This window comes from Siminovitchia fordii DSM 16014 = CIP 108821 (genome assembly GCF_000374565.1).
GTDB lineage: Bacteria > Bacillota > Bacilli > Bacillales > Bacillaceae_C > Siminovitchia > Siminovitchia fordii.
The window spans coordinates 1-57671 of record NZ_KB894688.1; the positions used below are offsets into that span (position 1 = coordinate 1).

Below are 57671 nucleotides of genomic sequence, written 5' to 3' on the forward strand. Positions count from 1 at the left end.
CAGCTTGTAGAGAAAGTGGGTGTTTTTTCTCTACAAGCTTTTTTTGTTCTTGTATTTTCGAGATATTCAATTATTTTTTCATCCTAAATAAATGGGAAAAAGACTCCCTTACACCTAGTCCTGTCTGTCCAGGTGTAAGGCAATCTTCTTCATGTTCTGGCAGGCCGTCGTGAGTAGCACCTGCTCGGCTGCCTTTTGTATTCCCCTCAACCGGCAATAACGAAGCCCATGCAGTTCTTTTGAATCTGCGAAGCTTCGTTCAACTTTCTCTTTTCTAAATTTGTATAGTAATTTTCCTTCCGATGATAAGCGGTTCAGACGGATTTGATCTTTATGTTCCTCCCAAACATGGCGGGTGACCACCTTTTGATGATTTTTAGACCGGGTACATTTTTCCAAGAGAGGACAGGCCGCACACTTTTTCCGATTCGATTTATATTCCCTGTAGCCATCACGGCTTGTGGTGGAATAGCTTAATGTTTCTCCATTGGGGCAGATATAGACATTATGTTCTGCGTCATACTTAAACTTCCATTTTGGAAATAACCCTTGTGTTGGATGATACCTGCGATGGGCAATGACCCCGAAAATACTCCGGTCAAACAAGCCTTTACAAATAGGGTTTGTCAGGTATCCAGAGTCTAGTGCTACGGCTTCCACTTCAAATCCAAACCTTTTTATTTGGCGGTCCAAACGTTCAAGATAGGGAACAGAGTCATGAACATTTCCAGGAGTGACAAAGGCATCCGTGATAATATTAAATTTCATGTCTGTCGTACGGTGGTCCAAATAGCAGAACATCTCTTGTTTATTGTCCCGGGACATGAATCCACTGTCAGGGTCTGTATTACTTTTTCGGATCTCTTTTGTTTCCTTCACTTCCCTTCGAGCCTTTAAAGGCTTTTTTCCATGCTTTTTCCGATCTTCTTCTATAGCTTGATTTAAATCTTCTATGTAATCACGTGTCTCCACTTTAACGACTTCTTTTGTATATTTATGTTTGTTCGCACTGGCCTTTAAGTGGGTAGAATCAGTAAATAGCGCTCTCCCGCCAACCATACGGTGGTTGATCGCTTGAAGAACGATTTCATCAAAGACCTCTTGGAAGATGTCTGTATCTTTGAAACGATTACACCGGTTCCAACTGATAGTAGAGTGATGAGGAACAGGGTCGGATAACCTCAATCCCAAAAACCAACGGTAAGCAACATTCGTTTGAATTTCCCTTTCCAGCTGGCGTTCCGAACGAATACCAAAAAAATAGCCGATGAACATCATTTTAAACAGGATCAATGGATCTAACGAGGGACGGCCGTTATCTTCACAGTAGTAAGGTCTAACCTTCTCAAGAATAAAAGAGAAATCAATATGCTTATCAATTTTTCTCAGCAGATGGTCTTCGGGAACTAAGTCTTCAAGACAAACAAATTCCATCTCATTTTGAATACTCGATCTTGTATGAAGCAATTTCATCACCGCCATTTTTGTTATCTACATTATAACAAATTAACATGACAATATTTATATAATTCGAAATATCGAAAAAGCTGTCGAGGGTTTCTCGACAGCCTGAAAGCATCCTAAGATGCTTCTTTATTTAATGGGCCGTTTGACCAGCATCGACTATAAATGTTTGGCCAGCCGCATAAGAGGCTGCATCTGAAGATAGAAACAGTACCATACCTGCAATTTCTTCGGGACGAGCAGGGCGGCCGATGGGTGTATTTGAAGTAACGACTTTTCTCATCTCTTCATTTTCCAACCAACCTTTTGTCATGTTTGTTTCTACCAAACCTGGTGCAATGGCATTTACACGAATACCTTTGGCAATATACTCAATGCCAGCTGCTTTGGTCAAACCAACTACACCATGTTTAGCCGCAACATACGGAGCCATACCGGGGTCCGCTATGATTCCTGCAATGGAAGCCGTGTTCACAATTGTTCCTTTCCCTTTTGTTTCGAAGTAAGAGAGTTCATGTTTCATGGCATAAAATACACCTTTAAGATCAACATTTACAACAAAATCAAAATCTTCTTCTGACATATCTACAAAGTCCTTTGTAGGGGGCAGTACACCCGCATTATTGAATGCATGATCTAAACTGCCAAATTCATCTATTGTAAAATCAATCAAACTTTTCACATCAGATGATTTAGTTACATCAGTTTTCTTAAAAAGCGCTTCTCCGCCTTCTTGTTTAATCAATTCAACGGATTCTTTTGCTTGTTCATTTACGTCCCCAATCATTACTTTAGCTCCACGCCTTGCAAAAGCTAATGCAGTTGCACGACCAATTCCAGTTGCTCCCCCTGTAATAAGAACTACTCGGTTTTCAAAATCTTTCAAGTGCATCCTATACCTCCTAGAATCTTTTCACCCTTAACGAATCTAAATCCACAATTCAATGTTTAGGGTTATAGGAGTAGTATTGATCTTGGCATTTAATTTTATCCTTTGGTTCAAGGCGGTGACCTCTACTCTCTCATCTTCTTTTCGGCGATCAGAATAATACGAAAAACCGGGTATATAATAAAGCTCAAAACATAAAAAGGAAAAATGCCATATGGAAAAGGTCATTAAAAAACTCAATAAGTTTCTTGAAGGTAATTACATGGCAATTCACACATACGACCAATATATACATCATATGAGTGACCCAAAGATCAAGAAATTATTACAAAACATCCAACAAAGCCATAAACAACACGCATCCATTATTGCAGAAAGAATACAAAATCTTGGTGGCATTCCTGCAAATGACTTAGGTATGAAAGGAAAAATGATCCATATGATTTCAAACATAAAAGGACCTACCAAAGATGCTATTTCCATCCTAAAAGATGCCTCTGTTGGTGAATCTAGAGGCATCCAGACCTCAAAGGAACTTCTTGAAGGTGATTTGGATCCCGAAAGCCAAAGGCTAGTGCAAAATATTTTGGATAAAGATCAGCAACACATTGAATTAATAAATACTTATATAAGATCTACTTAACTTGCCAGTCATATCCCTTTGATGATTTTTGCTTCTTGAATAAGATAATTACATCATTATGGTCCCGTTAGACTCCAACAATTCCACATTTGGACATTTCTATTTCGAGCAAGATCTACATGTTTTTTCACCCATGTCAATTTCCTTCTACTGTTCTTGATTTCTGATACGAGTGATCACTCGACATTATGTAACTCTGAATTCTGCAAGCTTCTCATTTGTCCCCTCATGCTTTAGTTCATCTGTATAATTTTATTATCGTCTAATTGTGTTTCCCTTTTTGCAGAAAAACTCATATTTCATTCAACTCAACAAGCAAGTGGATATGTTTCGTTCGAAAAATGTTAAATGACTTCGATCTATCCAGTACATTCGGTACACTAGATCATTGATAAGAATACCCTAGTTTCTTGTCAACATGGTATCGTCTGCTTTCCGTATCCTTGATTGATTTGTTTCATGTGTCCCCGATACTATACTTTTAATCATTATTGTTTTTCTGCTGCCATTAAATTGATTTATAATTTAGTAATAACTAATTTGGAGGTTCAAATTTTATGAAACCACAAGTTACAGTCATTACTTTAGGTGTAGATGATTTAGAAAAATCATTACTTTTCTATCGAGACGGTCTTGGTCTACCCACAGAGGGCATTGTTGGCAAAGAATTTGAACATGGGGCAGTCGCCTTCTTCGACTTACAACCAGGCTTAAAACTTGCCATATGGAATCGCAAAGACATCGCACATGAAACAAAAGTTCCTTTAAGTGAACCTAGCCCTACGGAGTTTACGCTAGGCCACAATGTAAATAGTAAAGCCGAGGTTGATAAAGTCATGGAACAAGCTAAACAGGCTGGTGCAATTATAACCGACCCCGCCCACGAAACTTTTTGGGGTGGATACTCTGGCCACTTCCAAGACCCAGATGGTCACTTATGGGAAATAGTTTGGAATCCAGAATGGGATACACTTGATTAATCATGATTGAAGTTGGTTATCGCCAACTTTTTTTGTTGTAATGTTCATCCCCTTTTGCTATCTTCCACCCCGACTGGGTTTGGCAGTTCTTGGACAACAGGGGAACCGAATGTTGTGGGGAATTCATACGCATAGCTCCTGCATCACCTTAAAAGTCTACATGCAGGTACAGGCTCCAAAATAGGAGAGTTTTGCGCTCTGAGGCTTTCAGATTTCAATGAAGGTAATTGAACTCTGAACTTAGATAAAACGCTTGTAAGGGAAGGTGGTGAGTATAAGGCAAAGGAAACAGCAAAGACAGAGGAAACTGGGGAAAAAAATCATTGGATTGGATGACTTCACAGTTGAAAAATTAAAAGAATGGCTTCATATTAGAAATACATGGATTGTGGGTATCAAGAAAAGGTCGGATTTTCTCTTTATTAATCCGTTTGGGGATTTGGTTAAGATGCCGAACTATGCAGGGGCATTAAAAACATTGTGTAGCAGGAATAAACTCACGCACTCTACCCTCATATGTTCAGACACACCCATGAGACAATTATGTGGGAATCCGGTATTTCTGATCTAAATTACATCGGTGGTAGGTTGGGCGATGTCGACAAGACGATTTTATTAGAATCATATGGCCATATGTCTAATCGATCAGCACAATTAAACAACGAAAAAATTAATGAGTTTATGAAAAATTGGTCACGTAAATTAGAGGGAATAAATTAACCAGTCGGACTTTCATAGAAAAAAGCACCAACAAATGTTGATGCTTAAGGTTTTAGCGCCCTCGGCAGGAATCGAACCCACATTTTAAGAACCGGAATCTTACGTGTTATCCGTTACACTACGAGGGCAATTTTTATCGTACGATATATGATTATAATCGATAAAAACGAAGCTTGCAACCCTTAATTAGTTTAAATTATGTCCAGATGGTTAATATGATTTGTATGACATTCTTCTTTCGTCAGTAAAAGTCGATTTGTTTGACCTTTCTTGACCATCATTGTATGATATCATTACATACAAAGATTACCACAATGAAAACTGGCTGAATGCATAGCCATTTTAAAGAGGAGGAGAAAGATGAATTTAATTCCAACAGTTATTGAACAGACAAACCGCGGGGAACGGGCATATGACATTTATTCACGGTTACTCAAGGACCGGATTATTATGCTTGGCAGCGGAATCGACGATAATGTCGCGAACTCTATCGTCGCACAGCTTTTATTCCTTGATGCGGAAAACCCGGAAAAGGATATATCCATCTACATTAATAGCCCGGGCGGCAGCATCACAGCCGGCATGGCAATTTATGATACAATGCAATTCATTAAGTCAGATGTTCAGACAATTTGTATCGGCATGGCGGCATCAATGGGAGCTTTCCTGCTTGCAGCTGGAACAAAGGGCAAACGTTATGCCTTGCCAAACAGTGAAGTGATGATCCATCAGCCGCTTGGAGGTGCCCAAGGTCAGGCAACTGAAATTGAGATCGCAGCAAAACGTATTTTGTTTATGCGTGAAAAGCTCAACAAAATTTTAGCGGAACGTACAGGCCAGCCGCTCGAAGTGATTGAGCGCGACACAGACCGTGATAACTTTATGACTGCGGAAAAAGCAAAGGAATATGGTCTGATTGATAATATCATCAACCGCAATGAAGGCATCTCAAAGGATAAATAATAAAGCCTGTTTTTCAACGTACAAGCGGAGCTTTATTGAGCGCTGAAACTTGCAGATCATCGTAAAAGGGCTATCCTGAAAGTCTATAAACAGACTTGAAGGATAGCCCTTTTGTTATTTCATCAGCGGTCACTTTCAACGAATTCCGCAAGTGTTTTAATAGCCTCTTCCTCATCTGGTCCTTCAGCAATCAATTTGATGGATGCTCCGGTTCCAGCTGCAAGGCTCATCAATCCCATGATGCTCTTTGCGTTGACTTTTTTTCCGTCTTTTTCAATGAAAACATCTGATGAAAATCGATTGGCCTCCTGAACAAATTGTGCTGCAGGCCGTGCTTGCAATCCTGATTTCAATCCTACTGTTACTTCTTTTTCTGCCAATTTGCTTCCTCCTTCATTTTTCCAAACTTATTTTTTATTAATCAAAAGAGATGGATCGCCTGAGCGAAGTTTATTTGCAATTTCATCAATTTTTCGCAAGCGATGATTGATGCCCGATTTGCTAATTTGTCCACTTGACACCATTTCACCCAACTCCTTGAGGGTAACATCTTGATGAGTCATCCTGAGCTCCGCGATTTCCCGGAGTCGTTCCGGTAAGTATTCCAGACCGACAGTCTCTTGAATGTAACGAATGTTCTCAACCTGTCTCAGGGCTGCGCCGATTGTTTTATTCAGATTGGCTGTTTCACAATTGACCAGCCTGTTGACCGAATTGCGCATATCCCTGACAATCCGAACATCCTCAAAGCGGAGAAGTGCATTATGAGCACCGATGACATTCAAAAACTCGGTTATTTTTTCAGCTTCTTTCATATAAGTGATATAACCGTTTTTCCTTTCCAATGTCTTACTGTTTAACCCATATTCGTTCATGAGTTCACATAATGAATCGTTGTGCTCTTTATAAAGTGAAGAAATTTCCAGATGATAGGATGACCTCTCGGGATTATTCACCGACCCACCTGCGAGGAAGGCCCCCCGCATGTAGGATCTTTTACAGCATTTTTTCCTGATCAGTCCGGAAGAAATTACACGGGTAAACATGAAATTGTCGCCAAGTATCATCAAATCTTTCAATATGGCTTCAGCATTCTCCTTTAGACGGACAATATATACATTATTTTTCTTCAGCCGCATTTTCTTCCGTACAAGCAATTCAACCGCTGCATCATAATCCTTTTTTATCAAAGTATAAATCCTTCTGGCAATTGCCGCGTTTTCAGTTTGAATATTCACGATCAATTCCCGGTTGGAAAAAGATAATGAACCATTCATCCTGATCAAAGCCGAGAGCTCCGCCTTGGAGCAGCAATCCTTTACAGGAAGATTTGTAAGTTCCTTTTTCGTTTCCGAGGCAAAAGACATTGTCGCTTCCTCCTTTACCAACGTCTAAGTGCTGGCAACCCGGCTCATTTCCCTGCCCAATAATGAGTAAAGTATGTTTGCCACCGCTTCCGTATCATGGCGGATAAAGCCGCGTTCAATGGTCGCGATTTCGTCTTGGACAACCTCCATACCAAGAGAAATAAGTTGATCGACATCGAAGTATACGGGAATGGCCATTTCTTTCTCATATCGATGCTGAAGATCTGGAGGAATCTCTTTATTATTAACAAGAATTGTATCGATAAATGAACAATCCATATGCTCATACAGGGCATTCACATGCCTGCTTGCCGTAAAGCCCGTTGTTTCGCCCGGTTGGGTCATCAGGTTGCAAATATATACTTTACGAGCCTTTGCATTGCACACTTCTTCTCCAATTCCTGGAACAAGAAGGTTCGGAAGTATGCTGGTATATAAACTTCCCGGTCCTACCACAATCAAATCCGCCTCATGGATTGACTGAATGGTTTCCGGAAGAGGCTTGATGACTTCAGGTGTCAAAAATACCCTCTTGATCTCCTTGCCAACAGCCGGTATTTTCGATTCTCCCGAAACAAATGTGCCATCCATCATTTCCGCGTGAAGGATAACACTCTGATTAGCGGCGGGAAGGACCTTGCCATGAACGTTCAACACTCGGCTCATTTCCTTCACTGCCTGGACAAAGTCACCGGTAATGGATGTCAGGGCAGCGATGATCAAATTTCCCAATGAATGGCCGGAAAGCTCATTCGATGTATTAAAGCGATGCTGGAACATATCTATGATAAGCGGTTCAGCATCAGATAAGGCAGCAATTACGTTCCGTATGTCCCCGGGCGGCGGAATTTCCAGTTCGGTCCGTAATCTCCCTGAACTTCCTCCATCGTCAGCAACGGTGACAATAGCCGTGATATCGACAGGGTACTCTTTTAACCCCCTTAGTAAAACAGGCAGGCCGGTACCTCCGCCAATGACAACAATTTTATGTTTGGATTGTGCCGTCATGTGGCTATTTCCTTTCTCTTTTTGATATCACGGTGTGTAACCCGGATATGATAGTCGTTTTCAAAATAATGCCCGATATATTCAGAAAGTGCAACCGAGCGATGCTGCCCGCCTGTACACCCAATGGCAATCACCAGTTGGCTTTTGCCCTCCCGCTTATAGTGAGGCAGCATAAATGCCAGCAAATCGGTCACTTTAGCAAGGAACTTCTGGGTGTCACTCCACTTAAGAACGTAACTTGCCACCTCTTCCTCCAGACCTGTCTTTGGCCTCATATGATCAATATAGTGGGGATTCGGCAAAAACCTTACATCGAAAACAAGGTCAGCATCAATGGGAAGACCGTGCTTAAAGCCAAATGACATGACATTCACCATAAATGTGGCTTGTTTATTCGCGGAAAACTCAGTTAGAATTTTTTCTCTCAATTCTTTTGGCTTCATTTGGGATGTATTATAAATATGCTGTGCGCGGCCTTTAAGATCCTCAAGCAAGTCCCTCTCCTGCCTGATCCCCTCAAGCGGGAGTCCAAGTGGAGCAAGTGGATGGGAACGGCGTGTCTCTTTATATCTCCGGACAAGTACTTCATCATCAGCATCCAGGAACAGGATCTGCGGTGTCACCCAATTTGATTGGGACAAATCATCGATGACCCGGAGCAGCGTATCAAAGAACTCCCTGCCTCTTAAATCCATTACAAGGGCAACTTTGTTCATTTTATTGCCGGATTCCTTCATCAATTCCAGAAATTTGGGCATTAATGCCGGCGGTAAATTGTCCACGCAAAAGAAACCTAAATCCTCAAAGCTATGGATCGCTACGGTTTTACCAGCCCCTGACATGCCTGTAATTATAACTAACTGAATATCCTCCATGGATCCGTTATTCATGGAACTCACCCTCTCTATTCTAAACCAGGGATTTTACATATGTATATGCGATAACAGCTTGGACGCTCCTCGTTATTATGTGCCATTTTAAATGTACTTGTAGAAATAGGCGATGTTCTACTTAATTATACTATTTTCCTTCCAAGAAGGACAGCGCGATGAAAAAGTTTCCATGAGTAGAAAGAACTTATTTCTTTTAAAAATAAGCAATGAAAACACTAATATGGCAGCCATCCACCAATACTAATATAGTTTTATACATTTGTCCTTATAAGCATCAAAAACACCATTCCAATAATTGAATGGTGTTTTAAAATAGTCGTCTTATTATTAAAGTAATATACTCATGGTCAAAAAAGTTCGAGCGGCAGCGCAATTGGAAATTAAATTCATTTTCCTTCTGCTGTAACAAAAATACTGCCGCCAACTTGCATGAGAAAGTTGTCCTCAATTTTATTGGCTTGGATTTTCGATACAGATGGTCTCCGATGGAGTAGCCTTGTTCGACCCTATAATTTATTTCGCTTTCACCAAAAAAGTTATGTTCCAATAAATAAGCTGCTAAATTTCCATTGGCACTACCGGTTGCAGGGTCTTCCAAATAACCCGATTTAAACATAAAAACTCTTGCATGTAAATCGTTTTCGGGATTTATCGTTTCCTGTGTGAAAACAAGAAGATTAGCATCTCCTCTTTTCTCTAAAATTTTATGAAATACAGGATGGGTCTCTCTTCCCTATTATGGTGCATTTACTAATAACATAAGATAAAGTGTCCTGAATTACTCTACTAATTCAAGAAGGGATTTACTATTTTGGTACGTGAGATCGCCAACATTTTATAGCTTATCTCAAAAAAAGCACAGGAATTATCCTGTGCATCAAAAAGGGATATTGTATAAAAAGGGGGTCAATATCTCGTATATAAATATACACAAAATACATTTCAGCACTGTTACAAACAGATTAAATGGCGATTACGCTTTTTAATTAGTTTTTGGCAAGCTGTTCGTCTTTCAATCGTTCAATGTAGATTTGCGCGCTTTGTGCAGCAATGCTTCCATCGCCTGTAGCAGTGACGATCTGTCTCAATAATTTATCACGTACATCCCCTGCAGCAAAAATGCCCGGAACTCTTGTCGCCATGTTCTCATTAGTCTCAATATAGCCAGCTTCATTAGTAATCCCCAGATTTTCGACAGCTTTAGTCAATGGGTTCATTCCCACATATACGAACATTCCGTCCGTCTTGAACTCTCTTTCTGAACCATCTTTCGTCGAAACGAGAGTCACTGAATCCACTTTTCCATCTTTTTCATTCACTTGCTTTACTGTATGACTCCAAATAAAGTCGATCTTATCATTGGCAAATGCACGGTCTTGCAGGATCTTTTGTGCTCTCAGCTCATCACGACGGTGAATAATAGTCACTTTTGAGGCAAAACGTGTCAAGTAGGCACCTTCTTCAACGGCAGAATCGCCTCCACCGATGACGACCAGCTCTCTTTCCTTAAAAAATGCCCCATCACACACAGCACAATAGGAAACCCCACGCCCTGTCAATTCTGCTTCTCCTGGAACCCCAAGCTTCCGATATTCTGCACCCGTTGCAACAATAACCGCGTACGCCTTATATTCTCCGTTACCGGCCTTTACAATCTTATATTCTTCTCCATCAATAATTTCCTTAATATCCCCATAGGCATATTCCGCGCCAAATTTTTTCGCATGTTCAAACATTTTTGTGGAAAGATCCGGCCCAAGAATATGATCGAATCCAGGATAGTTCTCAACATCAGCTGTATCGGCCATCTGGCCACCCGGAACTCCGCGTTCAATCATGAGGGTGGACAAGTTTGCGCGGGATGTATAGACAGCAGCGGTCATTCCGGCTGGCCCTGCTCCTGCAATGATTACGTCATAAATTTTATCTTCTGACATCGCTTATACACTCCTTCGGATTTTAAAGGGTTATTTGTTCTTTCGAAAGAATTCCGTCAAAAGAACAATTTTCATTTTATAATCTTTTTAATTAGTATCTAATTGATATCGTATTAAAGTATTTGCCGTACGTCCAAACATATGCTCATTTAAAGATAAAGTTCTATTTTTGTGATATATTTTCGAAGTGTGGCAGTGGAAATCCCGTATTGTTTTGCAATTTCCCGCTGTGTTTTCCCCTCATTTTTTTCAGTGCTCCAGACATACTCCGCAGCTGCTGCAAATGCTGAGGGATTTGCAAATTTCCCTTCGTTTTCAATCACCTTTCGAACAATCCCAAACCAGAATTTGAGCAGGTCAAAGACGTCAGCCGGTCGATCTTTGTGTCTTTCATATAATTCGGTTGCCGTTTCATGCGCCTTATCAACCCTTACTCCCGCATGAGGAACCTGTCTTTTTTCCACCTGTAAAATGGTTGCCAAGTATAGCTTTTCCGGATAGCTAAATTCCTCAATCGATTTAAAAGAAGGATGAGTCAACAGTGCCGGCTGTCTGTCGGATATCGAAATAAAGAAAATCCCGCATAGCCGTTCTGCAATACTTTCGCTTCTAAGAAGCTTTAAAAGGGCTTGGTCTCCTTCGCTCCTTTTATCAGCTTCCTCGAGAGATTCGTTCCATGGCGCGATACCCGCTTTTTCAGGTTCCAATAAAACAAGCCGGTCCCAAGCAGCTTTTGCAGCTTTCTCATTCCCGGTAAAATAGGCAGCTTTGGCGAGCCAGTAATAAAACCCAGCATTTCCAGGATAACCTGATTTTTGGAGCTGTCGCAGCCAAAAATAAGCCAACTCATATTGTTTGGCCAGCGCGAAAGTCGCCCCCAATTTATAGCGGTGTTCGGGAATGATCGGTTTGATTTTTTCTAGTGTTTTCAACAAACGTTCCAGATCCCCTGTTTGATGTTCGTAAAAATAAAATACTGCCAAATTGCATAAGGCATGCAGATTACCCGGATTGTGTGCAATTACCTTTTCCGTCATGGAGAAAGCTTTACTCGTTTCCCCTTCATAGAAATAAGCCAATGCCAAATTGTTATACGCTGGCCAAAACTCAGGGTATGCTTTTACAATATCCTCCAGCATTTGAACAGCTTCAGCATACTTTCCTTCCTCAAGCAGGGATTTTGACTCTTCCTGCATTTGAAGAAGCTCCTCCTGCTCTTTCAGTAAAGTAATATCATCATCGTTGATACCTATCCACTCGAGCAGTTCCTCCGCTTCGTCTGCAAATTCTCCTACTTCATCTTTTTCCAAATAAAGCTTTGCATACCGATATGCCTCCGTGAACAGTCCCAGATGAGCATAGTTATTTGCCAAAAAGTAGTAACACTCCGTCATCCGTTCATCCAGTTCATTCAACGTCATAAGAAGAAGTTGGTTGGACTTTTCATATTCTCCTGTTTCTGTATGGACAAGAGCGAGCTGGCAGGCAATCATAGGTTCCAACGGTTCCAGTTCCAAAGCCCTCTGCAAATACTTTTTGGCATTTGTAAAATCAAAGCGATCATATGACTGGAGCCCTTTATGAAAATAGTAATCTCCTGTCGGTAAGAAAGTATAGATTTTCGCCCGATTCCTTTTCTTTTTTGAGTATCTGGACATCGTATTTCCTCCGTTGCTATCGTCCTTTGTCGCTTTTTGTAGTATAACATACAAGTTTAACTGTTTAAATCGTCAAAAATGAAACTATCAAATTCATACGCGAAATGAAGACCTAGTAGAACGAATGGTTAATTATTTAACCACAAATACGATACTCAAACAAAAAAATGACCCTATAAAAAGGATCATTCATTCCTAAATTGGGAATCCGTCTTCCGCCGCTCATCCATTTCTTCTTTTGTATAAATGATCTTCATCGGGTTTCCGCCGACAAATGATCCGGCCGGAACGTCTTTATGTACAAGGGTACCTGCTGAAACAACCGCCTCATCCCCAATCTCGACGCCCGGAAGAATGGTTGTGTTTGCACCGATCAGAACGTTATCGCCTATTGCGACAGGTCCGAGCCTGTATTCCTTAATTAAGTACTCATGGGCGAGGATCGTAGTATTGTAACCGATGATTGTATTTGTACCGACAGATATTTTTTCTGGAAACATAATATCCGGCATGACCATCAGCGCAAAGGATGTCTTTTCCCCGACCGACATGTTCAGGAATACACGGTACATCCAATTCTTCAAGGCCAAAAAAGGCGTGTATCGTGCTGCCTGGATGACAAGGAAATTTCGCATGACCTTCCAGAATGGGACGGTTTTGTATATATGCCATAAAGAATTGGCCCCCTCAATCGGGAACCGCTCCGTTTTTCTCATTTATACCCCACTCCGACAATATCGAGAAGTTCGGACATCTTGTCAAGCATATAATCCGGATCATACTGTTTTAAGAAGTCCGCTCCTTTCACGGACCAAGCTACGCCACACGTGAAAGTACCGGCATTTTTGCCTCCCAGAATATCATGATAGTTATCGCCAATCATGATCGCTTCAGCAGGCTTGGATCCGAGTGCGGCCAGCGCTTTTTCAAGCGGTTCCGGATCAGGCTTTGCTTTCTCCACTTCATCAAGTGTAATGATGACATCAAAAAACTCATCCAAATTCGTAAGGGCAAGCCCTTTTAAAACAGTTTTTCTGATTTTTGTTGATACGATAGCCATTTTAAAGTCATTTTCATGCAGCGTCCGAATCGTTTCATAGACACCTTCAAACTCGTGTACAAGCATATCATGCTTTTCCATGTTGAACTTGCGGTAGACATCGACCATTTCCTCCGCTTTTTCCGGATCCACACTTACAAATGCATCTATCAAAGGAGGGCCGAGAAATGGCAAAACGTCCTCACGCGTGAAGCGCCCTGGGTAAAATTTTTCAAAAGTGTGCAAATAGGAAGTAATAATCAATTCATTCGTATCAAGCAGTGTTCCGTCCAGATCAAATAACAATGTGTTAATTTTATTATGAGTCACTATACAACTTTCCCTTCTCTTGCAATGTCTGCCTGTCGCCAAACGGAAGCCACGATCCACGTCAAAATAATGGCGGTAACAAGCCTGATAATCAACAGTGGCAGAACTGGGATTCCAAGCGGAATAAAGATCAATGTATCCTCGACAACCGCATGGCAGGCGACAAGGAAAATAAAAGCGAGTGTTACATCCTTTTTACTTACTCCGTCTTCTTTCACCGCCTGAATCATGACCCCTGCTCCATAAGCAAGACCGAAAACAAGGCCTGAAGCCATCGTTGTTGATGTGTTCTCCTTCATACCGAGCATCCGCGTAAACGGAGCGACCCAGCGCGAAAAGATATCAAGCCATTTATAATCTTTTAAAAGTTGGATGACGATCATAAGAGGCATGACAATTACTGCGAGCTGAACGACACCTATGAATGCTTTTTTAAAAGCAAGCATGGTAACAGGAAAAAGGCCTGTCACCTGTTCATCCTGTACTGGAAGCATGCCGTATTGCGCCATTTCCTGGCCGCCATTCCACAATAAATGGATGGTTATGGCTGAAATGACTGCCAAACCGATTCTGACGGTCAAAATAATCCAGAACGGTACCCCCACCTTCATGGCGACTGACGACTCGATGAATAGATTATGAGAAAAAGACATCATCACAGCAATGATGAAAACCTCTTTGACAGTCAAGTCCAGCGACAATATGCCTGCAATGCCTGCATACAGACTCAGGAAATTTCCAAGGACAAGCGGAATGGCCGCGTCTCCAGACAAGCCGAAAATCCCCATAAATGGTTCAATCAAACGGATTACCCATGGTAAGATAGGGGTGTGCTGCAGCAGAACGACGAATAATGTTACAGGAAAAATGACCTTCCCCAATGTCCATGTCGTTTTAATGCCATTGAGGGCTCCAAGCTTCACTGACGTTTTATACACTCATCATTCTCTCCCATACAGCAAGATATTCATTCATAATACCTGGCTTTTGCCAAACCGGCTTTTCTCCGGTACACCCACAGGACCACAGCAGCAGCTATTAACACAAGGGAAATGACTTGTGCTATCCTCAGGCTTTCCGTCAGCATCAAACTGTCCGTCCTCATTCCTTCGACAAAGAAACGTCCAATTGAATAATAGATCACATAGGACAGAAAGAGCTCACCTCGTCGCAGATTCACTCTTCTCAATAAAATCAGCAGGATGAAGCCGATGATATTCCAAATGGACTCATATAAAAAAGTCGGGTGGTGGTAGGCACCTTCTATGTACATCTGGTTAATGATAAATTCGGGAAGTTGCAAGTTTTCGAGGAATGAGCGGCTGACCTCTTCGCCATACGCCTCCTGGTTCATAAAATTCCCCCAACGGCCTATCGCCTGTCCGAGAATGACGCTCGGTGCAGCAATGTCTGCAATCTTCCAAAACGAAATATCTTTGAGTTTAGAAAAGACAATCGCTGTGGCAACTGCCCCTATCAGAGCCCCGTGAATCGCAATTCCGCCTTCCCAAACTTTTATTATGTCAGCGGGATTCTGAGAATAATAATCCCATTGAAAGGCGACATAATATATCCGGGCGCAAATAATTGAAATAGGAATGGCCCATATGAGCAAATCAGGGAAGGTTTCCTTATCAAGATGATGTTTGTTCCCTTCGCGCATGGCAATGTACAAAGCAATCGCAATCCCCAAACCGATAATGAGGCCGTACCAATGAACGGCAAACGGGCCGATTTTTATAGCAATCGGGTTTAGCGGTTGAATATCCAAATCCATAATTTCAACTCCATGAATAAAATTTTTAATCGAACTGCCTTTCATCCCCCGTAATCACATTGGACAGCCTGTCGGCAAACTGCTCGGCAGCATTCAATCCCATCCTTTTCAAGCGGAAATTCATCGCTGCCACTTCTATGATGACGGCAAGATTCCGGCCAGGGCGTACCGGTATAGTCAATTTAGTAATTTCTGTATCGAAAATTTTAATAGTCTCTTCGTCTAGCCCAAGCCTGTCATACTGCTTTTCCCCATCCCAAAATTCCAGATGGATTGTCAGGGTAATTCTTTTATGCGGACGAACAGCTCCTGCTCCAAACAACGTCATAACGTTGATTATGCCTAACCCCCGAATTTCCAGCAAATGCTCCAATAGTTCAGGTGCAGTTCCCACAAGCCTGTCCATATCCACCTGGCGGATTTCAACGCAGTCATCCGCCACAAGTCTGTGGCCTCTTTCAATAAGGGCAAGTGCTGTTTCACTTTTTCCAACACCGCTTTGGCCGGTGATGAGGACCCCAACTCCGTATATCTCAACAAGCACCCCGTGTACAGCAGTCGTGGGTGCCAGCTTGTTTTCCAAATAATAAGTAAGACGGCTTAAAAATCCTGTCGTCTTCATCGGTGTCCGCAAAACAGGAACCGAATGTCTTTCAGATACTTCAATCAATTCTTCAGGCACATCCATGCCGCCCGTAATAATGATGCACGGAGTCGAATCAGTGCAAAGCTGCTCCATACGGTATTTTCTTTCCCCAGTCATGAGCATTTCCGTGAATTTTACTTCCGTCCGTCCCAAAAGCTGCACTCGTTCCGCTGGATAATAATGAAAAAAGCCGGCAATTTCCAATCCGGGACGGGAAATATCACTTGTAGTAATCGGCCTATGAATACCTTCCTCGCCGCTGACCAGTTCCAGATCGAATTCCTTGATGATATCTTCCGTACGAACTTTTGCCATCGGAATCCCTCCCTTATCGAACCTCTTGCTGTGAAATTCGGACCCTATATAAAAAACTTCACCTTATCTATTTTAGCACTTTCTCCCCAACAAACTCCACCTTTCAAGATTTTTTGTGTTTGTCACAGCAGGTGGGCAAGCAGAAAAGGGATATTGGGAATCATTTTATGTGAGGGAAACAAAAAACCCGGTCCAGCCAAGGCTGTCCGGGTTATTTATTACGGTCAGGATTCAAGATTGTTTTTTGAATGATCAAATTGACCAATACCATGATCACTGTAATCAGAAAGGTAAGCCCAAAGCCATCGATTTCAAACTTGCTGCCCATGATGGCGTCTGTCATTGATAAAGTGATCGCGTTGATCACCAACAAAAAGAAACCGAGAGTCAGCAAGGTGATTGGTAATGTCAATAGGATGAGAAGCGGCCTTACCAAGACGTTCAATATCGACAATACGAGGCTTGCTGCAACAGCCGCTCCAAAGCTTGACACGTGGAACCCTTCAAAGTAACCGGCAAAAGCGATAAAAAGAACTGCGTTGATTAGAATTCCAATCAACCATCTCATACTTTATTCTCCTTTTTGGTTCGCTTTTCTAATGAACACGGACCCGGTTTTTGTGTCAGCTTCAAGATACAACGTTTGGTCATCCGATCCGGTGCGCTTGAACTTCATTTGTTTTTGGATGACTTCCTTTTTTTCATGGAGGATGTTGATTCCTTCCAAATCCAACTTATAGCTTCCAAGATTTGATCGGACTTCTCCATCGATTGTTGCAGTATCCGGAACATTTACATATATATTTCCTGTCACTGCTTTAGCTTCTATGATTTCTGTTCCGGGATGTTCTAGTGTACAATGAATGTTCCCATTAAAGGATTTCAACTCAGCCTTTCTACTGAAGCCGGTCACATCTATCGCCCCGTTTACAGTTTCAGCCTCAATCCCATCTGTATTTAGATCGATCACTTTTATTTGACCATTCACCGTATCGATATCAAGTTTCTTGCCGGAAATTCCGGTTAAGTCGACTTTTCCATTTGTCGCTTTCACGATCAAATGCTCGGTTTCAAGCATTTCCCCTGTCATTTCTCCATTGAAAACACGGACAGTCATCTTCTTATAACTTTTTCTTGGAATATAGACTGTCGTCTCCACACGCATCCATTTGGACTTTGTCGCAAAACAAAGCAGCCCGTTGTCTTGGGAGAAAACCGTGTTATCCAGAAAATAGCTGCGCCCCTCATCACGGTCTTCCACCCTGTACACTTTAGCTTGGCATTCAACACGGACTTCCTGCTGATCCCATGCAATTAAGCGAACAGGACCATTTGCAATATCTATGTCAACCCTCTCGATTTTCTCATCCGCCTGTTGGAACACATGCGGGACTTCTACAGATTGGGTAATCTGCCAATCTAAGTCTTTTATTTTACGAAGCGCCGTATTGACAAAATCGAAAATCCGCTCTCCTGCCTGTTCAATCTGCGAATAGAAAGTATCATCGCCAGAACCGGAATCCTTTGTTTTACTCTGCTGGCTCCATGTTGACTCATCGGCAGATCCAGTATTTGATTCCGCTTTAGACTCGGCCTTTGAAGAGTTTTCCGTCCATTGTTTTTCAGAGCTTGAAGGCTCTGTCATTGTCACTTCTGTATCCGTGTCTTCCAGCGCATCGAGCAAAATGATCGCTTCCTGGGCGGACAGCTTTCCTTCTTGTACCATTTCAAGTATTCTTTTACGATCCTGGTTCATGGTCAATCCTCCTATTTTTTCATCTGTCATGTATTACGAGATGAATGGGAAAATGTTTCACTTTCAGAAAAAATTACTTGGCAATGGCTTCTTTATTTTCTTGGATGGCGATCAGCTGTTTCATGCGGGCTCTGTCCCGTTCGATGATCGGCTTCAAATATCGGCCTGTATGTGATTCAGGGCAATCCGCAATTTTTTCGGGCGTTCCGGTTGCAACAATCGTTCCGCCTTTATCGCCGCCTTCAGGTCCGAGATCGATGATATAATCAGTTGTCTTGATCACGTCTAGATTATGTTCAATGACGAGAACGGTGTTTCCATTATCAACCAGCCTCTGTAAAACGTTTAATAGACGTGCAATATCGTCAGCGTGAAGTCCTGTTGTCGGTTCATCTAAAATGTAGATCGAGCGGCCGTTTGAACGCCTGTGGAGCTCAGATGCGAGCTTCACCCTTTGTGCTTCACCGCCGGAAAGTGTCGTTGCCGGCTGTCCAAGCTTCATGTATCCAAGCCCCACGTCAGCAATTGTCTGCAGCTTCCGTTTGATTTTCGGGATATTTTCGAAAAACTCCAATCCATCCTCGATTGTCATGTCCAGAACATCTGCAATATTTTTACCTTTATATTTTACTTCCAGCGTTTCCCGATTATACCTTTTGCCGTGGCAAACCTCGCATGGTACATACACATCAGGTAAAAAGTGCATCTCAATTTTGATGATCCCGTCACCGCGGCACGCCTCACATCTGCCTCCTTTGACATTGAAGCTGAAACGTCCCTTTTTATACCCGCGGACCTTTGCTTCGTTGGTAGAGGCAAACATATCGCGGATGTCGTCAAACACCCCGGTATAAGTCGCAGGATTGGAACGCGGTGTCCGTCCGATTGGTGACTGGTCAATATCAATGACTTTTTCCAAATGGTCCAATCCCTTAATCTCCTTATGGGCACCAGGTTTGGATTTGGCTCGGTGAAGCTTCATGGCAAGGGATTTGTGTAAAATTTCATTAATCAAGGTACTTTTTCCGGAACCGGAAACACCGGTTACAGCAATGAATACTCCAAGTGGAATTTTTACATTCACATTTTTAAGATTGTTTTCCTTCGCACCTTTAATTTCAATGAATCTGCCGTCAGAGACACGGCGTTCCAACGGAAGCGGAATAAATTTTTTCCCTGACAAATATTGTCCTGTCAGTGAATCCGGCTGCTTCATCACTTCTTTAGGAGTGCCACAGGCCACTACTTCTCCGCCATGGACGCCCGCTCCTGGACCAATATCGATTAAATAGTCCGCGGCAAGGATCGTGTCTTCGTCATGCTCCACCACAATCAGCGTATTGCCAATATCGCGCATGTTTTTCAGTGTATCGATTAGGCGGTCATTATCCCGCTGATGAAGTCCAATAGACGGTTCATCAAGTACATACAATACGCCCGTCAGACGGGACCCGATTTGTGTTGCCAGTCTAATTCGCTGGGCTTCCCCTCCTGACAGCGTTCCAGCTGCCCTGCTCAATGTTAAGTAATCAAGCCCGACATTGACAAGGAAGCTTAGCCGCTCATCTATCTCTTTTAAGATCATTTGTGCTATTTTGATCTCTTTTTCCGATAAATGAATGGATTGGAAAAACTGTGCAGCATCCTGGATGGACAGCTCTGTCACCTGGCCGATATGCTTGTTTTCGATCTTGACTGCAAGACTTTCTTCTTTCAGCCTGTAGCCCTTACAGCGTGGGCATGGCTGTTCCGCCATATATTTTTCCATTTGCTCCCTTATATAATCGGAGCTTGTTTCACGGTAGCGGCGCTCCACATTCTTGAGGACACCCTCAAATCTGATATTGCTTTCCCTTACCTGGCCAAAATCATTTTGATAGCGGAAGCGGATAGGCTCCGCACCTGATCCATATAATATTTTCTCCATTTGCTCCTTGGGCAAGTCCTTTACAGGGACATCCATGTTGATGCCGTAATGCTTGCACACTGTCTTCAGCAGCTGCGGATAATATTGAGAACTGACAGGAATCCAGGGGACAATCGCCCCTTCATTCAATGTCAAAGAGTCATCCGGTATGACAAGATCCTTATCCACTTCGAGTTTCGACCCAAGCCCGTCACATTCCTGACAAGCCCCAAAAGGGCTGTTGAATGAGAACATCCGCGGTTCCAATTTATCGATGGAAAAGCCGCATTCCGGACAGGCATGATGTTCACTGAACAGCAGCTCCTCTTCTCCAATTACATCGATCAAGACTTTTCCCTCTCCAAGACCAAGCGCTGTTTCGAGAGAGTCCGTCAAACGCGTTTCAATGTCCTCTTTAATTACAATACGGTCAACAACAACCTCAATGGAGTGCTTTTTATTCTTCTCAAGTTCGATGTCTTCGCCCAGATCAAGGATTTCACCATCCACTCTTACACGGACGAATCCCTGTTTCTTGATGTTTTCCAATATCTTGACGTGAGCACCCTTTCTTCCGGAAATGACGGGAGCCAACACCTGAATCCTTGTCCTTTCAGGGTAAACCATAATCCGGTCAACCATTTGCTCGATCGTCTGGGAGGTGATCTCAATTCCATGGACAGGACATATCGGCCGGCCCACCCGCGCAAACAGTAAACGGAGGTAGTCATAGACTTCCGTTACTGTCCCGACAGTCGAACGCGGATTCCGGCTTGTTGTCTTTTGGTCGATTGAAATTGCAGGGGACAAACCTTCAATTGCATCCACATCCGGTTTATCCATCTGGCCTAAAAATTGCCTTGCATATGCTGACAACGATTCTACATAGCGCCGCTGTCCCTCTGCATAAATCGTGTCAAACGCCAACGAGGATTTTCCGGAGCCTGAAAGCCCCGTGACCACGACCAGTTGATCCCTTGGAATGGTCACATCGATATCTTTTAAATTATGGGCACGTGCACCTTTAACAATGATTTTTTCTAGTGCCATTGCTGTTTCATCCTTCCGCTTTTAACTCCAAAATGGCATCGCGAAGCTGCGCCGCCCGTTCAAAATCAAGCGCTTTTGCCGCTTCTTTCATTTCCTTTTCCATTGAAGTAATCAGCTTGTCTTTTTCCTTTTTCGTTAATTTTTTCGTATTTTCATAAGTGTACTCTTCTGTTTCCTCGGCTGCAATTGTAGCACGGATGACATCACGGACATCTTTTTGGATCGTTGTTGGTGTAATACCGTGCTCTCTGTTATATTCTTCCTGGATCGATCGCCTTCGCTTCGTTTCCTTGATCGCCTGATCCATGGAGTCTGTGATTTTGTCCGCATACATGATCACATGTCCGTTTGCATTCCGTGCAGCTCTCCCAATTGTCTGGATGAGCGAACGTTCGGAACGGAGGAATCCTTCTTTATCCGCATCGAGTATGGCTACCAGGGAGACTTCCGGTATATCCAGGCCTTCCCTAAGAAGATTGATTCCTACTAGAACATCATATTTTCCAAGTCGTAAATCCCGGATGATTTCTATCCGTTCCAGCGTTTTGATCTCAGAGTGCAAATACTGTACTTTCACACCGACATCTTTCAGATAATCCGTTAAATCTTCCGCCATTTTTTTCGTGAGTGTCGTTACAAGAACCCGCTCATTTTTGTCAATCCTGTCATTGATTTCCCCAAGCAGGTCATCAATTTGTCCTTCGATAGGACGAACATCGATTGTCGGATCAAGCAGCCCGGTAGGACGGATGATCTGCTCAATCATTTCCGGTGTTTTTTCCAATTCGTACGGTCCAGGGGTAGCAGATACAAACACGATATGTTTGATATGTTTCTCAAATTCTTCAAACATGAGCGGACGGTTATCAAGCGCCGACGGCAGTCGAAAACCATGATCGACGAGCACCTGCTTCCGCGCCTGGTCACCATTGTACATCCCGCGGATTTGCGGGAGGGTGACGTGCGATTCGTCGACAACGATCTGAAAATCATCAGGAAAATAATCCAGTAATGTAAAAGGAGTAGCTCCTGGCGGCCTTAAGGTCAAATGGCGGGAATAGTTTTCAATCCCTGCACAAAAGCCCATTTCCCTCATCATTTCCAAGTCGTATCTCGTTCGCTGTTCGAGCCGCTGGGCTTCCAAGAGTTTTTCCTCCGCCCGCAATTCGGCAAGCCGTTCTTCCAATTCAAGCTCTATATTTTTAATAGCGATCTTCAACTTTTCATCACCGGTCACATAGTGGGAGGCAGGGAATATAGCCGCATGCTCCCGGTCGCCGACAATCTCTCCGGTCAGTGCGTCCACTACCCGGATCCGGTCGATTTCATCACCGAAAAACTCAACACGGATACACTGCTCTTCACGGGCAATGGGAAAAATCTCCACTACATCTCCACGAACACGGAACGTTCCATTTTGGAATTCAATATCATTTCGTGCATATTGGAGGTCAACAAGCCTGCGTAAAAGCTGGTTCCGTTCAATTTCCATCCCCGTCCGGAGCGACAGGACGTGGTTTCTGTATTCTTCGGGGGAACCGAGGCCATATATGCAGGAAACACTGGCAATGATAATGACATCATTCCGTTCGAATAAAGCAGACGTAGCCGAATGCCTGAGCCGGTTGATCTCATCATTTACACTCGAATCTTTTTCAATAAACGTATCGGTTTGCGGAACATATGCTTCCGGCTGGTAATAATCATAGAAGCTGACAAAATACTCAACGGCGTTGTTAGGAAAAAACTCTTTGAACTCGCTGTACAGTTGTCCTGCAAGCGTCTTGTTGTGAGCAATGACAAGCGTCGGCTTGTTTACTTCCTTGATCATGTTTGAGACAGTGAATGTCTTACCGGTACCTGTCGCTCCTAGTAATGTCTGATACTTCTTTCCTGATTGGAAGCCTTCGACCAGCCGTTCAATCGCTTTTGGCTGGTCACCAGCTGGCTTATATTTTGATACTATTTCAAACTGGTTGTTCACGCCGGCATCCTCCCGTTTTTCTTTCTATATCTATAGTCACTGCTGCATCATTATTGAAAGTTATCATACTGTCATTTTACCACAAACGGCCCTTTCATAACCAGAAATATGCGAACGTATTTTCGATAACGGCAATTTGTTGATTCCGTTTATAAGGAAAGACCCCACCCGATAAACAATCATCTCCCTCCAAAAAAAGAATCCCGAAGCAAATGTGCCTCGGGAACCTGATCAATATTTACTTTTCCCCTGTACCCAAAACTCGATGAACAGTTGCAGGGCAATTGCGGTTAAAAATACAACAATGGCATAGATGATCCCAAGCTTGAACCCTGCCAGAATTACCATGCCGATGGCAAAAATCCACAACGCTCCGGAAAGCAGTCCGCCTTGGGCCATCCGCTGGGGATCCTTCTTCGCATAGTGCTCCATCATTATTTTTTGTTCCTCGATGACCCATGGCTTGCTGCGGCTTTTTTCAGTCAGAAATAAAAAGGCCAATATTCCAATTCCCGGAATGACAAATGGAAGAAAAGTTACGAGCACAGCATGGAGGCCCATGTTTCCCATGAAATACAAGGATGCAGCGGTTATCAAACCGAAAATAATCCCGCCAACGGCAACTGCATAAATAAGCGCCCGGATCTTGGACATCGGAAATCTTCCTGCTGTTTCTTGAGTCAATCCGAGGAAAGCAAAAGCAGCTCCTGAAATTACAATGAATGGAACCAGGGCAGAAATCCCCTGATAAACAACACCTGTCGAAAAATAAGTAATAAATCCGGCCGTCAGCCCGAATAAAAAAACAATTCCTGCAACTACGTATCCGATAGCGTGCTTATAATCCACTTCAACTTTGTTCTCAATATACATCTGTCCGATCACTTCATTTCGTTTTTGGCGGCTAATATCATCTGCAACCGCAGTAATGTCCCCTAATTCTCCAATGGCCTTTGTGAAAGCAGCATCAGAATCCATACCTTCAATTTCAAAATCCTTGATACGATCAAGTAAGTTTGAAATAATCTCTTCTTTGAAATCCTGCAATGCAGGTGTTTCTTCATATCCCTTGAATAAATCTTCCACATACTTTTGCACCTTTTGACTCATTTTATCCCTCCTCAAGCAGTCGATTTAATATTTCCTGGGTAAACTCCCAATCCAGCTTGTTTTGATAATATTGTGTCTTTCCTTTATCTGTAATCCTGTAATACTTGCGTCTCCCCCCTTGCGATTCGTCGCCCCAATAGGCAACAATAAGCCCTTCCTTCTCCAATCTTCGATAACTAGAATAAAGCGTAGCTTCTTTCAGTTCATATTGGTCATCCGTCTTTTCCAAAATCGTCTTATAGATTTCATAACCATAACTGTCCCCTTTTTGTAAAATACTCAACACAATCGTATCTGTATGCCCCCGCAATAAATCAGAGGATAATTTCCCTTTCACTCGCTCACCACCTAATTGTCAATCCACTATTATACATGTAACATTACTTTGTCTGTCATAATAATATATCAGATAAATAAATTTGTAAATAGGTTTTATAAAAAATAAATAAGGCCGGCTGCATTCAAAAGAATACAGCCGGCCTTTCAGTCGGTTAACCTTTTTTCCAGTGAATATAAGTCCTCTTCCAGCATCTGCATTCTTTGCTCCGCCGCTTCTCTTGCATCGCGGACTCCTTCATTATAAAAAACCGGTCCCAACCTGTCTTTTATAAACTCAAAGCAGATTTCAGCAGCGAATTCCCCAATCTCCTCACCGCGTTCTTTCAGAAAAAATTCCTGGATGTCATGGATCATTTGTCTTTTTTTCTCTAAAGACAGCTTATTCATTAACATGTTTGGTCTCCTTTATAAAAAGATAAGAGGAAGAGCGGAGATAATTGAAATCAAAACTGGCAAAAATAATGTCAAAGCCATCCCTCTTTCGGTTAATTCAAATTCCGGGAGACGTACCGAATCAAAAAGCCAGTCCGCCGCCCTGTCCACCCGTGATTTCCTCATGGGAAAATCGGGGACTTCCACATCATATTCATCTAGCTTTTTAAAAAGTATTTCATCACCATCAGTTTTCATCTCCGTCCACCTCCAAATCTTTTTTTAACTTTTTCATCGCATGATGCAGCCTGGACTTGACGGTTCCAACTGGGACCCCCAAAATTTCAGCCGTTTCCTTTTGCGTCAAATCGTGGTAGTACGTCAAAAGGATGACGGCCCTTTGAAGTTCTGGCAATTGCTGGACAGCTTTCTGGACAGATAGCTTCTCATCCACTGAAATGGCCACGGAGCTGTCGGATGCCAAAAAAGGCAGCAGCGACCAGAGCTTTTTTCTTCTCTTAAGCTTCGTAGCCATCGTGTTATAAGCAATCTGGAAGAGATACGTTTTGAATTTACCTTTTTCAGGTGAGTAATGCCGGCTTTTAAGTAATTTTTCAAACGTATCCTGGACAACATCAATGCTCAACTGCTGATCGCCTGTATATCTGAAAATAAACTTGTAAAGCGGTTCCCTGTATATCTCATACAGCGTTTCAACGGTTTCCGAGCACCCGTCTTCCAAGCGGATTTCTCTATTTAAACTCATTTGGCCACCGCGCTTTTATTCCTTTGAACACATAGATCAATTTTGAGATCATCCATGCAAAAGTCATCAAACTGAAAACAACCGTCTGATGAATAAAATATTGGATGATCGGACTATTAATATCATCCCCTCTCAAAAGGAAAATGAGCAGCCCTGTTATATTTAAAAAAGTATAGATCGCAGCAATCAACACGATAGTATCCCAGCGGGTCCAGTAAAAATAAATATCCGTTTTGGTAAAATCTACTTTCCCCCATTTATCCCGGACAACCTTCTTGTTCATGGAGGCAATAACCCCAGCAAAAATGGAGCCAAGCACTGCGACTACAATACTGCTGATCACCCAGCCTGTCACCGGCATGTAAAACACTCCCTTTCCTGTCTCCTCATAAGTTCATACTGACGGGAAGACAAAATGGTTCATTCATATTATTTTTTCGCCGGATGCAGAGATGGCCACAAGTAATTCCTCGAAAGTCATGTCGGACATTGAGTTCAATCGTAATCTGTGTCCCCCAAAGTTCAATTGACCTGTTACTTTATTCGGTACAATCACAACGTTAAGACCGGCATCAAGTGCAGCCCTTAATCCATTTACCGAATCTTCGAAAGCTATCGTCTCTTCAGGCGCAGCCCTCAACTCTTTGATGGCTGCCAAATATAACTCGGGATCAGGTTTGATTTTAACAACGTCATCCGCTGTTTTGATGACATCGAAATAGTCTTTAATGTCAAAACGGTCCAAAAAACCTTCCACCCAAATCCTATTGGAACTTGAAGCCAGCCCTATTTTAAATCCAAGATTTTTTGCTGTATTAAGATACTCTAAAACTCCATCCCTCAGCTTTAAAGCTGGTAATTGATCCTTATAAATTGACTTGGCTTCTCTTAAGACTGATTCTTTTGTAAAAGAAACTTTCTTTTTCAGCCGGTCAAATAACACATCATCAGACGTTCCGATACATAGAGCAAATTCATCTATTGTCAAATCATAATCCAATTTGCAAAAAATTTGGCGAAATGCCTCGTACCAGACCGACTCGGTATCAACGATTAAACCATCAAAATCGAAAACAACTGCCTCCACCTCTTCAACCTCCTCCTATTTCCGAGATTTTTTACCTTACTGTAAAACGCTTTTCACTTCTTTTACTCGGGAAACATAACTGTGAAGGACCATTCCTGCAACAACAAGCATCATACCGATCAAGGAGGCAGTTGCCGGCATAGGAGCACTCAAAATAACAATCTCTCCCAACAGAGCATAAGGAACTTCCAGCGATTGAGTGGCTTCGACTGCAGCAAGCTTCCCCATATTGTCTTTGACATAATCGGTCGCCTTGAAAAATAAAACGGTAGCAATGACTCCAGAAGAAACAGCGACTAGAAGTGCCTGCAGCGTCTGCTCCATTGAAGGAAGTTCCCCTGTTGTCAACTCCCAACCGGCAAGGATCAGCCAGAATGGCATACTTCCAAGTGTCATACCTAAAACTCGCTGATACGTATCCAGCCGGCCTCCGCATACTCCCATCATCTTCCTATTTCCAAGCGGGTATGCAAAAGATGCTACTAAAATCGGAACTACGCAAAATAAGACATTATGCAGTGATAGCCCGTTCATATGCTCCAATTGCATCATGGCAATCCCAACCAAAATGATCAGCGACATGGACAACCCTTTAAATGGAATTTTCCCTTTAACGGAAATTTGACCGGAAGATGTCTGGATAGTCTCATAAAAAAGTGTTGCCAATAGAGAGCCGGAAATAATCGTTATTTGAAATGTGCTGGCAATCAACCAGCCCGGTCCATATCCTGCGGCAAATGTGAGCGGTGCATAAAACAGCCCAAATCCAATTGTGCTCCAAAGAAGCCATTCCCTTGGGCTTGCCTTCATCTCCTGAATTAGCTTACGAAGGTTCCCCCTTATTAACACAATCATCAGTAAAAAGGGAACCATGAACATATAGCGCAGCGAAGCACTCCAGATCCAACTTCCGCCTGATAAATCCATAGCACGGTTAAATATGAACGTAAAGGCAAAAAAGAATGCTGCTACTACCCCTAACAAAATCGGCCTCATTAGCTTCCCCCTTTAATCCTTTCGAATAACGAAATATCAAAACATTTCCATTATACTATGAAAGGGTTGGCCATTCATATAGATTCAAAGAAACAATTTATAAGGGGATAAGCGTGTAATTCTATAACGGAAGTTCAACCAAACCGAGTTCGTGCAATCAACCATGCGTTTCGAGCATTTCCCTGCTGTATTCGTGCAAATTTCTATAAAAATCGTCAATCTTATTTAGAGAGCGTAAAATTAAGTTGTGCGTACATGTAACCGGAACTTTAGATCCTAAGTCCGTTCGTACATCAACCATGAAATTCGTCCAATTTGGCACCTTAATCGTGGATACTATCTTGGAGCTCATGCAATCCACTCCATGCTCCTGCATTCTCCCTAAAAAAGACATTTCATTTCCCGGTATCTCCTCCAGGTCACGAAATGTCTTTTTTTCTCCTTTTTTCCTTCATTTGATTGACGATAAATAAACCTAATGTAAGAGAAGCCGCTTCTATGATGATCAGCCACCATTTATGCAAATATCCGTTGTATGCCGAAACAATGATCAAAGCAACGACTAATAGAAAAGAAACAAGGCGGCTGTACGTGATCCGTACAAAAAAAATCATCATTAAAGCCGGTAAGAATATAGCGGATAATATCTTATCTATCATGGCGATCCCCCATGTACAAACTGCAAGCCTTATTTATAAGTTTTTCCGAAAACGTCAAAAAGTGCAAGCCCCTTTTTTCACTGATTTCTGCTTTCATCTATCATCCTTTCAGTGATGGCTGTCAGTTCACTTTGCTCAATGAAACGTTCACGGAGCATTTCAGGAAGTATATGATCAAGAAAATATTGGACACACGTCATTTCTTTGAACAGGAGGATCGTGCTTAATGCCTCTTCATAAATTTCCATGAAAAGCGGCTCCGGGTTTTCCTTCTGGATTTCCCCAAAGGATTCATACAGAAGGTCGATTTTATCTGCTACCGATAGAATCCTGCCTTCCAGCGTATCATCTTTCCCTTCCTTAAACCGGCCCAGATAAATCTTCTGGAACTCCGGCGGAAACTCCTTCTCTACAAACTTTCTGGTCATTTCTTCCTCCACTTCATTGAAAAGACGCTTCAGTTCTTTGGAGGCATATTTGACTGGTGTTTTGATATCCCCTGTAAAAAGTTCGGCATAATCATGATTCAACGCTTTTTCGTATAAAAGTCGCCAATCAACTTTTTGCCCGTTCATTTCTTCGACAGTTCCCAAAAACTGGGCGATTTTCGTCACCTTAAACGAATGGCTGGCCACCGAGTGTTCTTGGAATTTGAATTTTCCTGGACAACGGTAGATTTTCTCCAAATCAGACAAACTTTTGAAATAATGATGGATCCCCAATTGAATCACCTGCTGCTTTCTTATTTCGAAAGATTGTATCACGAAGAACCCAGCATTTAAAATCAAAAAGACTTTTTCCATAGGAAAAAGCCCTTGATTGGTTATTGGTTCAACTCCACTTTCTTACCTGAGTCCATATATACAATCCACTCACATATATTTGTTACATAATCGCCGATCCGCTCCAAATATTGAGCGGTAAGCAGGAGGTGAGTTGCCTGATGGATCAATGATCGATCCTGGGTCATCAGTCCAATTAATTCAGTAAAAATCTGTTTATATAGTGCATCAATCTCGTCATCCCGATTCGCAATGTTTCTTGCCTCATCCTTATCCATCTTGATATAGGCGTCCAGTGCGTCACGCACCATTCCCTGAACCAACTTGCCCATTTTCGGAATATCAATGAGCGGCTTTGCGTAAACTTCGCTTTGTAACCTTACGGTCGTTTTTGCGATGCTCACTGCATGGTCAGCTATCCTTTCAAGGTCTGTCGATACCTTGAGTGTGGTTGCGATCCTGCGAAGATCACTTCCTACCGGCTGCTGTAAAGCGATCAATGTGAAGCATTTTTTTTCTATATCCATTTCCGCCTCATTGATTTCTCTATCCCCGTCGATTACCTCTTGAGCAAGCTTCACATTTTTATCGACCAATGACTTCACAGCTTGGTAAAGGGCTTCTTCCACCAACATTCCCATTGTGAGCAATTGATGGTGCAAACTTTGCAATTGCTCATCAAATTGGTTTCTCACTGCCATCCGCCTGCCTCCTTTTGTATCCATCTATCCAAATCTGCCTGTAATATAGTCTTCTGTCCTCTTATCATCCGGATTGGAGAACATCGATGAAGTCTTGTTAAATTCAATCAGTTCCCCATTTAAGAAAAAGGCTGTCTTATCCGAGATGCGTGCCGCCTGCTGCATATTGTGCGTCACTATGATGATGCTGAACTTTTCCTTCAATTCCTGGACAAGTTCTTCCACCTTTAAAGTGGATATGGGGTCAAGGGCCGAAGTCGGTTCATCCATCAAAATGACATCAGGTTCAATCGCAAGACATCTGGCTATACAAAGCCGCTGCTGTTGTCCGCCTGAAAGACCGTAGGCATTTTCATTCAGCCTGTCTTTCACTTCATCCCAAAGAGCTGCGCCCTTTAAACTTTTTTCCACAATTTCGTTCAATATTTTTTTATCCCGGATACCATGGATACGCGGACCATAAACGACATTCTCATAAATTGACTTTGGAAACGGATTTGGCTTTTGAAATACCATTCCCACTTTCGTCCTCAATTCTTCTACCCCATACTTATTGTCCAAAATATTATTGCCTCGATACAGAAGTTCCCCAGCCAACTTAACTGTCGGAACGAGTTCTACCATCCGATTGAGAGACTTGATGAATGTGGATTTTCCACACCCTGATGGTCCGATGATCGCGGTGACCTCGTTCTCCGCAATATGGAAATCAATATCTTTTAAAGCGTGTTTTTCCCCATACCATAGATTAAATTGTTTCGCTTGAAAAACATCATTTTTTTCCACACGTACTTCCGACTCTATCGTTTGTTCGTCCCTGACCAATGTTGAAATCAAAATCATCCCTCCATTTCTGTTTAATAACGTTTGGAAAATTTATTTCTAATGATGATGGCAATGGAATTCATCAGGAGCAGCATGAGCAACAACACAATAATTCCTGCTGCAGCTACTTCATGGAAAGCGGCTTGAGGTCTGCTGGTCCAGTTGAAAATTTGGATAGGCATTACAGTGAAACCGGACCAAATACTTTCCGGTACGAAAGCCACAAACGTCAATGCTCCGATCATAATGAGCGGAGCCGTTTCTCCGACCGCACGAGATAAAGCCAATATTCCCCCTGTCAATATGCCCGGGATTGCCGCAGGCAAAATGACATGGCGGATCGTTTGCCATTTTGTAGCACCCATCCCGTAAGACGCTTCCTGAAGTTCTTTTGGAACGGCGCGAATCGCTTCTTGAGAAGCTACGACAATAATAGGGAGAATCAGAAGACTCATTGTCAATCCTCCGGCAAGAACACTCCTTCCCATCTCCATCATCCGTACAAATACAGTCAGTCCCAATAATCCGAAGACGATAGACGGGACCCCTGCCAAATTAGAAATATTCATTTGGATAAAACGGGTGAACCTGCTTTTCTTTGCATATAGCTCAAGATAGATAGCACATCCAACTCCCAGAATGACGGAAACAGGACCTGTAATAGCCATCAGCCAAACCGTACCGAATATAGCTGCTTTAATCCCTGCTTCTTCAGGCCTGCGTGAAGCAAAACTTGTAAAAAACTCTGCATCCAAATAGCTGAATCCCTGGGAAAATATACGATAAATTAAAATCCCCAATACAATCAAACCGACTGACGTTGCAAGCATGAATATCCATTTTGACAATGTGCTTTTCAGAAGGCGGAAGCGGGTTCTTTTCGCCACCTTTTCATCGTTTATCAATTCCATTAGTATTCCTCCCTAAAACGCTTGGAGATCCATTGTGCAATGACGTTCATCACGAGGGTAAAAATAAACAGCGCCATCCCAACTGCATAAATACTGTAGTAGATTGTTGAACCATAAGAAGCATCTCCCAGGCTCACCTGCACAATATAAGCAGTCATCGTCTGAATCGTTTCTGTAGGATCAAATGTCAGATTCGGCTTTGAACCGCCGGCAATCGTAACAATCATCGTTTCACCAATTGCGCGGGAGATCCCCAACACACAAGAAGCGACAATACCCGATAATGCCGCGGGCAGGACCACTCTTAACGATACTTCCAACTTGGTTGATCCCAGTGCCAAGGCACCCTCCCTCATGGAACTTGGAACTGCGCTCATCGCGTCTTCGGAAAGGGATGCAATCATCGGAATAATCATGATACCTACAACAATGCCCGGGCTTAATGCATTGAAAAATTGCAAATCAGGTACAATTTTTTGCAAAAGAGGAGTGACGAATGTCAGGGCAAAAAAACCATATACAATAGTAGGAACCCCGGCGAGCACTTCCAATATGGGTTTGACGATTTTTCTAACGCGATCACTGGCATATTCACTTAAATAAATGGCTGTCGCAAGACCAATCGGCACTGCTACAACCATGGCAATGACCGCAACCAGGAGGGTACCCGAGATCAGAGGAGCTATACCATATTGCGGATCGGCTTCAAAAAAAGGAAACCACTCTTTGCTAGTAATAAAATCTATAATGTTAACACGTTCAAAAAACGTAATTGTTTCCACCAGTAATGTAATGACAATCCCAATCGTAGTTAGAATGGAAATGACTGCCATTGCTAAAAGAAAAATTGGAACGGACTTTTCAATGATCCCTTGCTTATATCTGGATTTTCTTTTATTTTCTTCAATGAGTGCGGCTACAGATTTTCTTTCCGCTTTCAGTTCCATAAGGAAAACTCCTCACTATTTTCATAGTAAAGGGAGAGGGGGGCCCCCTCTCACCTGAATCAATATTATTTTGAAACTTCTTCCAATTTATCAAGTGCTGCTTGATACTCATCTTCTTTAAGGCTGATGTAACCTACTTCTTCTGCAAGAGTTCCGGCGTTTTCAAGAGCAAATTTTACATACTCATGAACTTGCGGTTTCTCTTTTAACGCATCGTTGTTTACATAAAAGTATAGTGGGCGGGAAAGCGGCTCATATACGCCGTTCATGATCGTGTCATGATCCGGAGTGATTGCCTCTCCTTTGCTATTGACAATCGGTACAACTTTCAGATTGTCCTTATTTTCAGCATAGTACGAAAAGCCGAAAAATCCAATTCCGCCTTTATCTCCCATTACACCTTGTACAAGTACATTATCATCTTCGGATAACGTTGCGTCTTTTCTCATTTGTCCTTCTTCAAGGATCACTTCATTCCAGTAATCATACGTACCGGAGTCTGTACCGGGGCTGAAGAAGGTAATGGGCTCTTTTGGCCATCCATCACGGACATCAGCCCATGTTTTTACCTTCCCGTCCTCTAGCCACATTTTTTTCAATTCATCAATAGTCAATTGATCAACAAAGTCGTTATCTTTATTTACTACGACAGATATACCATCATAGGCGAGTTCAAATTCTGTATAGGAAACTCCTACTTCTTCCAACAACTTTGCTTCTTCATCCTTGATCTGGCGTGAAGCATTGCTGATGTCCGTTTCTGCTGCAATGAACTTTTTAAATCCGCCACCGGTTCCTGAAACCCCCACCGGCGCTTTGACATCCGGCTGTTCCGCAGCAAATTCCTCGGATACTGCTTCCATGATCGGGAAGACAGTCGAAGATCCATCGATCCCAACGGAACCTGTCAACTTATCTTTCGATGTCTCTTCCACTTTCGAAGTGTTGTTTTCATTTCCTTCTGCATTGCTGCTTGTACTGCCGTCACCATTACCACATCCCGCAAATAATAGAGCTGAAGATAAGGTGACTGTCGCAAACGCGGCTTTCAATTTCATTCGTCCATTTCCCCCTAATATTCTTTGTCGAGCTCAATGAATATATTACTCTCCCTATATCAACTTTCGATGAACGGATTGTAAAGATTATGTAAAGATGCTTTGGAGAAGGACTCATTCTTTGTTCAGTCCGTTTCTATCAGTCTTTAAAGTATATTTTCCGAGTTTTGGCTCATACTTCTACCACCTGCAGGTTCCTGTTGACTTTTCTACAAACCAGGATTCCAGATGATTTCCTTGGACTTTCAGATTACTTCTAGGATCATGGGCATCAAGCCCCATTTCTCTCACTCCAAGCGAACAAAAAAACCCCGCTCCCTTTCCGGGTGCGAGGATCATTGTTTCTTCGGCATTATCACCGTAAATTCTGTTCCTTTACCTTCTTGACTGTCAACTTCAATTTTTCCATGATGTGATTCCACCAGGTGTTTCACAATTGCCAGGCCAAGGCCTGTACCACCAGAATTCCGGGATCTTCCCTTGTCCACTCTATAAAAACGCTCAAACAACCGCGGCAAATCCTTTTTGGCAATGCCGATTCCTGTATCTTTGACACTAATTGCAAGCTGGTCTCCCCTCTCCACCAGCGAAACAGTAATTTTTCCGCCCTCGGGGGTATAAGAGACTGCATTGGAGACTAGGTTCAGAATGATTTGCTGAATTCGGTCTTTTTGGCCCTCAATCCAAACTTCCCTTTCCTTCGGCAAGAGAAGCTCCAATCCTTTTCTCTCGACATCTTTTCTTACCGTATCAGCAACACGACCCACAACTTCCACCACGTTGACATTTTCTATCTCCAGTGGAATCATATGTTGTTCGATCTTGGACAAATGAAGGATATCATTGATTAAACGGTGAAGCCGCTCACTTTCTTTATGAATGATATCAAGGAAATGGTGCAGCGCCTCTTCATCCTCCATCGCCCCATCCAGTAAGGTTTCTGTGAAACCCTTGACTGAAGTGATCGGCGTTTTCAATTCATGAGACACATTCGCAATGAATTCGCTTCTCATTTTTTCGAGGCGGCGGATATCTGTTATGTCATGAAGTACCGCGACAATTCCCTTTAACTCGCCGTTTTCTCCGACATACGGTGCAAGGTGCGCATCCAGAATTCGTTCATCCGGATAATAAAATTGAATTTCATCCCTGATCTCCGTCTTTTCAGTCAGGCATTGATCGATTAGCCGGCTCAGACCTGCATTTTTGACAACTTCCACATGCTGTCTCCCTGTAAAATCTGATGGATCCGAATTGAGCATACACCCAATCGCCCGATTGGCCAGCAAAACTTTTCCATTTTTGTCCACAAGAAGTACGCCACTCATCATATTCCTTAAAACCCCAGAAAGCTGCTGCTCATTTTCCTGGATTTTTTCCATCTGGCTTTTCAGACTGGCAGCAAGAACATTGATAGCATTGGCAAGCTGCCCCAATTCTCCTTTGGGCTGCATCCGGACCCTTGCAGTGTAGTCCTTGTCCTTCAGTTTTTCAGACACCAGCATCATTTCCTCAACAGGCTTCGCGATGCCTTTGGCAATCCTGATTCCAATCAGTGCAGTTAGAAGCAGTGCAACAAAAAGAACAATCGTTAAAGTGATCCTTAGATGCCTGATCGCTTTTTCAATGGTTTCGAGAGAAAGGGCTACCCTGACAACCCCTTCAACATCTCCATTGAATTCCACCGGTATAGCGGCATACATCATACTGTACCCCAAGGTATGGCTAAATCGCGTCGATATACCAGATTCTTTCCCTTCACTTATGACCTGTTTTACTTCAGGGCGGTCCAAATGATTTTCCATCGACGCAGGGTCGTCTTCCGAGTCTGCCAAAACTTTTCCTTCGCGATTAATGACCGTAACCCGGGAGGTCACCGGTGCGGATAATTCCTTAACTTTTGACTGAAGGTTCTCCCGCTCAAGCCCGTCCAACTCCAATGCTTGTAAAACAAGATGCGCTGTTTGTTTGAGTTGGCTCTCTTTCAAATCCATATATGTATTTTTCATTGTATTTGCTAAAAAAAGACCAGATCCAAGCAGAGCAAAAAACATGAGCAGCAAAAAAGAGAACGTAATGCGCACCCAAAGTTTTTGCATTTAAGGTCTCTCCATTTTATAGCCGAATCCCCGGATTGTTTTAATATAGCGGGGATGGCGTGTGTCTTCTTCGATTTTTTCCCGCAAATTACTGATATGGACATCAACGATTCTGGAATCCCCGACAAAGTCGTAATTCCAGATGGCATCCAAAAGCTGGGTTCTGCTCAGAACTTTCCCCTCATTTGAAGCAAGATACAGTAAAAGTTCGAACTCCTTTGGGGTAAGCTCTAATTTTTGGCCGCTCAACAAAGCCTCGTATCTTTCTGGATAAATTGTAACCTGCCCAAGCTCAACCACCGGTTCAGAAGCTTTATCTGCTGAAGAATTCCCCTCTTCAAAATTTTTCGTCCTGCGTAAAATAGCCTTCACCCTCGCTACAACCTCACGCGGACTGAATGGTTTTGTCAAATAATCGTCAGCCCCAAGCTCCAGCCCGAGCACTTTATCAAACTCATCTCCCCGGGCTGTAAGCATTAGTATCGGGGTATTCACTTTTTCCTGGCGAAGGGTCTTACATATATCCATGCCGTCCATTCCAGGAAGCATCAAATCCAGAATCATCAGATCCGGCCGCTCGTCTATTGCTTTTTTTAGGCCTTCATTTCCGTCTGCTGCCGTTATAACCGAAAAGCCTGCCTTTTCCAGATTATACTGAAGTAATGTCACAATTGATGGTTCATCTTCTACAACAAGAATTCGTTCCATTTTCTCAGCCTCCTCAATTAGAGTGCACGCTGGCGCTTGACTTGTCAATCAAAATCGTCAGGCTGATCAGCGTAACAAGGATAGTGGCGCCCATGTCCGAAAGGATGGCGATCCACAGTGTAAGGAGGCCAGGGATCGTCAGCAGTAAAGCAATTAGCTTCAAACCAAGAGCGAGTGATATATTCAGTTTGATGACGGCGTTCACTCGTTTGGCAATTTTGATTGCGCTCGGCAGTTTGCCCAAGTGATCCTGCATTAATACGATATCAGCAGTTTCAATGGCGCTATCAGTTCCCTTGCCCATCGCGATTCCAAGATCAGCAACAGCCAACGCGGGAGCGTCATTGATGCCGTCTCCAACCATTGCTGTTTTCCTTTCATGGATCAGATCATTGATTTTCTCCACTTTCTGATCTGGCAGCAAATTGGCATGAAAATCGGTCAAACCGACGGCTTCAGCCACTTTTTTTGCTGTTTTTTCGTGATCACCTGTCAACATGATCGCCTTTTTAACACCGGCTTTATACAGGTGCTGAATCACAGCTTTGCTCTCCGGCCGTATTTCATCAGCTATCCCAAACAACCCAAGAACACGTGAATCATCTGAAACCGCGACGAGCGTATACCCTGCATTCTTCAACTGGTCAATATCCGCTTGAATCTTCTCATCGATAGCAGCGGAAGGAATAATCGCTTCATTGCCGAGGCGATATAATTTTCCCGAAACAGCGGCTTCAACACCCTGGCCTGGAATCGTCGTGATATCAGCCGGTTCTTCCAACGAAATACCATGCTTTTCCACTTCCTTCATGACTGCTTTCGCCAAAGGGTGGGAAGATGATCTTTCAATCGAACCCGCTGCTATTAAAAACTCCTCTTTATAATAGGAAATCACTTTTTCCACATGGGGTTCGCCTTTAGTCAAAGTCCCCGTCTTATCAAAAGCGACTGTTTCAATATGTCCAAGCTGCTCTAAAAAGACACCGCCTTTTACTAAAATTCCGTTGCGGGCATTGCGTGTAATCCCTGAGATGATCGCAATCGGTGAAGAAATGATTAAAGCACAGGGACAACCGACGATCAATACGGCAAGCCCCTGGTAAAACCAGCTTCCCCAATCACCGCCAAAAAATGGGGGAACTACCATGACGACAGCCGCAACCCCCATGATTAAAGGGGTGTAATATTTAGCAAATTTGTTGATGAACTGTTCTGTCGGCGTCTTCGTTTCCTGTGCTTCTTCCACGAGATGCAGGATTTTCGCCAGCGAAGAATCATCATATGATTTGGTAATTCTTACTTTCAAAACGCCTTCGTTGTTGATGCTCCCGCCAAAAACCGGCTCTCCTGTCATCTTGTCGACAGGCATGGATTCTCCTGTAATGGCAGCCTCATTGACCGAGCTTCTTCCCTCAACGACCACTCCATCCGATGGAATTTTTTGACCCGATTTTACAAGAACAATATCATCGGTTTTCAACTCTCCCACCGGAAGCACCTTTTCTTGCCCGCCTTTGAGAACAATCGCTTTCTTTGGAGCGGCATCAAGAAGTGTTTCCATCGATTTACGGGCCTTATTCATTCCAAGGCCTTCCAAATATTCGTTGATCCCGAATAGGATTGCGACGAGAGTCCCCTCTTTCCACTCCCCGATGCCGAATGCTCCAATTAACGCGATTGTCATGAGTGTATCAATATTGAATTTTAGTTTAAAAAGATTTTTCAAACCTTTTAAAAACGTCGCGTATCCGCTCAATGCAGCCCCGGCCAAATAAAGTACAACGGCCGTCCATCCCGGCATTGATTTTTCAAAGACCATAGCCAAGATATACAAGAGAGCAGATGCTCCGATTAAAAAGAGCAGCTTGCTGCCAGCTCCATGATCATGGTTGTGATCGTGGGCATCCTCGTCTCTTTTTAAAATCGAGGCCCCATCTCCCGCCAAGATTTTTTCCACTTTATTCAATGCGATATCATCGGACACAATTAATTTGCTTGAATTGAAAAGAATTTTTGCATTTTCGCCATGATTCAACTTCTGTATCTCCTCTTCAAGCTCCCTTGCACAATTCGCGCATGACAGCCCTTGGAGCCGATATTCAGCCATTGTAAAACCTCCCTCTGAGATGCTCAATGCCTTGCATGGTCAATTGTCTGTTCCAATATGTTCATGACATGTTCATCATCATGGGAATAGTAAATGCTCGTGCCTTCCCTTCTATATTTCACAAGACGTAAATTTTTTAATGTACGAAGCTGGTGGGAAACCGTGGATTGCTGCAAATTGAGACTTTCGGCAATTTCATTCACTGAAAACTCCTTTTCAGACAGAAGATGCAAAATCCGGATCCTTGTTGGATCTCCCAACGCTTTGAATATTTGCGAAACAGTCAGTAACGTTTCTTCATCTAATTCATCAGGGTAGTCATTTTTGATTTCATATCCCATATGACTTTGCCACTTCCATTCTTTTTATATGATAATATGTTCATATATTGATTTTAATGTATGAAATCATGCGCCAATTGTCAAGTGTAAGCTCCCAATTTACCCCTCTTTCATACATTTCCCATCGAATACTTTATGGCAATTTTTCTCGATTCGTTGAAAGTGATGTCCATGTTTGCTATATTAGCAGTAGTTTATTTTTTTACTGAAGTATTAAAGCACATGCCTATATTTTTTTCATATATTAGTAAAGGGTGGTTATTGAATGGCTTACGTAATTACAGCTCCTTGTATTGGTGAAAAATTCGGTGAATGTGTCGATGTATGTCCTGTGGACTGTATTGATGAAGGGGAAGAAATGTTCTTCATCGATCCGGACATTTGCATTGACTGTGGTGCATGCCAGGCCGTTTGTCCTGTAGAAGCGATTTACCACGAAGAAGAACTGCTTCCGGAGGATAATATATACTTAGAAAAAGCGAAGGAATTTTACGCTTCCAGATAAATGGAAAACTACAAGCGACCTTAAGGGACGCAGAAACTGAACGGACCACTGGAGGCACCTTAGCAACTCCTACAATCATAAGCCAATTCCCGAGGAAGCAGTACTTCAGCCTCTACAGGGAATTGGCTTATGACTTTGGTGGACGAAACAGGGTTGAAAGTTCAAATATAAACAATTTGTGGCTGGCATCACTAGGATTTCCAAGTAATTGAAGCTTTACAAAACAAAAGCAATCCATGCTGCATTCATATTAAAGCATCTTTAAAACAGGGACAAAAGTGCACTTACACCCCTGTTTTTTTGGGTCTATAATGATAGTTTGACATCCATACAAGCTTTCCTCCTTCGCATATAATGCAGCAATATGCCGAAAGGAGGAAGAAAACATGTCAACATGTCAGCGCTTGGCGAATATCATCGGCGGTGAAGTCATCACAGCAGCGCCGGTCTGCGTTGTACAGCGGTTAAGGAACATAAACGCCACTATTTTAAATCGAAGGACCCGATCACCATTGGCGCTTCCCTTTGCACTATCTTTTGAAAATAACCAGGGCGGACGAACTTTGAATCTGGGAGAGACAGTCATACTTCAAAGTGAAATCAACAGGTTTATGTCTGCTTTAAGAAAAAGAGGGTTGATTGTGACAGCCGTTCATAACCACTGGTTATTCGACAGTCCCCGCTTAATGTACATGCACTGGGAAAATGTCGGCAATCCTTTCCAGTTTGCTCGTAAAAGCTTTGAAGCAGCTAAGGAAGCAGGGCTATTTTAATACTGGAAATACTTTAGGTCTCCCTACTTGGAGGCCTTTTTCACGTCAGGAAATGACACGCACTTTACGTTTTCCCAAAGGTAGATGAAGGTACTGGACCTTTCCATCGGACATCGAAAGAGCTTATTTTGAAATTAGGTTGAACAAGTGCCGGGACAGCTTTTCTTTATTGATTAATTTTTTTCCTTCCGCCTATACACAAAATAACTAGCTGAATAGAATAAAAAAGAATCATCCAGCTGGCAGAGAGGAGGATAGCGATGTCTAAAGAAAAAAAAGAAAAGGTCATTAAGGTGGAAAATTTGGTGATTCATGCTAAAAATGTCGACTTCATTCGGGAGCGCCATAGAGAAAGAGAGACACATGAAAGGGATCCATGGGAATTTCTTTTGGGAAGACCGCGTCCGGTACACACTGAAGAAGAGAGTAGCAGTGGCGGTAAAACTGATTAGTTCATTGGGCTATTGTTTAAAACAATTGCAGGAAAATGGGTGAATACCCTTCCAGAAGAGAAACAACTGCATATTTTATGGTGAGGCCCAACAGGGATTGCTCCTAAATGCCTTGCTTACCGAAACATTGCAGGAAAGAGGTGAGTCATTTGTTTGGATATGGTGGTTTCGGATATGGCGGCTGCGGATACGGTGGCGGCTGCGGATACGGTGGCGGCTGCGGATATGGCGGCGGTTTTGCCCTCATCGTCGTACTATTCATCCTGCTTATAATCATCGGAGCCGTATGCTTTTACTAGTATAAAAAAATAATCATCCCGGTCAATTCATTAGATTGGCTGGGATGATTGCATTTGCGCGAAAAAGATAGGAACACTTAGCAAAGTACAAACTGGAGTTCCTTTAACGAAGTACGAGAATACCTCTTATCGTCACAAAACTGGCCAATCACTGCTTAGCACCGATTGGCTTATATTACGCCATATCACTAGGACGTCTTGATTATGCCACATCATATGCAACAGCGCTGCTTATTTATGCAAATTAATTCGATGGAGCCCCTGCCAGTCAATCACTATGCTTTATCGATCAGTTCACGGAATCGGTCCGGTTCATCCAGACGGATAGCAACCTTCTTATATGCTTTCTTGAACCCCATAAAAAGGTGTGCATCCAGCGGCCTTTTGAATTCAATGATGCAGTGCGGCGGCAGAGTCTCAAAGTCCTTTGCAATAAAAGCAAGGGTGTCTTTGGGGTTTAGTTTTTCTTCCTCTGCTTCCTTTCCCCACCTTATTGCTTTGATTTCTTCATTTGGAATTACGATACGTTTGCCAAGCCCAAGCGATACATAAATCTTTCCTTGCTTAACAAATAGCGGATTTAATCTGATGGCCTGAATGTCCCCAACGAAGAACAGAACAGTGTAAATATTCAAGAAAAGCATAACTACGGAGAGCACAACCGATATCTCATGGATGAGCCAGTGGATAGCAGCCGTTTCTATGATGATGGCATGAATGAGCATAATATAAAAAGCGATGAGACTTGACTTTTGGTGAAGGGAAAAATAAACTTCGCCAACGGGCGCTTTCTTCTTCCAGGAAGCGAATGCGTAATAGAACATCAGAAATTCCGCTGCGAGAATCCGTAAGAGAATGTGATTTCCAACCCGCTTCTCTACAGCAGACGGCAGTGAATACAACGGGCTTTCTTCATGCGATTTGATCCACCGGATGATACCGGGCAAACGCCATATGAGTAAAGCAACCAATCCGAGCTCAGCCAATAAGATAAGCACTTCGATGCCGATCGCTGCGATTGGAACGTAGGTAAACGGCTCAAAATAGGCGCTTGGAATAAGGAAGCGGGCAAAAACAAGCCCTGAAATCATCCATGTTATAAAAGATTTGACCGTGATCTTTCTGCCCCGTTTCAAAAATAAAATAAGGAGCGGGGCCACAACGGCCAGGTCAATCAAAGAACCGACCACGATCCAATTGGTATCAGCGGGTAGAAGCAGCGGGGCTAGTGGTGAGCGGTACAATAATGTGTTCGAGCAAAGAACAAGAAAAAGCAGGAACAAAAGAGTGTAAAACCGACGGTCTCTCTGAATAGCAATCATCAGAAGCACCCCTTTTTCTTTTATCGTACCACAGAAAAAGCCCCGCTAATATGCGGGACTTGCCTTAAATATTAGAAAATCTGTGACTTGCTTAAAAACCTGTAAAACCGCCGAATAAAGGAATCAAAATGGAGATAATCACTGTCATCCAATTGAAGAATAAAAGGATTCCCATGACAATCATTAATATACCGCCGATTTTCATAAAACGCTGCCCATGTTTTTTCAGGAACGTCATTTTATCTATGAATAGAGACATGATGATAAAAGGGATGGAAAAGCCGAGTACGTAAACTCCCATGTAAAGCAGCCCCATCCCAGGATTTGCTGCCACAAGGGCAATCACTCCCATGAGTATCGGGCCTGTGCATGGGGTCCAGCCTGCTGCAAACGCAATTCCGATCAATATTGATCCCAAATATCCTGCAGGCCTGTTCTGAAACTGAATCTTCTTGTCCATGTTTAAAAAGCTAAAATTCAGGACACTTGTTAACACCAGTCCGAAAAACACCAATACAATGGCGCCAATCTGTCTAAGTAGCGTTTGATATTTGATGAAAATCTCCTCAAAGATTGTGGACGATAGACCCAAGGCCAAAAAAATGATAGAAAAACCTACTAGGAAGAGGATTGTATGAATAAAAGCCTTCTTCTTAAATATCCCCCGCTTTTCCTTAATCTCGTTCACCGTCATTCCAGTGATATAAGACAGAAATGCCGGATATAAAGGAAGTGCACAAGGCGATATAAAAGACAAAAATCCCGCCCCAAAAGCAAGAAACAAGTTTATTTGCTGCATTTTTAATCACCAGCCTCATTTTATATCATATACATCAACCTTATCAAAAACAAACGGCTTGAATGTGAAATAACTGTGCCATTTTATCGAATAAATGGTCACATTGAAATGGAAAGCTGCAAGCATCTGTTCACCGCTTGCTGACAAGAAGTGCTCTTGATGAAGGATAAAGAGTTTTACCCGGGACAAGCATAAACAATCGTTGGAGAAGGTACTGAAGAGCCAGACAGAACAAATTCTATTCTAATTGACAATATATTATTTCATTCACTCTTAAGAAAACGAAACATTTACTTTGTCAAAATCGTATGACTGGTATAAGCAAGCTAATAAAAGGGGGCATTGATATGCAAGAATATATGACCAAGTATATAGAAGTCTATGAGGAACTCAAAAAAAAGATGAAATGGAAAGTAACGGATTATAAAATATTAATGACGATAGCGTCTTTTTATGCAATGAATCAAAAACCGTTTCATATGGAGTCTTATCTGATGATTGCCGAGGAAATCAAAAAACAGGCAGGTTTTTTTTCGTCCATTAGATCAGAATCGCGTTATATTGCAGCAGCCATGCTTGATGTCGGCTTCGAAAATCCCGAAACTCAGATTCCTGCATTATTCACTGCTTATGATGAATTGACCAGTGCTAAATTTAGAAAGGGTATTTTTACTTATATAGCGGCTGCTGTATTGATTAAGAATTGCAGTACTGATCCAAGTGATTACCGCAACGTCATTACGAAAGCAAAAGAGCTTTACGAAGGCATGAAAAAAGAGCATTTCTTTTTAACCTCATCTGAAGACTATCCGCTTGCAATGCTTCTTGCTTCAAGAGGAACAGATGATGTCATTGAACGCAACGAGCGATATTATGATTACCTGAATCGCAACGGTTTTCGGAAAGGGAACCATTTGCAGATGTTGAGTCATATCCTGACGCTCGATCAAGAGGAAAATCCCGAAGAGTTGATGAGCCGAACCGTTCAGGTATTTGATAAATTCAAAGAGGTCGGCATAAAGCAGAAAACGCTGTATTACCCGATTATGGGAATGCTCGCCATGATTCCCCCAGCGGAGTTGGAGGTGCAGGAAGTTTATCGAGCATACGATCAACTCAATCAAATAAAGCATTTCAAATGGCAAAAGGATTTAAACGCAACCCTTGCTGCCTGCTTTTATGTAAAAGACAAATTGGAAAAATCAGCTTTCATTGAAACGAGTCTGTATACAACAATCGAAACCATTCTGCAAGCACAGCAGGCGGCCTTGACTGCATCCATCACAGCAGCCGCAGTCGCTGCAAACTCAGGGTCAGGAGACTGAGATAGTTGGGCCATGGCTCATGGCCCATCAATTTTTGTTTGAAAAAGCAGTAATGAAAAAGCAAGCTGCCCATGCAACCATAGCCACAATCATTCCAAACATCAGCCCAATCGCTGCCATGAATGTGTCATGCTCAGGTGTGCTCGAGTCAAGTGTAATGTACATATACAGAAAAACAAAGAAAAGAATCATATAAAAGCTGCTTCCCATCACTCCCATGATTAGCTGGTCCTTCTTCGCCCTTTTTACTGAGACACGGATGACGATCCAAAAATAGATACTTGTAAAAGTTGCAGCAACCATAATCAAAATATGCAGATATGGAACCTCTAGCAGGCCTGAGGCAAAAATAAGCCCCACTGCCAGTGAAAACAGTATGGCATTTAATACAAACAAAAACAGTCCACTCATCCATTTATTATGAAACCATTGTTTTTCGGATAAATTTATTCCAATCAAGCGCTTGCTTCCTACCATTTCGATTAGACTTTGTTTTTTGATCAAAACAATGACTACCAATAGAATCCCGATTCCAAGAACACTTGTAAAACTCACAAGATTCCCCCCATTAAATATACATAGTAATTCTATGTATATATTTATAAAAAAAGGAGCACTTTAATCAAATACCTTTCGCACTCCCATATAATAGCCAATTTTACTAATTGGAAAAAAGAAAAACGTCGCCGCCAAGCACCCAATTAAAAATGATGAACTCAAAAATGAATGGAATAATTCGGACGGCAAAATTCCAATAAGCGTAATCAGCATTAAAATGATGTTTGGAATTATAGCGGCTCTTATAGTCCTTTCCAGCAGCCCCTTGCCCTTTGCTCCATATTCTTTACCGATTTCAAAACCTATAAATACCCAATAACCCGAGTAAACAAATAAAACTATCCAGCAGGATTGGGCCAATAATTCCCAAATGGTATGTAGGTGAACGGAGATTTTTGCTCCGAAAGCAAGAAGCCCCCCGACAGCAAAAAACAGAGCATTTATGATAATAAACATTTTCTTTACATTCCAAGCCTCTTTTGATGACACATATCTAAACTGACTCGCCAGCTTCTCCGGCGTTCCAATCTGCCTTTGAACGAGTGAAATAGCCTCATATTCGGGCAGATCGCATTCTTGCAACAGTTCATCTGTATGGCATGCAATCTCATGAATGATCTCGTCTCGGTCCGGGTGATCCTCCAGAAGCAGTTTCAACTGATGAATATATTCAATCTTTGTTTTAATCATGACTGTTTCCCCAGCATACGATCCATCATTTTCGAAAAGAGAGTCCACTCCTTTGTCTTTACCTCCAACATCTTTGCACCTTCCGCTGTCAGCCTGTAATATTTCCGCGGCTTTCCCTTTTCCTGCTTTTCCCAATAAGATTCGATATATCCTTGGTGTTCCAGTTTGTGAAGCGCAGGATACAAAGTTCCTTCTCTCACCTGCAATGTATGTTCACTTCTTTTCTCCATCACTTTGGCAAGCTCATAACCATACATCGGGCGATCCTGTAAAAGCTGGAGGATCAACAGGGAAGTGCTCCCTTTTAAAAGCTCTCTGTCAAACATCGATACACCTACCTAGTTTTACTATGTATAGTTTAAATCCTTTTCGGTGAATTTGCAATCCTTTATATTATTTTAAAGGTAAATGCAACTGGGGGTGGATTCGATATGTGTCTGGCCTTTGCCTGTCAACTCTCTATAAACCTCTTTGAAGAAAATAAGTTTAAACAGCCCATCCTATTTAATCTTCACGGGCTGTTTAATTTTTTTCATGCTGCCATGTTTCTGCAAATCTCTGCACATTTCAAGCAGGCTTCTGCGCATTTTTGACAATGGCTGTGATGATGCTTTTTACACTCTTTGCCGCACTCCTCACAAATGTCTGCACACAATTGGCAAATCTCTTTGGCAAATGGACTGTCCGTCTGTAACGCTTTGGCAGCAAACGCACAGATATCAGCGCACTCGCGATCCAAACGAATACATTCTGCCATCATTTGAACATCCTCTTCTTTCAAACAGGCATCAAAACAATGATTACAGGCTTCCATGCATTCCAGGCAAGCCTTTATACAGGCCTCATAAGTAGAATTCATTATTGTCCCTCCCCTTTGTAGTTATGTTTAATTTTCCCTGGAAAAAGTCCAATTAAACGACAATGAATTTCAGATCATTCATCTATTTTTGTACTATAATATTCATTGAACAAGGCAATCTTTCACAAAGGAAGTGCATCAGCCATTACAACTGACCTACGCTATAAACCCGCTATCCATTTCAGCGGTGTTGATTACTCAATTGACGGAACGACAATCTTAAAAGGAGTGACCGGCTCTTTTCCTGACGGAAAGATCACAACATTGGCAGGCCCCTCCGGAGCAGGAAAAACAACCTTGCTGAAATTATGCAACGGTCTGATTTCCCCCACTTCTGGCGACATTTATATACACGGCAGACATATCCACGAATATGAACCTGTGGATTTACGCCGCATGGTCGGTATTGCCCTGCAAAATGCACCAATGGTAAAGGGCAGTGTTTACCGCAACTTATCTCTGCCATTGGAGCTTGCCGGAAAAAAACTTTCCGAAGACGATGCCGCTTCATTTCTGGAAGATGTCGGTTTGGACGAGTCATTTTTACATAGGGACAGCAAAGATCTGTCAGGCGGACAAAAACAGAAAGTATCCATCGCAAGGACACTTGTGAACCGCCCGCGAATTCTATTGCTTGATGAAATCACCGCCTCGTTGGACCAAACTTCTTGCAGGGAAATCGAACAGCTCATTGTAAAAATCAACCAGCGTTACAATGTAACAATGGTTTGGATCACCCATAATCTTGATCAGGCCCGGACAATCGGGCATTATACATGGGTCATGATTGAAGGAGAAGTGGCAGAAACAGGAGAAAGCAGTCTCCTTGAGTCTCCAAAAACTGACGAAGTAAGACGCTTCGTCAAGGGGGGATTTGCATGAGTTTTACAGCATTGGCTTTAACCCTTATATTCGTCCTCCTCCCGCTTTTTTTATCGAAAACACTTAAGCTTGGACTTGAAAAAGATACAATCATCGCTACTGTAAGGTCCATCATCCAGTTGATGTTTGTCGGATATATTTTAAAATTCGTCTTTGAAGCGGAACATCCTATCTATATTTTACTGATGATTCTGCTCATGATCGGGGCAGCTGTAGAAAACGTCCGGAAAAAAGGACTATTCATCAAAGGGATCACCTGGAAAGTGGGCGCAACTATCATCTTCATCGAGATTCTCACGCAGGGAATTTTGATCGGGCTGAACATCACACCGCCAACTCCACAATATATTATTCCGATAAGCGGAATGATCATTGGAAACGCAATGGTTCTGTCAATCTTGTTCTTGAACCGTTTCACCGCGGAAATCGAGGCACGGGAAGAACAGGCAGAATTGATCCTTTCACTCGGTGGAACACCAAAGCAGGCAATTCACACACAGCTTATCTCTTCCATCAAGGCAAGTATGATTCCAACAATTGAGAGCCAAAAAACGATGGGGCTTGTCCAATTGCCGGGAATGATGAGCGGGCAGATCATCGCAGGCGCAGATCCAATCCAGGCTGTCATGTTTCAGCTCCTGATTGTGTTCCTATTGTTGACAACAGCAGCAGTATCCAGTGTCATGCTCGGATACCTGTCCTATCCAGCCCTTTTTAACGAGCGTATGCAGCTATTACATTTGAGAAAATAAAAGAAATGGCAGGAGGCGACTTTTTAACATGTGGGGAATCATCATCAAGACTCTTGCCGTCATTGCACAGCTTGCGATTGCCGGGTTATTAATCTGCCTCTTCTTTAAGAAAGGAAAACTGAGACTTGTAACAAAGATCAACTATGTGTATAAACGTTTTGGAAACAAGCTGAACATTTCTTATAAAAGATTTCACGGTTTCGATTATTACTATTTTCGTGTTAAAAAGCATGAAAATGTGACAGTTCGTTATGATGTTTCTGTGGAAGAAGGGTCTCTCACTTTGGAGTGGAGAGACAGCCAAGATCTTATTTACAATCAGACTTTCTTTGAAAATGAACGGGGGGAATTTACATTTACTGCAAATATGCGGCTGCACTCATTAAAATTGGTGGCAGACCAAACCCGGGGAGGCGCTTTGATTGAGCTGATCAGAGAAGGACTCTAAAAGGAAAAATCACTATTGGGGTGGATCTCATTATATAGTCAGTCGGACATGAAAATGAATGTTATTGAGAACTGCAGTAATGCGGTTCTTTTTTTATGCGGGAGTTTTTACTTAAGTAATAACTGCCAAGCGTATTTAGAGCGTAGTACTTTTCACTTGTTTTAGATTGCGAAATGTATACTTTTTATATGCAATTAGGCTTAATTTCAATTTTTTTACAGGTTATACAAGTTTAGTATCGAATGGTTTCATTAACAAATTATTTAGGAGGGAGAATGATGAAAAGAAAACTGTTTACTGCAACAATCGCCGGAACCATAGCACTGAGCATGGCAGGCATAGGCCCCTCAGCAGCTTCAGCAGTTGGAAATGGTCCCGGTTATGGTGGAAACGAGACGATTAACACATCCATCCTTACTACATATGAAGAAATGGTCAGTTTCCTCAAGAAACAGGAGGACAAACAAAAACATATGGAGCTTGAAGTGTTCGGGCAATCAGTCAAAGGCCGGGATCTTTATTTGGTCAAATACCTCACTAATCCCAATAACCCGACAATCCTTTTCCTCACACAGCAGCATGGAAATGAAGCCTTAAATACGGAGGGAGCATTGGAGTTCATTAAACATTTAGGCACTGGTAAAATGAAAGGCGTACTTGATGGGGTCAATATCTTAATTGTTCCAAGACTGAACCCGGATGGCGCTGCTGGTGACGTTAATTTTCCCCTTGATGATTATGTGGCCAGCGGAAGCTATAACCTCACAAGGTATAATGCGAATGAAGTAGATCTGAATCGAGATCACACGGCACGTCTTCAACCGGAAACAAAAGCCTTTCACGACAATGTGCTGGGTGTGTATGACGTCGATTATATGATTGACCTCCACCATCAGGGATCAAACAGCGAGCGTGAGGGCGAGCTTGTATCCGGATCTATCCTATATCCGACAACGCCTAACGTAGAAGCGGATGTCCTTTTAAAATCAAAACAACTAGGGGCGGTCATCTTCAACGCCATCGATTCAAAAGGCTGGGGACATCTCGGCAAATATAACGGGGGCTCTGCCGAAACAATCAGCCGAAACGGAATCGCAGTAGAATATGGAATCGCTACCCTGCTCTTTGAAATGCGCGGCATGGCCGACCATAATTATGAACCTTATGTATTGGGGCAAAAAAGCAATGGCTACTTAATTAAACAGACAGTAACCACAATGGATGCAGCCGTCCGCGCAATTGCAGACCGTTCCATTGAGAATGCGGATATTTCTTTTTGGGATACTCTTGCATTCCAAAACGGACGTCCATCGGAATGAAATTGGTTGCTGTCTGGGAAATCAGCCTGTCAGCATTCATCCCAATCAACAGTTTACACAATAGATGTCCGGCAGCTCATGATTATTAGGATTTTTCATAATCTTAACAGTCTCCTTTTCATCAAAACGAAAAAGTGTGAAAGCAAGCTCTAGTCCGCTTTCACACTTTTTTCAATTCGGCTCAACATGCACGTGTACATCAAATATTTGATGCTCCTTTATTAACACCTCTTCAACACAATCGGAGATTTGATGGGCGGCCTGAATACCGAGAGTGGAATTAACCAGGATGACCACATCAACCACGGAGTTACTCCCATATCGTCTTGCCCTGATATCCTTGATCCCTTTTACTCCTGAAATTCCGAGAATGGATTCCTTATATAGAACCAATTTTTCCTCATCGTAACCATCCGTCAAATCAAGGCTTGCTTCTCTAAAAATGCCCCATGCCGTCTTACATATGAGCAAACCGACAACCACCGCCGTCAGAGGATCCAGCCAAGGGAGACCAAATTGGGAACCGATAATTCCGATCGACGCCCCGATACTCACCCACGCGTCGGACAGGTTATCTTTAGCCGCCGCCGTTACAGCCTGGCTATTAATTTTTCTGCCCAAATTGCGATTATATCTATACACCAAATACATGATTCCCGCGGAAAAAACAGCTGTCAACGCGGCGGTCATATCTGGAGACTCTTGTTTTTCAGCAAAAACGGATGTCACAGCTTCAAATAAGACCTGAAGTCCTACGGCCATCATAATAAAGGATGCAACCATGGCTGCAATCGTTTCGGCCTTCCAATGGCCATATGGATGATTCTTGTCAGCTGGTTTTTGTGAAAACCTAAGACCGATCAAAACAGCGATTGAAGCCACAATATCAGTCGCATTGTTCATTCCGTCCGCTTTCAAGGCTGCCGAATTTGTCATGTCGGCAATCACCAGTTTCAAGACTGATAAAAATATATAGGCAAAAATGCTGAGGATCGCTCCGCGCTCCCCCATTTTCAGATCATTGACCTTCGATTGCACCATTGTTTTCCCTCCACTAAGCTCTGTACATCCATGATATCAATCGAAATACGAGTGGGTCTATAGCAATCTTGTTGGGAGCAGGCTTCATTGTGGGGAAGTGGAAAGAGTGTTTGACGAAGGCAACCTTTTTTTAAATTAAAAGCCGGCAGGAATCATTTCCCGCCGACTTTTTACTACATTTATAATTAACTAATCCCTGTCGCTGTCCACAGTAGAAGGGCAAAAACAATTACACATCCATTAAGAATGAGGCCCGCTGTAATAGACCAGACTTTCCGGGACATGATGGCAAATATGACCCCAATGATGGAAAGTGAACCAAATAGGATGGCTCCTAAATACAAGTTTGCATTAGGTCCTCTTAAAATAAAAAACAATGCAACATTGATAGCTACCATTAAAAATGATAATAATCCAAACTTATTCATCAAGTACTCTCCTTGTCTCCTGATCCGGCACATCCGGGCCGGCTAAATATTTGATAGAGATGGTATTGGATATTTCCTCTCCAATTCGCCATCCGACAATAAAATATGACTGCCGTTTCCATATTACAGGTCGTCCGGCATGCTTTTTCTCATTCGTAAGTTGCTGCTCCTCTTTGTTATGAAAATTTGATCCTCACCCATGTCTCAATCCTTTCGTGTACGAGTTGGAATTCTTGAATCAAATCATTACCTCTTTGAACAGCTTTCAAGCAAGGTAGTGCTATCACAACTTTGAGCAGAACATTTACAAAAGCAAGTATAACATAAAATGTTATACTGACATTCTTATTTTCCAGGAAAATATGCTTAAACCAAAATGATGAATGATACTTTAAGCAAACCATCAACTATCGTAAAGAGATAACTGTAGATAGTGACAAGCCATGAGGAGGCTGGTACGATAGAAATGATATTTTTTTAGAACCAAGACATCACTTCTGATCATCCTATGATTTTTAATAAATTTACCAAAACGTTGATAATTGGAACTGCCCTAAGCCTGGAAAACCCCCTACCTAACCATAAACCACTTGTGAGAAACCTCGAAAATCCCTACAAATCTTAAACATTTGTTCAATATACAAGTGAAAAGCCAACTGGCCTTTGTCAGAGCGAGAAATATTTCAAAAGTGAAGCAAAAATAAACCGAAAAAATTTGGAAGGCTTACACTTTAAGCCTTCCAAATAATTTTTTCCTTTTATCAAAGGGGACTCTTACATAAAAACAGGCCGGTAATTTCTATCTTTTTCTTCGAATGGTATTGTAAGAAAATGTTTATTGAGACAGCCGTTCTTTGATTCTCCTTTTTCTATATAGCATCAACCCGGCCTCTGCCAGATCGTTTACCGCGGACCGATTGATAAAAGCTCCAAAAATCAACCCGGCAACCGGAATCATTTGAAACATCTTTTTCCATCCGACTTGATCCCGGTATGTAAACACGACTTCCCTCCATCCCTGCAGCTCGGAAACAATGTCTCTTTGTGCTTCCTCATCGGTAGCATCAAATAAGGAAAGTTGCTTTAAAATCGCCTGTTTTCCGTTAATGTCCGAAGAAACAAACTGAAGGACTTTCACAATATACATTCTTTCTTTTTTTTCATTCGGATCATAACCATAGCAAATGGCGATATCCTGAAGGGTTTTTAATTGAAGCCCCAGAAGCACCGGAATATCTATCGCCAGTGTCAGAATTCCACCAATCCCTGTACTTGCACCTTGCACAGTTGCCAAGCGTTTCCGGTTATTTGCAAGTTTGCCCACAGCATGGTCCATGTCTTTGATGGAAATCAATGCCAGATCCTCCAACACATGGACATTTTTATCGGGATAATAGGACGTCAGTGACGATACTGAGCTTAAATACCTTCCTCCTGATTGAACATATTGACCAAGTTCATCGAGCATGACGCCAATTTTTCTTTGTAAAAAGGCCGGTGTAAGCTTGTCCAGAAACTTGAATGGAAGACGGCCAAGCTTTTCCCAAAACCATAATTCCTTCTGTTCCTTTTCCCAGTCTTCACTTTTTTTCAGTTCAATGAGTAATTGCTCAGTTGTTTCCATTATTTAGGTTAATCCTTCCTCGTGTTCTTTATCTCTAACCGGGAAACATTGCGATTACTGTTTCCTCTGTACCACTTTACCGCTCGCCGCTCAATTTCTCTAATGAGAGATTCTTTCCCCTTTCATATAAGATTCTATATCATTTGGAAATTGACGAGCCAAACGTTCTTTTAATTGACTATACTTCTCCTTCAGGAGAGAATTTGCCCTCAAATAGTCTCGAAAGGCTATGTGCCTCTCAATCTCATTGCTTCCTTCCTCCAAGATATGAACATGATGAGACCGATCATTTTTCCCTTTTTGGAAAAAACGTCTCCCAATTAAACCATTTTCCCCTTTGTTTCATATCCGGTTAACGATTAAGTTCTATCAAAACTGTCCATTAATTCTCTTGTAGTTAATACAGTAGCAAATTCACCTTGTAAAGTGGCAATGGATAGATTATGAACTTCGTCCGGACTATAATAAACATCATTAGCAGTTATTCCAAATGCGGCTGTTGCATCGGAAATCAAAAACGTATTGAATCCCAAATTCCCGCTCATCCGTGTGGTAGTCGAAACACAGTGTGGGGTAGTTAAACCAGCAATGACGACATGATTGAGGCCTTTTTGTTTAAGGTGCTCCTCAAGGTTTGTACCGATAAACGCACTATTAACACGTTTTTGGATCACCATTTCCCCCTTCAAGGGTTTAGCGAATTCCTTAAAATCAACCCCAGGTTTTCCAGGGTAGAAACTTGAATCAGAATCTTGAGACAAGTGCTGAACATGAATAATTGGCAGGCGTTTTAAACGCCAAATTGACAGTAATTGCTTCATATTTTTTTCTGCCTGCAAATTATTACGCTCTCCCCATTTCTCTTCATCAAACCCTTTTTGAATGTCAATCATGACTAAAACAGGATGATTTAGAATTGGCTTCATATAAAATTTCCTCCCATAATAACTAAGAAACACGATAAAGGGTTCAGACAAAAATAATGAACAGTTGGAACTATGTATTCCCTTTAATAAATAGCTCTTACGCATTTTGTCGAATGTAAGATAATGCCGTTCCAATATGGCCCACCGGCTATAAAATGTGGGCTATTTCTCATTTGCTTCTTTAGTTAAACTCACTCTATATCTATTACAATCTCAACTCCAGTTGGTTTTTCATTAAATGGCCCTTCATTTTCTCTAAATACTAATTGCAATCCCGATAGGTCATCAGGCAGCCGTGGAGACACGACAAATGTATGATTGAGGTGCTCACCAGATCCTCCACCGTTCCCCATTGTACAATGGTATTCCTCATTTATGTACAGTTCCCAAAAATGATGGTGAAGAATATGCTCACCCGAAGAATCAACCGGTTCGTCCCAATCAATGTTAAAACTCACTACACTTGCATTATCATACTGGCGAACAAAAGGAACATTATATAGAAACTCACCCTTGACTACAGATTTCGAAACAGGGATATACTTTTGAAACCCTCTCGGTTCAACCTGTGGACGGAAATGTTCTTCGTTTCTTATTGTTTCAAACAAGGCATTTAATAGATCTTCGTAAAGCCCATACTTTTTTGACCACTCCTGTATATGACCCTTTGGCGGAAAGCCAGGATTGTTTGCCGTTAATTTCTTTCTCTTTTGTATTAACCCGCAAATTTCCTCATCAATGGAAAGAATTCGCTCATCATAATGGCTGGTTGGACGTTCGAACGGCAATCGTTTCAATGTTTGCTTCCCCCTCATTTTATTTTTCTGGAATTTTTGTAGAGTGCTCCCCAGTCAATCAAGGTGCAAAAGGAACAAAATACCTAAACATAAAAATCAACAATGCAATAGCGGAAAATGTGGATATACATGCCAAATGCAAGATGATATACAGTATTTTCATTTTTCCTTTTATAAAAAAAGAATAGACTAAGCCAACTAATGGACTTACCATTAAAAGGATCAAGGAAATATCTACAATAACTCGGATTAGTATTAGTATAACCCTAGAATCGAATTCCGGGATAAACACTACACCCAAATTTAAAGTGGTCATACTGATCGTTAAGATTAGTGATGTTAATGCAACTTTAGACGGATCTCGGAAAAATTTTTTCATAAAACTCTCCTTTTGATAGAGCACGCTTCTATTTTTTAAATGGAAGCCTGGGACTTTCATCCTTGTAGATGGAGTAAGTCCACCCGCCGTTTTCCATTTTCGTGCATTGGCTGTTATTGCAAGAGAAAAGATAGGTCTGCAGTCTGCTTATCACTGCGGACACTTATATTAAAATAATAAGGAAATACCCCTCCTTTATTTTTATCCAGACTCGTATCAATGGCAATGATATTTTCTTTTTCTGCTAACCTCTTATAATCTTCGCTCACAATCGTTTTTTGAACCATTTCACTCAAAATAATCTTTTCTTCAGGTGTTGGTTCATACCATTGTTCAAAAAGAAGCCATTTTCCAAGTATGAACCAATTCACCCCTACACTGATGATTAATAAAGAAAGAATAATTTTATACTTCATATGTTCTATTCCTCGTTAATTTTATTACTGTGATCCATAAAGGAATTACATATTGAGTTTCTCTCTCAATAAATGTATACGCTTCCCAAATAGCATCTTTGCCAAATTACTTTTCAATGCCAGAAGTCCATAGATCACGCCTCCAAAAGATACACAAACCATTATGACCAGAAGTGACTGCCATCTGCTTTCATGGTCAACCACCATTGAAAGAACACTCTCAGCTCCTGTAACCGCACCGGCCATTACCACTGTAAAAATAAACATTAACAAGCACCTTTTTACAACAACTGTATATTTGTAATCCGTACAGTTATGGATGAAAAATAAATTTAGCAGACATGCAACTAAATAACCCAATGTTGTTGCATAAACCGCGCCGGCTGTTTCAAATATTTTTATCAAGGGGATATTCAGAAATAATTTTGTTAACAGCCCCATCAACAAACTGAGTACAGTCATTTTTTGCATGTTAATTCCCTGTAAAACTGACGCCGATATTGAAAAAACAGCAAACAGAATCGCTGATGGAGCATAAATGGCTAGAATTTCCGTTCCAAGCGGGTTATGCCCATAAAAAACTGTGTAAATCGGGCCGGCCAAAACAGATATTCCTATCACAGCCGGTATGGTAATGAATAAAACAATTTGAAACGCCTTGTCAAGTTCACGGCGGAATATTTCCATATTCCCATTGGCATATGAACTTGTTACCGCAGGGATCAGCGCCATCGAAAAAGCAGTGGCAAGCGTCATCGGAATAACAACCAGCTTTTGAGTGTTAAAATTTAAGATACCAAAAGCGGATTTAACGATTCCATCCAATCCAATGGAAGCCATCCCCTGCTGAAAGTTAAATTGTCTATAAACTGAAATAATGGCATTGCAATGCCTACTACAACAAAGGGGATCGAAGAGTAAAAGATTTCCTTTTGTACTTGGACCAAAGATGTTCCCGATTTATTCCAATCTTTATCCGCAAGTTGTTTAAAGTGCGGAATTTGTTTTTTTAAATAGATTAAAAGAACAATCATGCTTCCTATGGACCCAATTGCAGCTGCGAATGTTGCGACACTGACTGCGGTTACCAATTTACCTCCGAGTATTTTCAAAACTACCAATGCACCGCTTAATAGAAAAATAATCCTCACGACCTGCTCAACAACTTGTGAAACAGCCGTCGGGCTCATAACTTGGTGACCTTGAAAGTAACCGCGGATCATACTCATCGCCGGTACAAGTATCAGAGCAAAGCTGACTGACCGTATCACAGTGGTCAAATCTTCCGAAGAAAATCCATTTTCACCATAGCTTCCGAACTCCGCCAAAAGTGGCGCAGTCGAAAACATAACCAAAAAAGCCAAAACACCGGTCATCATCATTATTTTAAAACTCGATTTAAAAATTCTTTGGCTGACCGAATATTGACCAATGGCATTATATTTGGAGATGATTTTTGATACTGCAAGCGGAATTCCTGCCGTGGCAATGCTCATAAAGATCGTGTACGGAATGTAGGCATATGCATACAATCCCACCCCTTCCTCGCCTAAAAGCATATTAAAGGGGATGACATACACTAGACCAAGGATTTTGGATAATACCGAGCCAAGGGTAAGAATAAACGCTCCTCTGATTAATGTAGAAGACATTTTTATACTTCCTGCCTGTTAATATTTTAATTTTATCTTTGAGTACATTACTTGTATCTATCAAAATGAGAGATTATTCATTCATGTTAACATGACCAGTTGTAATTCTTGTCTGAATCAAGAAAAGAGGATTTCTCAAGAAGATAGATTTGAGTATGTTTATGAGTTTGATTTATACTTGGATATACACTTCAATTTCCTTCTCTGTACCCTTCACATTATTGACTAACTTTTTCCTCCGTAAGATATTTGAACGTTTCTTCAGTTTTAGACTGTTCTGAGATGATGGTGA

General features: G+C 42.1%; 64 protein-coding genes, 1 tRNA gene and 1 pseudogene (1 of these 66 running past the window's edge). 12 read left to right on the forward strand and 54 right to left on the reverse strand.

Annotated elements, in window-relative coordinates:
• Window positions 1–114 precede the first annotated feature (114 nt).
• Together C509_RS0107310 and C509_RS0107315 are read right to left on the reverse strand one after the other, a co-directional pair.
• A complete protein-coding gene (locus tag C509_RS0107310; RefSeq protein WP_083934562.1) occupies window positions 115–1473 on the reverse strand; it encodes an IS1182 family transposase in 1359 nt (452 codons plus the stop codon).
• Between the two features lie 124 nt (window positions 1474–1597).
• On the reverse strand, window positions 1598–2356 hold the full coding sequence (locus C509_RS0107315; RefSeq protein ID WP_018706265.1) for an SDR family NAD(P)-dependent oxidoreductase: 759 nt from the start codon (window positions 2354–2356) through the stop codon (window positions 1598–1600).
• A gap of 211 nt (window positions 2357–2567) precedes the next feature.
• Between C509_RS0107315 and C509_RS0107320 the strand changes: the two genes are divergently transcribed.
• Together C509_RS0107320 and C509_RS0107325 are read left to right on the forward strand one after the other, a co-directional pair.
• Complete coding sequence (locus tag C509_RS0107320) at window positions 2568–2996, forward strand: DUF2383 domain-containing protein (RefSeq protein WP_018706266.1); 429 nt, start codon at window positions 2568–2570, stop codon at window positions 2994–2996.
• 557 nt (window positions 2997–3553) lie between these two features.
• Window positions 3554–3976, forward strand: coding sequence for a VOC family protein (locus tag C509_RS0107325; RefSeq protein ID WP_018706267.1), 423 nt, complete (start codon window positions 3554–3556; stop codon window positions 3974–3976).
• Window positions 3977–4752: 776 nt separating this feature from the next.
• Here C509_RS0107325 and C509_RS0107335 read toward each other — a convergent pair.
• Window positions 4753–4824, reverse strand: a tRNA-Arg gene (locus C509_RS0107335).
• A 232-nt stretch (window positions 4825–5056) separates the two neighbouring features.
• Between C509_RS0107335 and clpP the strand changes: the two genes are divergently transcribed.
• The gene (gene clpP, locus C509_RS0107340; protein WP_018706269.1) at window positions 5057–5659 is read left to right on the forward strand and encodes an ATP-dependent Clp endopeptidase proteolytic subunit ClpP; all 603 of its coding nucleotides are present in this window, start codon (window positions 5057–5059) and stop codon (window positions 5657–5659) included.
• Window positions 5660–5781: 122 nt separating this feature from the next.
• Here the strand turns inward: clpP and C509_RS0107345 are convergent, their stop codons facing one another.
• The 35 genes and pseudogenes from C509_RS0107345 to C509_RS0107520 form a co-directional block, all read right to left on the reverse strand.
• Window positions 5782–6039: an HPr family phosphocarrier protein gene (locus tag C509_RS0107345; protein ID WP_018706270.1), complete on the reverse strand. Its 258-nt coding sequence runs from the start codon at window positions 6037–6039 to the stop codon at window positions 5782–5784.
• Between the two features lie 27 nt (window positions 6040–6066).
• Entirely contained in the window at window positions 6067–7026 is a 960-nt protein-coding gene (gene whiA / locus C509_RS0107350; RefSeq protein ID WP_018706271.1) for a DNA-binding protein WhiA, read from the reverse strand.
• A 24-nt stretch (window positions 7027–7050) separates the two neighbouring features.
• Window positions 7051–8034 carry a gluconeogenesis factor YvcK family protein gene (locus C509_RS0107355; RefSeq protein ID WP_018706272.1) on the reverse strand — a complete coding sequence of 328 codons (984 nt, stop codon included), beginning with the start codon at window positions 8032–8034 and terminating at the stop codon, window positions 7051–7053.
• On the reverse strand, window positions 8031–8924 hold the full coding sequence (rapZ, locus tag C509_RS0107360; protein WP_018706273.1) for an RNase adapter RapZ: 894 nt from the start codon (window positions 8922–8924) through the stop codon (window positions 8031–8033). The genes C509_RS0107355 and rapZ overlap by 4 nt, the downstream gene beginning before the upstream one ends.
• 310 nt (window positions 8925–9234) lie before the next feature.
• Window positions 9235–9639, reverse strand: a pseudogene (locus C509_RS27460) (PhzF family phenazine biosynthesis protein); the annotation flags it as partial.
• A gap of 274 nt (window positions 9640–9913) precedes the next feature.
• Window positions 9914–10864: a thioredoxin-disulfide reductase gene (trxB, locus tag C509_RS0107370; RefSeq protein ID WP_018706274.1), complete on the reverse strand. Its 951-nt coding sequence runs from the start codon at window positions 10862–10864 to the stop codon at window positions 9914–9916.
• A 149-nt stretch (window positions 10865–11013) separates the two neighbouring features.
• Window positions 11014–12522 carry a tetratricopeptide repeat protein gene (locus C509_RS0107375; RefSeq protein ID WP_018706275.1) on the reverse strand — a complete coding sequence of 503 codons (1509 nt, stop codon included), beginning with the start codon at window positions 12520–12522 and terminating at the stop codon, window positions 11014–11016.
• A gap of 185 nt (window positions 12523–12707) precedes the next feature.
• Window positions 12708–13238 (reverse strand): acyltransferase, encoded by a 531-nt coding sequence (locus C509_RS0107380; protein WP_018706276.1) that lies wholly within the window; start codon window positions 13236–13238, stop codon window positions 12708–12710.
• Entirely contained in the window at window positions 13235–13891 is a 657-nt protein-coding gene (gene ppaX / locus C509_RS0107385) for a pyrophosphatase PpaX (protein ID WP_018706277.1), read from the reverse strand. The genes C509_RS0107380 and ppaX overlap by 4 nt, the downstream gene beginning before the upstream one ends.
• The gene (locus C509_RS0107390) at window positions 13891–14829 is read right to left on the reverse strand and encodes a nucleoside recognition domain-containing protein (protein ID WP_018706278.1); all 939 of its coding nucleotides are present in this window, start codon (window positions 14827–14829) and stop codon (window positions 13891–13893) included. Before C509_RS0107390 ends, ppaX begins: the two co-directional genes overlap by 1 nt.
• 29 nt (window positions 14830–14858) lie before the next feature.
• Window positions 14859–15668 carry a prolipoprotein diacylglyceryl transferase gene (gene lgt / locus C509_RS0107395; protein ID WP_026319749.1) on the reverse strand — a complete coding sequence of 270 codons (810 nt, stop codon included), beginning with the start codon at window positions 15666–15668 and terminating at the stop codon, window positions 14859–14861.
• Window positions 15669–15693: 25 nt separating this feature from the next.
• Window positions 15694–16629, reverse strand: coding sequence for an HPr(Ser) kinase/phosphatase (gene hprK / locus C509_RS0107400; protein ID WP_018706280.1), 936 nt, complete (start codon window positions 16627–16629; stop codon window positions 15694–15696).
• A gap of 211 nt (window positions 16630–16840) precedes the next feature.
• Window positions 16841–17197: a phage holin family protein gene (locus tag C509_RS0107405; RefSeq protein ID WP_018706281.1), complete on the reverse strand. Its 357-nt coding sequence runs from the start codon at window positions 17195–17197 to the stop codon at window positions 16841–16843.
• A 3-nt stretch (window positions 17198–17200) separates the two neighbouring features.
• Entirely contained in the window at window positions 17201–18385 is a 1185-nt protein-coding gene (locus C509_RS0107410) for a DUF4097 family beta strand repeat-containing protein (RefSeq protein WP_018706282.1), read from the reverse strand.
• 73 nt (window positions 18386–18458) lie between these two features.
• Window positions 18459–21341 (reverse strand): excinuclease ABC subunit UvrA, encoded by a 2883-nt coding sequence (gene uvrA, locus C509_RS0107415; protein WP_018706283.1) that lies wholly within the window; start codon window positions 21339–21341, stop codon window positions 18459–18461.
• 7 nt (window positions 21342–21348) lie between these two features.
• Window positions 21349–23325, reverse strand: coding sequence for an excinuclease ABC subunit UvrB (uvrB, locus tag C509_RS0107420; RefSeq protein WP_018706284.1), 1977 nt, complete (start codon window positions 23323–23325; stop codon window positions 21349–21351).
• A gap of 231 nt (window positions 23326–23556) precedes the next feature.
• Window positions 23557–24435 carry a permease prefix domain 1-containing protein gene (locus tag C509_RS0107425; protein WP_018706286.1) on the reverse strand — a complete coding sequence of 293 codons (879 nt, stop codon included), beginning with the start codon at window positions 24433–24435 and terminating at the stop codon, window positions 23557–23559.
• Window position 24436: 1 nt separating this feature from the next.
• Entirely contained in the window at window positions 24437–24772 is a 336-nt protein-coding gene (locus tag C509_RS0107430; RefSeq protein ID WP_018706287.1) for a PadR family transcriptional regulator, read from the reverse strand.
• A 146-nt stretch (window positions 24773–24918) separates the two neighbouring features.
• Complete coding sequence (locus C509_RS0107435; protein WP_018706288.1) at window positions 24919–25167, reverse strand: DUF2164 domain-containing protein; 249 nt, start codon at window positions 25165–25167, stop codon at window positions 24919–24921.
• Window positions 25168–25179: 12 nt separating this feature from the next.
• Entirely contained in the window at window positions 25180–25404 is a 225-nt protein-coding gene (locus tag C509_RS0107440) for a hypothetical protein (RefSeq protein WP_018706289.1), read from the reverse strand.
• Entirely contained in the window at window positions 25394–25912 is a 519-nt protein-coding gene (locus C509_RS0107445) for an RNA polymerase sigma factor (RefSeq protein WP_018706290.1), read from the reverse strand. Before C509_RS0107445 ends, C509_RS0107440 begins: the two co-directional genes overlap by 11 nt.
• A complete protein-coding gene (locus tag C509_RS0107450; RefSeq protein WP_018706291.1) occupies window positions 25899–26273 on the reverse strand; it encodes a hypothetical protein in 375 nt (124 codons plus the stop codon). The genes C509_RS0107445 and C509_RS0107450 overlap by 14 nt, the downstream gene beginning before the upstream one ends.
• A gap of 63 nt (window positions 26274–26336) precedes the next feature.
• A complete protein-coding gene (locus C509_RS0107455; RefSeq protein ID WP_018706292.1) occupies window positions 26337–26999 on the reverse strand; it encodes an HAD family hydrolase in 663 nt (220 codons plus the stop codon).
• Window positions 27000–27035: 36 nt separating this feature from the next.
• Window positions 27036–27995: a DMT family transporter gene (locus C509_RS0107460; RefSeq protein WP_018706293.1), complete on the reverse strand. Its 960-nt coding sequence runs from the start codon at window positions 27993–27995 to the stop codon at window positions 27036–27038.
• A gap of 419 nt (window positions 27996–28414) precedes the next feature.
• Window positions 28415–28654, reverse strand: coding sequence for a DUF2198 family protein (locus tag C509_RS0107465; RefSeq protein ID WP_018706294.1), 240 nt, complete (start codon window positions 28652–28654; stop codon window positions 28415–28417).
• Between the two features lie 77 nt (window positions 28655–28731).
• Window positions 28732–29376 carry an HD domain-containing protein gene (locus tag C509_RS0107470; protein ID WP_026319752.1) on the reverse strand — a complete coding sequence of 215 codons (645 nt, stop codon included), beginning with the start codon at window positions 29374–29376 and terminating at the stop codon, window positions 28732–28734.
• A 101-nt stretch (window positions 29377–29477) separates the two neighbouring features.
• The gene (phoU, locus tag C509_RS0107475; protein WP_018706296.1) at window positions 29478–30137 is read right to left on the reverse strand and encodes a phosphate signaling complex protein PhoU; all 660 of its coding nucleotides are present in this window, start codon (window positions 30135–30137) and stop codon (window positions 29478–29480) included.
• Window positions 30138–30161: 24 nt separating this feature from the next.
• Complete coding sequence (gene pstB, locus C509_RS0107480) at window positions 30162–30974, reverse strand: phosphate ABC transporter ATP-binding protein PstB (RefSeq protein ID WP_018706297.1); 813 nt, start codon at window positions 30972–30974, stop codon at window positions 30162–30164.
• Window positions 30975–30994: 20 nt separating this feature from the next.
• Complete coding sequence (gene pstA / locus C509_RS0107485; RefSeq protein ID WP_018706298.1) at window positions 30995–31873, reverse strand: phosphate ABC transporter permease PstA; 879 nt, start codon at window positions 31871–31873, stop codon at window positions 30995–30997.
• Window positions 31873–32820 carry a phosphate ABC transporter permease subunit PstC gene (gene pstC, locus C509_RS0107490; protein WP_018706299.1) on the reverse strand — a complete coding sequence of 316 codons (948 nt, stop codon included), beginning with the start codon at window positions 32818–32820 and terminating at the stop codon, window positions 31873–31875. The genes pstA and pstC overlap by 1 nt, the downstream gene beginning before the upstream one ends.
• Before the next feature lie 65 nt (window positions 32821–32885).
• Window positions 32886–33878 carry a PstS family phosphate ABC transporter substrate-binding protein gene (locus C509_RS0107495; RefSeq protein ID WP_018706300.1) on the reverse strand — a complete coding sequence of 331 codons (993 nt, stop codon included), beginning with the start codon at window positions 33876–33878 and terminating at the stop codon, window positions 32886–32888.
• A gap of 335 nt (window positions 33879–34213) precedes the next feature.
• Window positions 34214–35977 carry a two-component system histidine kinase PnpS gene (gene pnpS, locus C509_RS0107505; protein ID WP_018706302.1) on the reverse strand — a complete coding sequence of 588 codons (1764 nt, stop codon included), beginning with the start codon at window positions 35975–35977 and terminating at the stop codon, window positions 34214–34216.
• Window positions 35978–36685: a response regulator transcription factor gene (locus C509_RS0107510; protein ID WP_018706303.1), complete on the reverse strand. Its 708-nt coding sequence runs from the start codon at window positions 36683–36685 to the stop codon at window positions 35978–35980.
• A gap of 13 nt (window positions 36686–36698) precedes the next feature.
• A complete protein-coding gene (locus tag C509_RS0107515) occupies window positions 36699–38792 on the reverse strand; it encodes a heavy metal translocating P-type ATPase (RefSeq protein WP_018706304.1) in 2094 nt (697 codons plus the stop codon).
• A 23-nt stretch (window positions 38793–38815) separates the two neighbouring features.
• Window positions 38816–39133: an ArsR/SmtB family transcription factor gene (locus tag C509_RS0107520; protein WP_018706305.1), complete on the reverse strand. Its 318-nt coding sequence runs from the start codon at window positions 39131–39133 to the stop codon at window positions 38816–38818.
• A 265-nt stretch (window positions 39134–39398) separates the two neighbouring features.
• Here C509_RS0107520 and C509_RS0107525 point away from each other — a divergent pair, with 265 nt between their 5' ends.
• From C509_RS0107525 to C509_RS23600, 4 genes are all read left to right on the forward strand, one after another.
• Window positions 39399–39638, forward strand: a complete 240-nt coding sequence (locus tag C509_RS0107525) for a ferredoxin family protein (protein WP_018706306.1) — start codon at window positions 39399–39401, stop codon at window positions 39636–39638.
• 386 nt (window positions 39639–40024) lie between these two features.
• Window positions 40025–40411 carry a DUF1259 domain-containing protein gene (locus C509_RS0107530; protein WP_018706307.1) on the forward strand — a complete coding sequence of 129 codons (387 nt, stop codon included), beginning with the start codon at window positions 40025–40027 and terminating at the stop codon, window positions 40409–40411.
• 260 nt (window positions 40412–40671) lie between these two features.
• A complete protein-coding gene (locus tag C509_RS0107535) occupies window positions 40672–40863 on the forward strand; it encodes a hypothetical protein (protein WP_018706308.1) in 192 nt (63 codons plus the stop codon).
• A gap of 149 nt (window positions 40864–41012) precedes the next feature.
• Window positions 41013–41162, forward strand: a complete 150-nt coding sequence (locus C509_RS23600; RefSeq protein WP_018706309.1) for a YjcZ family sporulation protein — start codon at window positions 41013–41015, stop codon at window positions 41160–41162.
• A gap of 275 nt (window positions 41163–41437) precedes the next feature.
• On the opposite strand, the gene C509_RS0107545 is transcribed toward C509_RS23600, so the two are convergent.
• Window positions 41438–42484 carry a hypothetical protein gene (locus C509_RS0107545; protein WP_018706310.1) on the reverse strand — a complete coding sequence of 349 codons (1047 nt, stop codon included), beginning with the start codon at window positions 42482–42484 and terminating at the stop codon, window positions 41438–41440.
• Between the two features lie 91 nt (window positions 42485–42575).
• Window positions 42576–43283, reverse strand: a complete 708-nt coding sequence (locus C509_RS0107550; RefSeq protein ID WP_018706311.1) for a cytochrome c biogenesis CcdA family protein — start codon at window positions 43281–43283, stop codon at window positions 42576–42578.
• A 347-nt stretch (window positions 43284–43630) separates the two neighbouring features.
• Here C509_RS0107550 and C509_RS0107560 point away from each other — a divergent pair, with 347 nt between their 5' ends.
• Entirely contained in the window at window positions 43631–44608 is a 978-nt protein-coding gene (locus C509_RS0107560; protein ID WP_018706313.1) for a DUF4003 family protein, read from the forward strand.
• Between the two features lie 27 nt (window positions 44609–44635).
• Here C509_RS0107560 and C509_RS0107565 read toward each other — a convergent pair whose 3' ends face one another.
• From C509_RS0107565 to C509_RS0107580, 4 genes are all read right to left on the reverse strand, one after another.
• Window positions 44636–45163, reverse strand: a complete 528-nt coding sequence (locus C509_RS0107565) for a hypothetical protein (protein WP_018706314.1) — start codon at window positions 45161–45163, stop codon at window positions 44636–44638.
• Window positions 45164–45226: 63 nt separating this feature from the next.
• Complete coding sequence (locus C509_RS0107570) at window positions 45227–45856, reverse strand: hypothetical protein (RefSeq protein WP_018706315.1); 630 nt, start codon at window positions 45854–45856, stop codon at window positions 45227–45229.
• Window positions 45853–46182, reverse strand: coding sequence for a PadR family transcriptional regulator (locus tag C509_RS0107575; RefSeq protein WP_018706316.1), 330 nt, complete (start codon window positions 46180–46182; stop codon window positions 45853–45855). Before C509_RS0107575 ends, C509_RS0107570 begins: the two co-directional genes overlap by 4 nt.
• A 206-nt stretch (window positions 46183–46388) precedes the next feature.
• Entirely contained in the window at window positions 46389–46715 is a 327-nt protein-coding gene (locus C509_RS0107580; protein ID WP_018706317.1) for a four-helix bundle copper-binding protein, read from the reverse strand.
• A gap of 105 nt (window positions 46716–46820) precedes the next feature.
• On the opposite strand from C509_RS0107580, the gene C509_RS0107585 reads away from it, so the two are divergent.
• From C509_RS0107585 to C509_RS0107600, 4 genes are all read left to right on the forward strand, one after another.
• On the forward strand, window positions 46821–47597 hold the full coding sequence (locus C509_RS0107585; RefSeq protein WP_018706318.1) for an ABC transporter ATP-binding protein: 777 nt from the start codon (window positions 46821–46823) through the stop codon (window positions 47595–47597).
• A complete protein-coding gene (locus C509_RS0107590) occupies window positions 47594–48349 on the forward strand; it encodes an ABC transporter permease (RefSeq protein ID WP_018706319.1) in 756 nt (251 codons plus the stop codon). The genes C509_RS0107585 and C509_RS0107590 overlap by 4 nt, the downstream gene beginning before the upstream one ends.
• 28 nt (window positions 48350–48377) lie before the next feature.
• Window positions 48378–48797: a hypothetical protein gene (locus C509_RS0107595; protein ID WP_018706320.1), complete on the forward strand. Its 420-nt coding sequence runs from the start codon at window positions 48378–48380 to the stop codon at window positions 48795–48797.
• A 278-nt stretch (window positions 48798–49075) separates the two neighbouring features.
• Window positions 49076–50116, forward strand: coding sequence for a M14 family zinc carboxypeptidase (locus C509_RS0107600; protein ID WP_018706321.1), 1041 nt, complete (start codon window positions 49076–49078; stop codon window positions 50114–50116).
• Between the two features lie 171 nt (window positions 50117–50287).
• Here the strand turns inward: C509_RS0107600 and C509_RS0107605 are convergent, their stop codons facing one another.
• The 10 genes from C509_RS0107605 to C509_RS0107650 all read right to left on the reverse strand — a co-directional run.
• Window positions 50288–51157: a cation diffusion facilitator family transporter gene (locus C509_RS0107605; RefSeq protein WP_018706322.1), complete on the reverse strand. Its 870-nt coding sequence runs from the start codon at window positions 51155–51157 to the stop codon at window positions 50288–50290.
• Window positions 51158–51342: 185 nt separating this feature from the next.
• On the reverse strand, window positions 51343–51585 hold the full coding sequence (locus tag C509_RS0107610; RefSeq protein ID WP_018706323.1) for a hypothetical protein: 243 nt from the start codon (window positions 51583–51585) through the stop codon (window positions 51343–51345).
• A gap of 835 nt (window positions 51586–52420) precedes the next feature.
• Window positions 52421–53209 (reverse strand): EcsC family protein, encoded by a 789-nt coding sequence (locus C509_RS0107615; RefSeq protein WP_018706324.1) that lies wholly within the window; start codon window positions 53207–53209, stop codon window positions 52421–52423.
• A gap of 99 nt (window positions 53210–53308) precedes the next feature.
• On the reverse strand, window positions 53309–53530 hold the full coding sequence (locus tag C509_RS27465; RefSeq protein ID WP_083934551.1) for a GrpB family protein: 222 nt from the start codon (window positions 53528–53530) through the stop codon (window positions 53309–53311).
• A gap of 38 nt (window positions 53531–53568) precedes the next feature.
• Window positions 53569–54135: a cysteine hydrolase family protein gene (locus C509_RS0107625; protein ID WP_018706326.1), complete on the reverse strand. Its 567-nt coding sequence runs from the start codon at window positions 54133–54135 to the stop codon at window positions 53569–53571.
• Between the two features lie 191 nt (window positions 54136–54326).
• Window positions 54327–54932 (reverse strand): hypothetical protein, encoded by a 606-nt coding sequence (locus C509_RS0107630; protein WP_018706327.1) that lies wholly within the window; start codon window positions 54930–54932, stop codon window positions 54327–54329.
• Window positions 54933–55424: 492 nt separating this feature from the next.
• The gene (locus C509_RS24720; RefSeq protein WP_018706329.1) at window positions 55425–55727 is read right to left on the reverse strand and encodes a hypothetical protein; all 303 of its coding nucleotides are present in this window, start codon (window positions 55725–55727) and stop codon (window positions 55425–55427) included.
• A gap of 45 nt (window positions 55728–55772) precedes the next feature.
• A complete protein-coding gene (locus C509_RS27330) occupies window positions 55773–56552 on the reverse strand; it encodes a lipid II flippase MurJ (RefSeq protein ID WP_306419635.1) in 780 nt (259 codons plus the stop codon).
• Window positions 56516–57379 (reverse strand): polysaccharide biosynthesis protein, encoded by an 864-nt coding sequence (locus tag C509_RS27335; protein WP_306419634.1) that lies wholly within the window; start codon window positions 57377–57379, stop codon window positions 56516–56518. The genes C509_RS27330 and C509_RS27335 overlap by 37 nt, the downstream gene beginning before the upstream one ends.
• A gap of 218 nt (window positions 57380–57597) precedes the next feature.
• Window positions 57598–57671, reverse strand: the end of a protein-coding gene (locus C509_RS0107650) for a hypothetical protein (protein ID WP_018706330.1). 235 nt of this gene lie beyond the right edge of the window; only the last 74 of its 309 coding nucleotides appear in the window; the start codon falls outside the window, past its right edge; its stop codon occupies window positions 57598–57600.

What these genes read in the sequence shown, in the direction of transcription:
- C509_RS0107625 (WP_018706326.1), bottom strand. Translation starts at nt 54,135, where the DNA reads ATGAAGCCAATTCTAAATCATCCTGTTTTAGTCATGATTGACATTCAA.
- C509_RS0107510 (WP_018706303.1), bottom strand. Translation starts at nt 36,685, where the DNA reads ATGGAACGAATTCTTGTTGTAGAAGATGAACCATCAATTGTGACATTA.
- C509_RS0107425 (WP_018706286.1), bottom strand. Translation starts at nt 24,435, where the DNA reads ATGAGTCAAAAGGTGCAAAAGTATGTGGAAGATTTATTCAAGGGATAT.
- C509_RS0107615 (WP_018706324.1), bottom strand. Translation starts at nt 53,209, where the DNA reads ATGGAAACAACTGAGCAATTACTCATTGAACTGAAAAAAAGTGAAGAC.
- C509_RS0107590 (WP_018706319.1), top strand. Translation starts at nt 47,594, where the DNA reads ATGAGTTTTACAGCATTGGCTTTAACCCTTATATTCGTCCTCCTCCCG.
- C509_RS0107600 (WP_018706321.1), top strand. Translation starts at nt 49,076, where the DNA reads ATGAAAAGAAAACTGTTTACTGCAACAATCGCCGGAACCATAGCACTG.
- whiA (WP_018706271.1), bottom strand. Translation starts at nt 7,026, where the DNA reads ATGTCTTTTGCCTCGGAAACGAAAAAGGAACTTACAAATCTTCCTGTA.
- C509_RS0107435 (WP_018706288.1), bottom strand. Translation starts at nt 25,167, where the DNA reads ATGTTAATGAATAAGCTGTCTTTAGAGAAAAAAAGACAAATGATCCAT.
- C509_RS0107535 (WP_018706308.1), top strand. Translation starts at nt 40,672, where the DNA reads ATGTCTAAAGAAAAAAAAGAAAAGGTCATTAAGGTGGAAAATTTGGTG.
- uvrA (WP_018706283.1), bottom strand. Translation starts at nt 21,341, where the DNA reads ATGGCACTAGAAAAAATCATTGTTAAAGGTGCACGTGCCCATAATTTA.
- C509_RS0107515 (WP_018706304.1), bottom strand. Translation starts at nt 38,792, where the DNA reads ATGGCTGAATATCGGCTCCAAGGGCTGTCATGCGCGAATTGTGCAAGG.
- pstC (WP_018706299.1), bottom strand. Translation starts at nt 32,820, where the DNA reads ATGGAACTGAAAGCGGAAAGAAAATCTGTAGCCGCACTCATTGAAGAA.
- C509_RS0107440 (WP_018706289.1), bottom strand. Translation starts at nt 25,404, where the DNA reads ATGAAAACTGATGGTGATGAAATACTTTTTAAAAAGCTAGATGAATAT.
- C509_RS0107355 (WP_018706272.1), bottom strand. Translation starts at nt 8,034, where the DNA reads ATGACGGCACAATCCAAACATAAAATTGTTGTCATTGGCGGAGGTACC.
- hprK (WP_018706280.1), bottom strand. Translation starts at nt 16,629, where the DNA reads ATGGCAAAAGTTCGTACGGAAGATATCATCAAGGAATTCGATCTGGAA.
- C509_RS24720 (WP_018706329.1), bottom strand. Translation starts at nt 55,727, where the DNA reads ATGAAGTATAAAATTATTCTTTCTTTATTAATCATCAGTGTAGGGGTG.
- C509_RS0107380 (WP_018706276.1), bottom strand. Translation starts at nt 13,238, where the DNA reads ATGAGAAAAACGGAGCGGTTCCCGATTGAGGGGGCCAATTCTTTATGG.
- C509_RS0107575 (WP_018706316.1), bottom strand. Translation starts at nt 46,182, where the DNA reads ATGTTTGACAGAGAGCTTTTAAAAGGGAGCACTTCCCTGTTGATCCTC.
- C509_RS0107605 (WP_018706322.1), bottom strand. Translation starts at nt 51,157, where the DNA reads ATGGTGCAATCGAAGGTCAATGATCTGAAAATGGGGGAGCGCGGAGCG.
- C509_RS0107610 (WP_018706323.1), bottom strand. Translation starts at nt 51,585, where the DNA reads ATGAATAAGTTTGGATTATTATCATTTTTAATGGTAGCTATCAATGTT.
- phoU (WP_018706296.1), bottom strand. Translation starts at nt 30,137, where the DNA reads ATGGCAGTGAGAAACCAATTTGATGAGCAATTGCAAAGTTTGCACCAT.
- C509_RS0107405 (WP_018706281.1), bottom strand. Translation starts at nt 17,197, where the DNA reads ATGAGATGGTTGATTGGAATTCTAATCAACGCAGTTCTTTTTATCGCT.
- C509_RS0107460 (WP_018706293.1), bottom strand. Translation starts at nt 27,995, where the DNA reads ATGAGGCCGATTTTGTTAGGGGTAGTAGCAGCATTCTTTTTTGCCTTT.
- C509_RS0107550 (WP_018706311.1), bottom strand. Translation starts at nt 43,283, where the DNA reads ATGCAGCAAATAAACTTGTTTCTTGCTTTTGGGGCGGGATTTTTGTCT.
- pnpS (WP_018706302.1), bottom strand. Translation starts at nt 35,977, where the DNA reads ATGCAAAAACTTTGGGTGCGCATTACGTTCTCTTTTTTGCTGCTCATG.
- C509_RS0107465 (WP_018706294.1), bottom strand. Translation starts at nt 28,654, where the DNA reads ATGATAGATAAGATATTATCCGCTATATTCTTACCGGCTTTAATGATG.
- C509_RS0107570 (WP_018706315.1), bottom strand. Translation starts at nt 45,856, where the DNA reads ATGATTAAAACAAAGATTGAATATATTCATCAGTTGAAACTGCTTCTG.
- C509_RS0107525 (WP_018706306.1), top strand. Translation starts at nt 39,399, where the DNA reads ATGGCTTACGTAATTACAGCTCCTTGTATTGGTGAAAAATTCGGTGAA.
- C509_RS0107310 (WP_083934562.1), bottom strand. Translation starts at nt 1,473, where the DNA reads ATGAAATTGCTTCATACAAGATCGAGTATTCAAAATGAGATGGAATTT.
- C509_RS0107320 (WP_018706266.1), top strand. Translation starts at nt 2,568, where the DNA reads ATGGAAAAGGTCATTAAAAAACTCAATAAGTTTCTTGAAGGTAATTAC.
- C509_RS0107410 (WP_018706282.1), bottom strand. Translation starts at nt 18,385, where the DNA reads ATGAACCAGGATCGTAAAAGAATACTTGAAATGGTACAAGAAGGAAAG.
- C509_RS0107520 (WP_018706305.1), bottom strand. Translation starts at nt 39,133, where the DNA reads ATGGGATATGAAATCAAAAATGACTACCCTGATGAATTAGATGAAGAA.
- C509_RS0107495 (WP_018706300.1), bottom strand. Translation starts at nt 33,878, where the DNA reads ATGAAATTGAAAGCCGCGTTTGCGACAGTCACCTTATCTTCAGCTCTA.
- C509_RS0107450 (WP_018706291.1), bottom strand. Translation starts at nt 26,273, where the DNA reads ATGCCGGTGACAGGCTGGGTGATCAGCAGTATTGTAGTCGCAGTGCTT.
- C509_RS0107325 (WP_018706267.1), top strand. Translation starts at nt 3,554, where the DNA reads ATGAAACCACAAGTTACAGTCATTACTTTAGGTGTAGATGATTTAGAA.
- lgt (WP_026319749.1), bottom strand. Translation starts at nt 15,668, where the DNA reads ATGGATTTGGATATTCAACCGCTAAACCCGATTGCTATAAAAATCGGC.
- C509_RS0107375 (WP_018706275.1), bottom strand. Translation starts at nt 12,522, where the DNA reads ATGTCCAGATACTCAAAAAAGAAAAGGAATCGGGCGAAAATCTATACT.
- C509_RS0107315 (WP_018706265.1), bottom strand. Translation starts at nt 2,356, where the DNA reads ATGCACTTGAAAGATTTTGAAAACCGAGTAGTTCTTATTACAGGGGGA.
- C509_RS0107445 (WP_018706290.1), bottom strand. Translation starts at nt 25,912, where the DNA reads ATGAGTTTAAATAGAGAAATCCGCTTGGAAGACGGGTGCTCGGAAACC.
- trxB (WP_018706274.1), bottom strand. Translation starts at nt 10,864, where the DNA reads ATGTCAGAAGATAAAATTTATGACGTAATCATTGCAGGAGCAGGGCCA.
- C509_RS0107580 (WP_018706317.1), bottom strand. Translation starts at nt 46,715, where the DNA reads ATGAATTCTACTTATGAGGCCTGTATAAAGGCTTGCCTGGAATGCATG.
- C509_RS0107595 (WP_018706320.1), top strand. Translation starts at nt 48,378, where the DNA reads ATGTGGGGAATCATCATCAAGACTCTTGCCGTCATTGCACAGCTTGCG.
- rapZ (WP_018706273.1), bottom strand. Translation starts at nt 8,924, where the DNA reads ATGAATAACGGATCCATGGAGGATATTCAGTTAGTTATAATTACAGGC.
- C509_RS0107545 (WP_018706310.1), bottom strand. Translation starts at nt 42,484, where the DNA reads ATGATTGCTATTCAGAGAGACCGTCGGTTTTACACTCTTTTGTTCCTG.
- C509_RS27335 (WP_306419634.1), bottom strand. Translation starts at nt 57,379, where the DNA reads ATGTCTTCTACATTAATCAGAGGAGCGTTTATTCTTACCCTTGGCTCG.
- clpP (WP_018706269.1), top strand. Translation starts at nt 5,057, where the DNA reads ATGAATTTAATTCCAACAGTTATTGAACAGACAAACCGCGGGGAACGG.
- C509_RS0107560 (WP_018706313.1), top strand. Translation starts at nt 43,631, where the DNA reads ATGCAAGAATATATGACCAAGTATATAGAAGTCTATGAGGAACTCAAA.
- C509_RS0107530 (WP_018706307.1), top strand. Translation starts at nt 40,025, where the DNA reads ATGTCAACATGTCAGCGCTTGGCGAATATCATCGGCGGTGAAGTCATC.
- pstA (WP_018706298.1), bottom strand. Translation starts at nt 31,873, where the DNA reads ATGGAATTGATAAACGATGAAAAGGTGGCGAAAAGAACCCGCTTCCGC.